The 57,671-nt window shown below is 60.9% G+C and carries 38 protein-coding genes and 1 tRNA gene (1 of these 39 running past the window's edge); 10 read left to right on the forward strand and 29 right to left on the reverse strand.

Features of this window, described 5'->3' with window-relative positions:
- Window positions 1-210: 210 nt before the first annotated feature.
- Entirely contained in the window at window positions 211-2,130 is a 1,920-nt protein-coding gene (gene dibA / locus KGA88_RS18110) for a phosphodiesterase DibA (RefSeq protein WP_223593250.1), read from the reverse strand.
- Window positions 2,131-2,277: 147 nt separating this feature from the next.
- Between dibA and desA the strand changes: the two genes are divergently transcribed.
- Window positions 2,278-3,462: a delta-9 fatty acid desaturase DesA gene (desA, locus tag KGA88_RS18115; RefSeq protein WP_110661006.1), complete on the forward strand. Its 1,185-nt coding sequence runs from the start codon at window positions 2,278-2,280 to the stop codon at window positions 3,460-3,462.
- 249 nt (window positions 3,463-3,711) lie between these two features.
- Window positions 3,712-4,701, forward strand: coding sequence for a sensor domain-containing diguanylate cyclase (locus KGA88_RS18120; protein ID WP_223593252.1), 990 nt, complete (start codon window positions 3,712-3,714; stop codon window positions 4,699-4,701).
- 190 nt (window positions 4,702-4,891) lie between these two features.
- Here KGA88_RS18120 and KGA88_RS18125 read toward each other — a convergent pair whose 3' ends face one another.
- From KGA88_RS18125 to gabD, 3 genes are all read right to left on the reverse strand, one after another.
- The gene (locus KGA88_RS18125; RefSeq protein ID WP_110660878.1) at window positions 4,892-6,106 is read right to left on the reverse strand and encodes an HDOD domain-containing protein; all 1,215 of its coding nucleotides are present in this window, start codon (window positions 6,104-6,106) and stop codon (window positions 4,892-4,894) included.
- Between the two features lie 135 nt (window positions 6,107-6,241).
- On the reverse strand, window positions 6,242-7,519 hold the full coding sequence (gene gabT / locus KGA88_RS18130) for a 4-aminobutyrate--2-oxoglutarate transaminase (RefSeq protein WP_150716098.1): 1,278 nt from the start codon (window positions 7,517-7,519) through the stop codon (window positions 6,242-6,244).
- 185 nt (window positions 7,520-7,704) lie between these two features.
- A complete protein-coding gene (gabD, locus tag KGA88_RS18135; RefSeq protein ID WP_223593254.1) occupies window positions 7,705-9,147 on the reverse strand; it encodes an NADP-dependent succinate-semialdehyde dehydrogenase in 1,443 nt (480 codons plus the stop codon).
- Between the two features lie 351 nt (window positions 9,148-9,498).
- Between gabD and KGA88_RS18140 the strand changes: the two genes are divergently transcribed.
- The 4 genes from KGA88_RS18140 to KGA88_RS18155 all read left to right on the forward strand — a co-directional run bounded on the left by KGA88_RS18140 (window position 9,499) and on the right by KGA88_RS18155 (window position 11,261).
- A tRNA-Arg gene (locus tag KGA88_RS18140) sits at window positions 9,499-9,575 on the forward strand.
- A gap of 244 nt (window positions 9,576-9,819) precedes the next feature.
- On the forward strand, window positions 9,820-10,329 hold the full coding sequence (locus KGA88_RS18145; RefSeq protein WP_110660875.1) for a hypothetical protein: 510 nt from the start codon (window positions 9,820-9,822) through the stop codon (window positions 10,327-10,329).
- Window positions 10,330-10,339: 10 nt separating this feature from the next.
- Window positions 10,340-10,870: a DUF5384 family protein gene (locus KGA88_RS18150; RefSeq protein ID WP_223593264.1), complete on the forward strand. Its 531-nt coding sequence runs from the start codon at window positions 10,340-10,342 to the stop codon at window positions 10,868-10,870.
- Window positions 10,871-10,931: 61 nt separating this feature from the next.
- Complete coding sequence (locus KGA88_RS18155) at window positions 10,932-11,261, forward strand: hypothetical protein (RefSeq protein ID WP_110660873.1); 330 nt, start codon at window positions 10,932-10,934, stop codon at window positions 11,259-11,261.
- A gap of 76 nt (window positions 11,262-11,337) precedes the next feature.
- On the opposite strand, the gene KGA88_RS18160 is transcribed toward KGA88_RS18155, so the two are convergent.
- Together KGA88_RS18160 and KGA88_RS18165 are read right to left on the reverse strand one after the other, a co-directional pair.
- Window positions 11,338-11,628, reverse strand: coding sequence for a hypothetical protein (locus KGA88_RS18160; protein ID WP_223593266.1), 291 nt, complete (start codon window positions 11,626-11,628; stop codon window positions 11,338-11,340).
- 36 nt (window positions 11,629-11,664) lie between these two features.
- Window positions 11,665-12,225: a YbhB/YbcL family Raf kinase inhibitor-like protein gene (locus KGA88_RS18165; RefSeq protein WP_223593269.1), complete on the reverse strand. Its 561-nt coding sequence runs from the start codon at window positions 12,223-12,225 to the stop codon at window positions 11,665-11,667.
- Window positions 12,226-12,365: 140 nt separating this feature from the next.
- On the opposite strand from KGA88_RS18165, the gene KGA88_RS18170 reads away from it, so the two are divergent.
- On the forward strand, window positions 12,366-13,889 hold the full coding sequence (locus tag KGA88_RS18170) for an apoptosis inducing factor family protein (protein WP_223593271.1): 1,524 nt from the start codon (window positions 12,366-12,368) through the stop codon (window positions 13,887-13,889).
- 72 nt (window positions 13,890-13,961) lie between these two features.
- On the opposite strand, the gene KGA88_RS18175 is transcribed toward KGA88_RS18170, so the two are convergent.
- The 11 genes from KGA88_RS18175 to KGA88_RS18225 form a co-directional block, all read right to left on the reverse strand.
- Window positions 13,962-15,467, reverse strand: coding sequence for a YdgA family protein (locus tag KGA88_RS18175; protein WP_110661436.1), 1,506 nt, complete (start codon window positions 15,465-15,467; stop codon window positions 13,962-13,964).
- Between the two features lie 280 nt (window positions 15,468-15,747).
- The gene (locus tag KGA88_RS18180; RefSeq protein ID WP_110661440.1) at window positions 15,748-16,383 is read right to left on the reverse strand and encodes an NADH:ubiquinone oxidoreductase subunit N; all 636 of its coding nucleotides are present in this window, start codon (window positions 16,381-16,383) and stop codon (window positions 15,748-15,750) included.
- A gap of 93 nt (window positions 16,384-16,476) precedes the next feature.
- Entirely contained in the window at window positions 16,477-17,925 is a 1,449-nt protein-coding gene (locus KGA88_RS18185; protein WP_223593273.1) for an efflux transporter outer membrane subunit, read from the reverse strand.
- Window positions 17,922-18,809, reverse strand: a complete 888-nt coding sequence (locus KGA88_RS18190) for an HlyD family secretion protein (RefSeq protein WP_110661444.1) — start codon at window positions 18,807-18,809, stop codon at window positions 17,922-17,924. Before KGA88_RS18190 ends, KGA88_RS18185 begins: the two co-directional genes overlap by 4 nt.
- Window positions 18,806-19,015 (reverse strand): DUF1656 domain-containing protein, encoded by a 210-nt coding sequence (locus tag KGA88_RS18195; RefSeq protein WP_007987399.1) that lies wholly within the window; start codon window positions 19,013-19,015, stop codon window positions 18,806-18,808. Before KGA88_RS18195 ends, KGA88_RS18190 begins: the two co-directional genes overlap by 4 nt.
- Window positions 19,012-21,084 (reverse strand): FUSC family protein, encoded by a 2,073-nt coding sequence (locus KGA88_RS18200; protein WP_223593276.1) that lies wholly within the window; start codon window positions 21,082-21,084, stop codon window positions 19,012-19,014. The genes KGA88_RS18195 and KGA88_RS18200 overlap by 4 nt, the downstream gene beginning before the upstream one ends.
- Complete coding sequence (locus KGA88_RS18205) at window positions 21,081-21,509, reverse strand: MarR family winged helix-turn-helix transcriptional regulator (RefSeq protein ID WP_181432019.1); 429 nt, start codon at window positions 21,507-21,509, stop codon at window positions 21,081-21,083. The genes KGA88_RS18200 and KGA88_RS18205 overlap by 4 nt, the downstream gene beginning before the upstream one ends.
- Window positions 21,510-21,641: 132 nt before the next feature.
- On the reverse strand, window positions 21,642-21,923 hold the full coding sequence (locus tag KGA88_RS18210) for a type II toxin-antitoxin system RelE family toxin (RefSeq protein ID WP_223593278.1): 282 nt from the start codon (window positions 21,921-21,923) through the stop codon (window positions 21,642-21,644).
- Entirely contained in the window at window positions 21,913-22,158 is a 246-nt protein-coding gene (locus KGA88_RS18215; RefSeq protein ID WP_110659015.1) for a type II toxin-antitoxin system prevent-host-death family antitoxin, read from the reverse strand. Before KGA88_RS18215 ends, KGA88_RS18210 begins: the two co-directional genes overlap by 11 nt.
- An 81-nt stretch (window positions 22,159-22,239) precedes the next feature.
- Window positions 22,240-22,485 carry a DUF2789 domain-containing protein gene (locus KGA88_RS18220; protein ID WP_223593280.1) on the reverse strand — a complete coding sequence of 82 codons (246 nt, stop codon included), beginning with the start codon at window positions 22,483-22,485 and terminating at the stop codon, window positions 22,240-22,242.
- A gap of 130 nt (window positions 22,486-22,615) precedes the next feature.
- Window positions 22,616-23,077, reverse strand: a complete 462-nt coding sequence (locus tag KGA88_RS18225) for an aminoacyl-tRNA deacylase (RefSeq protein WP_223593282.1) — start codon at window positions 23,075-23,077, stop codon at window positions 22,616-22,618.
- A gap of 199 nt (window positions 23,078-23,276) precedes the next feature.
- On the opposite strand from KGA88_RS18225, the gene KGA88_RS18230 reads away from it, so the two are divergent.
- Both KGA88_RS18230 and KGA88_RS18235 read left to right on the forward strand, forming a co-directional pair.
- Window positions 23,277-23,810, forward strand: a complete 534-nt coding sequence (locus KGA88_RS18230) for an NfeD family protein (protein ID WP_110659009.1) — start codon at window positions 23,277-23,279, stop codon at window positions 23,808-23,810.
- A 2-nt stretch (window positions 23,811-23,812) separates the two neighbouring features.
- On the forward strand, window positions 23,813-24,571 hold the full coding sequence (locus tag KGA88_RS18235) for a slipin family protein (protein WP_110659007.1): 759 nt from the start codon (window positions 23,813-23,815) through the stop codon (window positions 24,569-24,571).
- Window positions 24,572-24,589: 18 nt separating this feature from the next.
- On the opposite strand, the gene KGA88_RS18240 is transcribed toward KGA88_RS18235, so the two are convergent.
- The 12 genes from KGA88_RS18240 to KGA88_RS18295 form a co-directional block, all read right to left on the reverse strand.
- On the reverse strand, window positions 24,590-26,173 hold the full coding sequence (locus KGA88_RS18240) for a glycosyltransferase family 39 protein (RefSeq protein ID WP_223593284.1): 1,584 nt from the start codon (window positions 26,171-26,173) through the stop codon (window positions 24,590-24,592).
- A 117-nt stretch (window positions 26,174-26,290) separates the two neighbouring features.
- Window positions 26,291-27,838, reverse strand: coding sequence for an efflux transporter outer membrane subunit (locus KGA88_RS18245; protein WP_223593287.1), 1,548 nt, complete (start codon window positions 27,836-27,838; stop codon window positions 26,291-26,293).
- Complete coding sequence (locus KGA88_RS18250) at window positions 27,835-28,899, reverse strand: HlyD family secretion protein (protein WP_223593289.1); 1,065 nt, start codon at window positions 28,897-28,899, stop codon at window positions 27,835-27,837. Before KGA88_RS18250 ends, KGA88_RS18245 begins: the two co-directional genes overlap by 4 nt.
- Before the next feature lie 26 nt (window positions 28,900-28,925).
- The gene (locus KGA88_RS18255) at window positions 28,926-30,446 is read right to left on the reverse strand and encodes an MFS transporter (RefSeq protein WP_223593291.1); all 1,521 of its coding nucleotides are present in this window, start codon (window positions 30,444-30,446) and stop codon (window positions 28,926-28,928) included.
- A 121-nt stretch (window positions 30,447-30,567) separates the two neighbouring features.
- Window positions 30,568-31,497, reverse strand: coding sequence for a LysR family transcriptional regulator (locus tag KGA88_RS18260; protein WP_223593293.1), 930 nt, complete (start codon window positions 31,495-31,497; stop codon window positions 30,568-30,570).
- A gap of 116 nt (window positions 31,498-31,613) precedes the next feature.
- Window positions 31,614-32,480, reverse strand: a complete 867-nt coding sequence (locus KGA88_RS18265) for an ABC transporter permease (RefSeq protein ID WP_223593295.1) — start codon at window positions 32,478-32,480, stop codon at window positions 31,614-31,616.
- A 21-nt stretch (window positions 32,481-32,501) separates the two neighbouring features.
- Window positions 32,502-33,362 carry an ABC transporter ATP-binding protein gene (locus KGA88_RS18270; RefSeq protein ID WP_223593297.1) on the reverse strand — a complete coding sequence of 287 codons (861 nt, stop codon included), beginning with the start codon at window positions 33,360-33,362 and terminating at the stop codon, window positions 32,502-32,504.
- Between the two features lie 5 nt (window positions 33,363-33,367).
- On the reverse strand, window positions 33,368-34,393 hold the full coding sequence (locus tag KGA88_RS18275; RefSeq protein ID WP_110658991.1) for an ABC transporter substrate-binding protein: 1,026 nt from the start codon (window positions 34,391-34,393) through the stop codon (window positions 33,368-33,370).
- An 18-nt stretch (window positions 34,394-34,411) separates the two neighbouring features.
- Entirely contained in the window at window positions 34,412-35,299 is an 888-nt protein-coding gene (locus KGA88_RS18280) for a TauD/TfdA dioxygenase family protein (protein WP_110658989.1), read from the reverse strand.
- Between the two features lie 371 nt (window positions 35,300-35,670).
- A complete protein-coding gene (locus tag KGA88_RS18285) occupies window positions 35,671-37,035 on the reverse strand; it encodes an HlyD family type I secretion periplasmic adaptor subunit (protein WP_223593306.1) in 1,365 nt (454 codons plus the stop codon).
- Window positions 37,025-39,181: a type I secretion system permease/ATPase gene (locus KGA88_RS18290; RefSeq protein ID WP_223593308.1), complete on the reverse strand. Its 2,157-nt coding sequence runs from the start codon at window positions 39,179-39,181 to the stop codon at window positions 37,025-37,027. Before KGA88_RS18290 ends, KGA88_RS18285 begins: the two co-directional genes overlap by 11 nt.
- 42 nt (window positions 39,182-39,223) lie before the next feature.
- Complete coding sequence (locus tag KGA88_RS18295) at window positions 39,224-40,573, reverse strand: TolC family outer membrane protein (protein WP_223593310.1); 1,350 nt, start codon at window positions 40,571-40,573, stop codon at window positions 39,224-39,226.
- A 357-nt stretch (window positions 40,574-40,930) separates the two neighbouring features.
- On the opposite strand from KGA88_RS18295, the gene KGA88_RS18300 reads away from it, so the two are divergent.
- Window positions 40,931-57,671 carry the 5' portion of a retention module-containing protein gene (locus tag KGA88_RS18300; protein ID WP_317851672.1) on the forward strand. It continues 377 nt past the right edge of the window, so 16,741 of the gene's 17,118 nt are visible here — the first part of the coding sequence; it begins with the start codon at window positions 40,931-40,933; the stop codon falls past the right edge of the window.

Consider the following 57,671-nt stretch of genomic DNA (forward strand, 5'->3'; position numbering starts at 1 on the left):
TGTGGGATATTTACCTCTGCAGTTACCTATTAGGCAGGCTGAAAAGCGGCGAGAGCCGCCTTTCAAGCCAACAGAAACGTAAAGGATGTCCCCGGTTTCAATCGTAAAGGATGTGTCCGTTTCTACATCGCGAAGAGGTCGGCACATTCAACACCCCTGTCGCCTGACAGTCCGCCTTCGCGAGCAAGCCCGCTCCCACAGGGTTTGCGCCTATCCGATCACCGGCGCATGCATCCAATCCAGCTGCACCGCCGGCACCGGCCGCCCAAACCAGTAGCCCTGACCCAGATCGCAATCGTGCTCGAGCAGAAATGCCGCCTGCTCAGCCTGCTCGATCCCCTCGGCATGCACCTGCATGCCCATGCTTTGAGCCAAGGCAATGATCACCCGCGAGATCGCCGCATCATCCTCATCCCACGGCAATCCGGCGACGAAGCCCTGGTCGATTTTCAGTTTCTGCACCGGCAGACGCTTGAGCCGCAGCAATGATGAGTAACCCGTACCGAAATCGTCGATGGCCAGGCGCACCCCCAACTCGCGCAGACGATGCATCTGCTCCAGCGCGACTTCCGGGTCCTCCATCACCGCGCTTTCGGTGACTTCCAGCTCCAGACAAGCCGGCTCCAGCCCGGTTTCGCGCAGTACCTGCGCCACCTGCTGATACAGCTCACGACGGGCGAACAGGCGCGAAGAAACATTGACCGCGACGAATGACAGCACCACCCCGTCCTGCTGCCACTGACACATCTGCCGACACGCCTGTGCCATGACCCAGGCGTCGATTTCGGCGATCAAACCGGTTCGTTCAGCGACCGGAATGAACTCCGCCGGCGACACCAATCCCCGCTGCGGGTGTTGCCAGCGCACCAGCGCCTCGACACCAATCAGGCGACCGGCCTTGAGGTCGTGAACCGACTGGTAATAAACCCGCAGCTCTTGCTGGTCCAGGGCGCGGCGCAATTCGAAGGCGATCTCGACCCGTTGCTGGGCGTGGGCCGTCAGCTCTTCGGTGTACAGGGCATAATCATTGCGCCCCGTGCTCTTGGCCTTGAACAGTGCCGAATCGGCATTACGTAGCAGTTGCTCGACGCTCAGGGCATCGCTGGGGAACAGGCTGATACCGATGCTGGTGTTGATGAACAACTGGTGCCCATCAATGAGGAACGGCTCTTTAAGGCCATCGATAATCCGCTGGGCCAACGCAGCGGCCTGAACCAGTTGCGGACAGCTTTCGGCGAGTACGGCGAACTCATCCCCACCCAGCCGCGCCAGGGTGATGCCAGGGCCGAACATGGCAGCCAGACGCCCGGCCACGGCCTTGAGCAACTGATCCCCGATGGTGTGCCCAAGGCTGTCGTTGATCATCTTGAAATGATCGAGATCGATCATCAGCAGCGCGCAGCCACGCTTGTGCACCTGTGCCGAAGCCAGGGCCTGTTCGGCGCGGTCGGTGAACAATAGGCGATTCGGCAGGTCGGTCAGCGGATCGTGGTGCGCCAGGTGCATCAACTCGTGCTCAGAGTTCTTGATGGCACTGATATCGGAAAACACCGCCACGAACTGGCTCGGCTGGCCGTAGTCATCGCGGATCAGGCGGATCGTTTGCCATTGCGGGTAAATCTCGCCGCTTTTGCGCCGGTTCCAGATTTCCCCGCTCCACTCCCCGTTGCTTGCAAGCGCGGCGAACATCGCCTGATAGAACTGCGCTGGATGGCGTCCCGACTTGAACATATTGGGCCGCTGTCCCAGTACGTCCTCAGAGCCGTAACCGGTGATTTCCATAAAGGCCCGGTTCACATGGACGATCACGCCTTCACGATTGGTGACCAGCACGCCTTCGCGGGTGCAGTCGAACACTGCCGCGGCCTGGCGCAGACGCTCGCGGTTGATACTGCGCTCGCGCAATGTGGCGCCGATCCCCAGACAGCGCAGCAACCGCGCGCGGGCAACGAAGATCAACCCGGCGCTGAACAGCACCCAGACATAACCGTTGATCAGTTGCCATCGCAGTCGCTCGGCGGAGTTATCGAAGAAACTGTTCAATAAATAGCCACTGATCTGCAGCCAAACCACAGAAAGCAACAGATAGAGCAGCGCTGCACGCAAGGCATCGCGATAGGTGGGAGACATCCGGCGATCCATGTCCTTACAAAAAGGTTGGAATTATAGTTTAAAGACACATCCAGCCACTCTTATCTGAAAGGGTGACTGGTTTTCTGTGTTGGCTTAGTGATAATGCAACGGCTGTTTTTTTCTTTATCGAGGGCCCTACAGCCTATGTGGTACGAAGGTTTTCTTGGCTTGTCCGCCTGGTCACTGGTGGCAGTCACCCTGCTGATGACCCACGTCACGATCATCGCCGTCACGGTCTATCTGCATCGTTACTCGGCCCATCGCTCCCTGGAGCTGAATGGGGGCCTCAAGCATTTCTTCCGTTTCTGGCTGTGGCTGACCACGGCGCAGAACACCCGCGAGTGGACCGCCATCCACCGCAAGCATCACGCCAAATGCGAAACCGTCGATGACCCGCACAGCCCGGTCGTCAAGGGATTGTCCACGGTGCTGCGCAAAGGCGCCGAGCTGTACCGCGCCGAAGCGGAAAACCCCGAGACCCTGCGCATCTATGGCAAGAACTGCCCCGAAGACTGGATCGAGCGCAACCTCTACAGCCGCTTCCCGCTGCTGGGCATCGCGATCATGGGCGTTATCGACCTGCTGCTGTTCGGCACCATCGGCATCACCATCTGGGCCATCCAGATGATGTGGATCCCGGTGTGGGCCGCCGGCGTGGTCAATGGCCTGGGCCACGCCATCGGCTACCGCAACTTCGAATGCCGCGATGCGGCGACCAACCTGGTGCCGTGGGGCATCCTGATTGGCGGCGAAGAACTGCATAACAACCATCACACCTACCCTAACTCGGCAAAACTGTCGGTGAAGAAGTGGGAATTCGACCTGGGCTGGGCGTGGATCAAAGTCTTCAGCTTCCTGCGCCTGGCCAAGGTTCAACGGGTTGCGCCGATTGCCCACCGTGTCGAAGGCAAGGGCAACCTGGACATGGACACCGCCATGGCGATCCTCAACAACCGCTTCCAGATCATGGCCCAGTACCGCAAGCTGGTGATCGGCCCGCTGGTCAAGCAAGAGCTGGAAAAGGTCGATCACTCGGTGCGTCACCAGTTCCACCGGGCCAAGCGACTGCTTTCGCGGGAGACCAGCCTGCTGGATGACAAACACCATGTGCGCATCCAGAACATGCTCGAGCACAGCCAGGCACTGAAGGTAATTTACGAGAAACGCCTGGCCCTGCAGCAGATCTGGGTCAAGACCAGCTCAAATGGTCACGACATGCTGGCGGCCATCAAGGACTGGGTACACGAAGCCGAAGCCAGCGGGATTCAATCCCTGCGCGACTTCGCCGACCAGTTGAAAACCTACTCCCTGCGTCCAACCGCCGCCTGACCTTCGGGTGACGGGCTTCCTGTGGCGAGAGAGCTTGCTCCCGCTCGGCGGCGCAGCCGTCGCACACCTGACGACGCGTTTTAGCTGAAAAAACGCGTCGCCAGTACCGCCCGGCGGGAGCAAGCTCCCTCGCCACAAAAAGCGGGAACTTCGTCAAAAAAGCCCTATCTCAAAGACACTTCGCCACCCTCGTCGGGCTTGGTGCTGGCCGCTATCGAACACGCGGCGTGTCCTTTGAGATTTGTGTCGATGGCCCAAAAGAACCTGCAAGACTCATCTCCGTCACCTGGGCCCGAGGCCGCGCAGACCCTGATAGCGCTGATGCACGCCCAAGGCGAAGTCGCACGCCTGACTGAACGCGAGCAGTTGTTCAGCACCATGCTGGCAAGCGTCAACGCGGTGCTGTGGACATTCAATTGGGAAACCCGCCAGGTGCTATACGTCAGCCCCGCCTATGAACGGATCTTTGGTCGTTCGGCTGATCGGCTGTTGGCCGACTGCAATCAATGGCGCGACAGCATCCATCCTGACGACCTGGACTATGCCGAACGCAGCCTGGCCGAAGTGCTGGACAAAGGGGCTGTCGAAGACCGCGAATATCGAATCATTGCCGCCGACGGCCAGGTGCGCTGGCTCAGCGACAAATGCTTCATCAACCGCCAGGCCGGGCCCGGGCAACCGGTGATCATCGTCGGCCTCGCCGAAGACATCACTGACAAGAAGCAGATGGAAACCGAGCTGCATCGGCTGGCCACCACCGATGCGCTGACCCAGAGCAGCAATCGTCGTCATTTCTTCGAATGCGCCCACCGCGCCTTCGCACACGCCCGGCAACAGGGCGAGCCGCTGTCGTTTCTGATGCTGGACATCGATGACTTCAAAACGATCAACGACACCTACGGTCATCAGGCAGGCGACAACGTGTTGCAACGCATTGCCGAAAGCGGCCGCGCAGCATTGCGCCGGGGCGACCTGTTCGGGCGCATTGGCGGTGAGGAGTTCGCAGCTGTGTTTCCCGGCTGTACGCCGCAGATGGCCCTGCAAGTGGCTGAACGCTTGCAACGGCAGATTCAGCGTTTGAGATTCAAGCATGAAGGCCAGACATTCGGCATCACCGTCAGCCAGGGCCTGACCAGCCTGAGCGCCGCGGACGAAAACGTGGAACACCTGTTTTCCCGGGCGGATTCGGCGATGTATCAGGCCAAGCGCGAGGGCAAGAATCGGATTGTTGCTGCCTGAGATTTCGCTGGCACCACCGGATACCTGTGGCGAGGGGGCTTGCCCCCGTTGGGCTGCGAAGCAGTCCTGCATTTGGTGTTCCAGCATTGTCAGAACAACCGCATTCGCTGGTTTTGCGGCTGCTGCGCAACCGAACGGGGGCAAGCCCCCTCGCCACAAAGCCCGCTCCCACAGGGAATCGTGCTCGCCCTCATTGCCTGCGCAACCGCATCAACTCCGGCAAGCCAATCTTGAGCAACCGCGCCGTCCGGCTCTTCGCCAACTCCTCGATGCCCTCATGCTCGGTCAGGCGCGCCATTTGCGCCGCCATGTTCATCACCAGCGCTTCGCGGGAATAAACTCCGCCACCGAGCTGGTAGGCCGCCGCAATCAGCTCCCGTAGCTCCAGTGGCAGACGCCAGCGCGTGCGCAGGGCCGAACCGTAGGCCGCGCCATACCCGGCCAGCGCTTCACCCACTTCCTCCAGCTCATCCAGTTCGCCGCCAGCCTGTTTCCATTCCTGCAAACAGCGCAGCAACGCCAGATCGCCGAGACGATGCAACATGCCGGCGCAATAGCAGCGCTCCTGATCCAGATCGAGCAACCGCGCCAGGGTTCGCGCATATTCGGCGGTGTGCAGTGACAGGCCCCAATAACGCTCGGCATAGTCGGCCAATTGCGGATCGCTGAGCCGGGCGCTGCGCTTGAGCGCCAGCCCGAGAATCAGGTTCATGCTCTGCCCGGTGCCCAGGCGATGCAGTGCCTGGGACAGGGTCTGCACAACGGCGCCGTTGTGGTGTGCCGCGCTGTTGGCGGCGGCGATCAGCACGGCGGTAACCTGCGGATCGGTGCGGATTTCGTCTTCCAGCATCGTCAGGTCGAGACCGTTGGGATTGAGGCTGCGTTTGACCGCCACTTGCACGTCGGTCATCAGCGGCGCGCCGTCAGCCAATTCACGCCGACGCTCCAGATACACCGACAGCGTCATGCCCGGCGCCAGCGCCGGCACTTCGCACGAGACTTCTTCGCCAGCGTTCAGCAGCAACCCCTGCAACCGATGGGTCAGACTTTCCATGTTCAGGGGCTTGGTCAGGTACGCGGCCGGCGCCAGCGGCAAGGCCTCGCGCACGCTGGCACTGTCGTTGCGGCTGCTCATCAGAATGAACGGCAGGGGCGGATTGCGTTTGCGCTGGCGGATGCTGCGCAGGACATTCAGGCCATCGACGCCGGGCAACTCCCAGTCGGCGATGACCAGGTCATAGGGATTGGCCGCCAACAGCTCCAGCGCTTGCTGACCATCGGCGCACAAATCCAGCCGCGCATCGCAGCGTACGTTCAACAACACTTCCTTGAGCAGATCCCGGGACCAGGGGTCGGCCTCGGCAATCAGTACTCTCGGAACCGCGGGTAAAATGACGGTTGTCATACAGCTCTCCCTGGCAATGCAAGAACCTTAGCCAATGCTGGCCATTCGATACAGCGCTAATGCGCGGGATGTGTTTCAAGAGGCATGAAAAAACCCGCCGAAGCGGGTTTTTTGTGGATCAGGTCACACTGGGGATCACAGCTCGGAGAAGCACTCTTCGATGATCGCCAGGCCTTTGTCCAGTTGCTCGTCCGGCGAAGTCAGCGGTACCAGGACGCGCAGAACGTTGCCGTAGGTGCCGCAGGACAGCAGGATCAGGCCCTTGTCGCGAGCCTTGGCGACAACGGACGCCACGGCTGCAGCGTTCGGCTTGTGGCTGTCGCCGTTTTCGAACAGCTCGACAGCGATCATCGCGCCCAGGGCACGGACTTCGCCGATCACCGGGTACTTGGCCTGGATGGCCTTCAGGCCGGTTACCAGACGCTCGCCAACAGCCTTGCAACGATCCAGCAGGTTTTCTTCTTCGAACACTTCCATCACGGCCAGGGCCGCGGCGCAAGCGATCGGGCTACCGGCGTAGGTGCCGCCCAGGCCGCCTGGAGCGATAGCATCCATGTATTCGGCCTTGCCGCACACACCGGCCAGCGGGAAGCCACCAGCGATGGATTTGGCGAAGGTGGTCAGGTCGGCAGCAACGCCCATCTGTTCCATGGCGAAGAAAGTACCGGTACGGCCAGCGCCAGTCTGTACTTCGTCAGCGATCAGCAGGATGCCGTGCTGGTCGCACAGGGCACGCAGACGCTTCATGAACGCTGGAGGAGCGACGTAGAAACCGCCTTCGCCCTGAACCGGCTCGATGATGATTGCAGCGATGTCACGCGGCTCGGCATCGTTCTTGAAGATGCGCTCGATGCTGGCGATCGAATCGTCGATGCTCACACCGTGCAGCTCGTTCGGGTACAGAGCGCGGAACACGCCGCCTGGCATTAGGCCCATGCCAGCCGAGTAAGGCACGACTTTACCGGTCAGGCCCAGGGTCATCATGGTGCGACCGTGGTAAGCGCCGGTGAATGCGATCACGCCAGCACGGCCAGTGGCGGCACGGGCGATTTTCACGGCGTTTTCTACAGCTTCGGAACCGGTGGTGACCAGCAGGGTTTTCTTGGCGAAATCACCTGGCACCTTGGCGTTGATTTTTTCGCACACTTCTACGTACGGTTCGTAGGCCAGAACCTGGAAGCAAGTGTGGGTCAGCTTGTTCAGCTGCTCGGTCACGGCGGCGATGATTTTCGGGTGCACGTGGCCGGTGTTCAGCACAGCGATACCGCCGGCGAAGTCGATGAACTCGCGACCTTCAACGTCGGTTACGGTCGCGTTCTTCGCGGACTCGGCGAAGATCGGGTGAATCTGGCCAACACCACGTGGAACTGCATTGGTACGGCGGGCCATCAAATCAGCGTTAGTCTTGCTCATTACATTCCTCATTCGCCGCTCATCGGTCGGCGTGGTTCAAGGATAAAGCGACGGGGATCAACGGCGGCAGCATGCGATGATCGACTGCCACAGCGTTCCCGGTCACCGAGAATATTCCGGTTTGAAGCGGCGCAAAGGGACAGCGCTCTCGTGCCCTTTGCGCTTGAAGCCATGCTCTCCCCGGCTTAGATGCCCAGGCAGAGGTATTTGATTTCCAGGTAATCTTCGATGCCGTACTTGGAGCCTTCACGGCCCAGGCCCGAGGCCTTGATGCCGCCGAACGGCGCGACTTCGTTGGAGATCAACCCGGTGTTGACGCCGACCATGCCGTATTCCAGGGCTTCAGCCACACGGAACACACGACCCAGGTCGCGAGCATAGAAGTACGAGGCCAGGCCGAACTCGGTGTCGTTGGACATCGCGATCACATCGGCTTCGTCTTTGAAGCGGAACAGTGGAGCCAGTGGGCCGAAGGTTTCTTCCTTGGCCACGGCAGCGTTGTTCGGCACGTTGGTCAGGATGGTCGGCTCGAAGAAGTTGCCTTCCATCGGCTTGCCGCCGGATAACACGGTGGCGCCCTTGGAAATGGCGTCAGCGATGTGCTCCTGGACCTTGGCCACGGCTTTTTCGTCGATCAGCGGGCCAGTGGTGGTGCCGTCTTCCAGACCGTTGCCGATCTTGAGCTTGGCCACAGCCACTTTCAACTTCTCGGCGAACGCGTCGTAGACCGAATCCTGAATGTACAGACGGTTGGCGCAGACGCAGGTCTGGCCGTTGTTGCGGTATTTGGAAATGATCGCGCCTTCGACGGCCTTATCCAGGTCCGCGTCGTCGAACACGATGAACGGCGCGTTGCCGCCCAGTTCCAGGGACACTTTCTTGATGTCCTTGGCGCATTCCGACATCAGTTGACGACCGATTTCGGTCGAACCGGTGAAGGACAGCTTGCGCACGATCGGGTTGCTGGTCAGTTCGCTGCCGATGTCGCCGGCGCTACCGGAAACCACGCTGAACACGCCAGCCGGGATGCCGGCACGCTGAGCCAGTTCGGCCAGGGCGAAAGCGGAGAACGGAGTTTGCGAAGCAGGCTTGAGCACCATGGTGCAACCGGCGGCCAGGGCCGGGCCGGCTTTACGGGTGATCATTGCAGCCGGGAAGTTCCACGGGGTGATTGCAGCGGTCACGCCGATTGGCTGCTTGATCACGATCAGGCGCTTGTCTGGCTGGTGGCCCGGAATCACGTCACCGTAGATGCGCTTGGCTTCTTCGGCGAACCATTCGATAAAGGAAGCGGCGTAAACGATTTCGCCCTTGGCTTCGGCCAGTGGCTTGCCTTGTTCCATGGTCATCAGGCGAGCCAGGTCGTCCTGGTTCTCGATGATCAGCTCGTACCAGCGACGCAGCTTGTTCGCACGCTCTTTGGCGGTCAGTGCACGCCAGGCCGGCAGCGCTTTGTCAGCGGCTTCGATTGCACGGCGGGTTTCGGCAGCGCCCATTTTCGGCACGGTGCCCAGAATTTCGCCCGTTGCCGGGTTGTTGACCTTGATCGTCTGACCATTGTCCGCATCAACCCACGCGCCATCGATGAAGGCTTGCTGGCGGAACAACTGGGTGTCTTTAAGCTGCATGTCGGCTTTCCTTAACAGCACCGCATAAAGATGCGGAGCGAATTATGATTGTAGAAAGGCGCCTCGATAGGCTGCCGTCAGGGAAATCATTCACCGGGCTGAAGCACATAAAAAGCGCACTGATTCAAATCGTGCGGTTCAGCACCCAGACAAGAGCGTTTGAAATCTCAAACGAATCCTAGGATCAAAGGGGGTAAAGGACAATAGCCTGTTCGAAAAAAAGAACGAAAACGACGCTTTTGCCCGTATTTTCTGATCAACGTAGCAAACGCCCGTTACGCTTGTAATAAACGTAGGCGATTCAGCAGCATGGACGCCCGCAGTGCATATGAGTATCATGGCGCCCGCATTGCACCAGTAGCTCAGCTGGATAGAGTACTGCCCTCCGAAGGCAGGGGTCGTGGGTTCGAATCCCGCCTGGTGCACCATACGTTGTAACGAGAAAGCCTCAGGCCGTAGGGTCTGGGGCTTTTTTGTGGGTGTTGTTTTCAGGAAATCAAACCGACTCCGTTGGCGTCGGGCGAGCGGGCTGGCATAGAGCAGCGAATCCACATCTTCTCCAAAGTTTTCTTGGCCTTATCTTCTTGAGTTTGATTAAAATGATGGCACATTGCCTCAAATCACAATGGATTGTCCCGCTCGGGATTTCTTACGCTCATAGAGATATTGGAAATGATGATGTTAAAACGCTGCCTGGTGCTTTCGATTGCTGCTGTTCTCGCTGGTTGCCAAACGTCCGGTGAGGAGTATCAAGCAGATGTATTCGATGCCAGTCAGGTAAACACTCAGCAGGAAGCTAAAACCGTAAAAATCCTTACGATTTCGCCGAGCAAGATTAAAGTCAGCAACGAAAAGAACAAAAAAGCAGCCATGATGGCGGGTGGTGTACTGGGCCTGATCGGTGGTGCCGCACTGGGCAACACGAAAAACACTGACACGGCCATTGTTGGCGGTGTAGCCGGTGGCGCTGCAGGCGCCATGGCGGGCTCGTTGGTCAATGACACCACCCTGGTACCGGGCGTGCTGATTGGTTACTCCGAAAGCGGCAAGATCTACACGTCTACCCAGGTGGGTCGCCCTTGTGAGTTCAAGGTTGGCGAAATTTCCCTGATGGTGATGACGATCTCCAACGAAACACGCATTCAGCCGAATGCGACCTGTCCAGAACCCAAGAAAAGCTAAGGGGTCGGACATGAAACATATCGTTCTGGGCTCTGCTCTCGCACTGCTCACCGTGCCGGCATTGGCAGGCCAATTCGACAATCTGTATCAAATCGAACAGCAAACCAAACAGGCGCAAGCAAACGCGGAGGCCGAACGCCTGCGCCAGGCGGCAGCCGACCGGGCACGCGAGGAAGCTCGTAGCGCTGCGGATCGCAAGCAACGGGCAGTGGCACAGCAGGCTGCGCAGCAAAAGGCCCTTGAGCAGCGCAAGTCACAAGAACTTGAACACAAGCGTGTTCAAACCCGTGAAGAAGGCTACGAAGACGAGTTGCGCGCAATGGAACTGGAAGAGCGCCGCCTGGCACTCCAGGCCAAGCGCGCACGCACCGCACGCGCCAACGACTATATCGATGCGGAGTTGCGTGATAGCGCGGCACGCACCGACGTGATCCAGTCTGAAGCCGACTCGGCACGCAATGTGACCTCCGGTGCCAAGTCTCTGCTGGAGGATTCCGGCAAGGCTGAAGTCAACCGCTCCAGCCGCTTGTTCGGCGAGTAATCTTCCTATCGATCTGCCCCGGACCCTGGCCCGGGGCATCCGTTATCTGAGATGAATCCATATGCTGCGTATATGTACGCTGATTGCCGCGGGACTACTCCTGAGCGCCTGCTCCAAAGAAGACCCCAAAGCCCAGGTTCCAGCCGTCGACCTGCACGGCCGCCTGGTGGTGGATCAGGAGATGACTACCAGTCGTCAAGCCCAAGGCATCAATGGTGAATATTACAAGCGCGTCCTCACCGTTAATGGCCAGGACATGGTCTTTGCCGATTTCATCAAGCAATTTTGCTCCGACGCCAACACCCGCGACGAAACTTGCTTGAAGGCCCTGCGCATCAAGAAAATCGATGATGTCAGCGGCGCGACCAAATTTCTTCCCAACGGGCTCTGACGCTTGTAAGTAAGCCAGACACAGCACATCAGGGCTTTTGCCTGGACCCACAAAAAAACCGCCGAAGCGGTTTTTTTCATTCTGTGGTCCAGTCGAACTCGTCGTACTCATCATCGTCCTCGTCGTCCTCGAAAAACTCCTCTTCAAGGTCGTCGTCTTCAACAACGTCTTCTTCCGGCTGATTCAGCAGAAAATCCTTGCGACTCTCGGTAATTGCTCGCCGTAGTTCTTCACCCTTTTGCGGGCAGTTGAGCATTTGGGCGATGCGGTCGATTTTTTTTGCCACGGCATCCTCCAACGCATCGGCTATAGCACTGATAGTGCGCGCTTTCGGGGGTGGATGCCAAATCCCCGGAATGCTGCGCACTTCAGTTTCATACAAATCCGCCGGGGCGATCAGCTTTTAGCGGTGATAGCGCCGTACCACACTGCTGTTCCGCAGGACGTGGCCTTTGATTTTTTCCAGCAGCTGCGTACGGGTCAGGCCAGCGGGCAAGGCGTCCGGGGCCAGGTCCAGGGCGTAGATTTGGATGATGTAGTGGTGCGCGCTGTCGCCAACGGGCGGGCAAGGGCCGATGTAGCCGGTGGTTGCCTTGCTGTTGGTGCCGCCGACACCCTCGAGGCCGGGTTTGCTCCCGGCACCGGCCGGAATCTGATGGGTGGCGGCCTTGATGCCGTAATGCACCCACTGATCGATGCCCTGGCCCTTCTGGCCGTCCGGGTCGTGCATGACGATGGCGTAGCTTTGGGTGGCTGCCGGGCCGGCGTTCCAGTTCAATGCCGGGGAAATGTTATGCCCGCCACAACCGGCGGCATCACTGGCGGCAGCCAACGTGAACAGACGGTCATCGGAGACGCCGGGAATGTTCAGGGTGAAGCGTTCCTGGGCCTGCGCCGGGAACTGCACGCAAAGGGCGACAGCCAAGGCCGCGAGCCAAGTGTTGATTGAGGTCAATCGGGTCATACCGGAGCACCTTGTGCGTGTTGGGCCGTCGTCGGCGTGCAAACTATAGCCGGACCGTTCGCGCCTTGGCAGGGGGGAATTGGCTGAACCTCGCGATTAGCACCAGACTCATAAGTGAAACGTCAGTCTGGAGAGCAATCATGACTCTGCATCGCGTTGCGCGTGTCGCCAATGTGCCCGAAGACCGGGGTCTGGAAGTGGAAGTCCAGGGCAGCAAAATCCTGCTGTTGCGGGCCGGTGAACAACTGCGCGCTTATCAGGCCGAATGCCCGCATGCCGGCGCCCCGCTGGCCGACGGTGCGGTATGCAACGGGCGCCTGACCTGTCCGTGGCACAAGGCGCAGTTTCGGATCGAGGATGGCGGGCTGTGTGAGCCGCCAGCCCTGGACAGCCTCAAGCGCTATCCCCTCGAAGTCCGTGACGGCGACATCTGGGTGGGCGATCAGCCGTTGCCGGACGCCCACACCCCACCGGCCGATGACCCGCGGACCTTTGTCATTGTTGGCTCAGGCGCGGCAGGCACGGCGGCGGCAGCGGCTTTGCGCGAGAAAGGCTTCGGCGGCCGGCTACTGTTGATCGACCGCGAAGCCGAAGCCGGATACGACCGCACCGCGCTGAGCAAATACGTGATCGCCGGGGAGATGCCGCTGCACAAAGTCCCACCACTGCGCGACGAAGAGTTTTACCGCGAGCAGCGGATCGAGCGCCTGCAAGGCGAAGTGGCCAGCCTGGATGCACCAAACAGGACGCTGCGGCTGACTGACGGCCAGTCACTGACATACGACGCCGCGCTGCTGGCCACCGGCGGCGTTCCCAACCAACTGACACTGCCCGGCGCCGACCTGCCGCTGGTGTTCGTTTTACGCTCCAAAGTCCATGCACAGCGGATTCTCGACAGCGCCGGCCAGCGAGTCGTGATCATCGGTGACAGTTTCATTGCCATGGAGTCCGCCTCGTCCCTGCGCCAGCTTGGCCTGAACGTAACCGTGCTGGCCCGCCACGAGGTGCCGTTTGCCAAACAGTTCGGTGACACGATCGGCAAAGCCATTCGCGCGCGACATGAGGCCAATGGCGTCGTGTTTCATACCCGCGGCAATGCGCTACAGATCGAAGGGGCAGACAAAGTCGAAGCCGTACGCCTGGACAACGGCCAACGCTTGCCGGCTGATCTGGTGCTGGTCGGCGTTGGCGTAACGCCAGCCACCGCGGCCTTTACCGGGTTGGCGAAAGAGCAGGATCACTCGCTGCGTGTCGACGGCGGTATGCGCGTGGCCGACGGCCTCTGGGCGGCTGGCGATATCGCCACGTTCCCGCTGAACAACCAGCACGTACGCATCGAACACTGGCGGCTGGCCCAACAACAGGCACGGATCGCTGCGGCCAATATGCTGGGTGGCGACGAGCATTACCTCGACGTGCCGTTTTTCTGGACCTGGCATTTCGGTAAGACCTACGACTACCTCGGGCATGCCGAGGCCTGGGACGAAGTCGAATTCAATGGCGACCCTTACGATCCGCCTTTCATCGGCCTGTTCGGAAAAAACGGCGTGGTGTCGGCGGCGGTAGCCTGCGAGATGGACCGGGCGATGGCGATGCTCGCCGAGCGGATGAAACAGCCGTTGCCGTGGGAAGAGGCATGGCGCCTGATCCGTGAAGTTACCTAGCGATGCCGGACAGCAAAACGCCCGGCGACTGCGCGATACAGTGGCCGGGCGTTACCGGGTAAAGGGCCGCCGTTATTCGGTGGCTTCAGCACCCGCGAACTTGCTCATGACAAAACCGGCAAACTCTTCGACGGTCATTTTCTGGCCGTTGAAGTCCACCTGATTGTTGGCGTAATGCAAGTTGGTGACGATGTTGTTGCCGTCCAGTTTTGCCAGTTGGCTGCCGACCGCCATGCTGCTGAACATGTCTGCGGTAGCGGTGGCCTGGTCGGCAATCAGCTTGGCGTCGGTCTGACCGTCGATTTGCGATTGCACGGTAAGCACATCGACCAGCATGGCCTTGGACACCTTCAGCTTGAAGTCCAGCAGCGCGATCAACTGCCTGACCAACTGCTCGGTCGGCAGGTCGATGGCCTGTGGCTTGGTCAGGTCGAGCACCAGATTGGCGCGGCTCTCACCGTTGGCGGTGTTGAACGACAGGTTTTCCACGGCCACCTGCGGACCGGCCGCCAGCAGTTTTTCCAGGCTGGACTTGAGCAGTGCTTCTTCGGCTTCGGTCAGTTTCAGCTCCGGTGCCGGCAGGCCCGCTGCCGTCGCTTCGGCCGCCGCACGCTCATACGGCTGCAGTTTGCTCTGGTAGACCTGCATCAACGACAGGGTGGCCGGAATGTCGAGGTTCTTCAGGCTCATGGCCAGCGCACCGGAGCCGATGGTCTTGCCGTTCAGGGACACTTCGCCCACTTTGTAATCGGCGCGCCCGGATGCGTTGCTGCCCTTTTCTTCGGTCAGGTTTTTCATCTCGAACTTCTTGAAGTCCAGCACCGACTGCTTGACGCCAAAGGTCGATTTACCGCTGGCCAGCTCAAGGACGTTCTCGCCGGTGTAGAAACCGTAGGTGCTTTTTGTCAGGTTGCTGGCCAGGGTCAGGCCATTCAATTCAACCTGCACCGGCGCCTGGTCTTCGGACACGGTGGTCACTTTCAGGCTGTCCATGTAGCCGTTGGCCTTGACCTTCTGCGCCTGGGCGCTGGCATCGACGTCGATGCTCAGCCCGGAGAATTTCATGCTCGACTTATCATCCAGTGCCATTTCCAGCGGCTGCAACTCGAGGGTGCCATTGGTGGCGTTGTCATAGCCGATGTTGACCACGCCAGTCAGCGGCGATTTGTCCTTGGCGGCGGCAAACCACTTCTCGGTGAGCGGGGTCTTTTCCAGTTCATAGTGACTGGTCGCCATGACCGGCAACCACTTCAGCGACATCAGCCGCGAGAACGGCAGCGGGCCGTGTTCGATGTGATCGACAAACAGCAGCTCGACCGGCGTTTCGCCGAACATTTCGCCTTCGCCCTTGAGGCGGTAGTGCGCGGTGCTGCTGAATACATGACGCTCCAGCGACACCAGTTCCAGCGACGCGGTGCCGCTGGAACCGACCATGGCCGCTTGCAGTTCCTTGTTGGCATCGGCAATCGAGGAGTTCAACACACCCTCGAGCTTGGTGCCGGTGAACCAGGCCCCGCCTGCGCTGATGGCACCGATTGCGACAACAATTCCCAGTAGCACGCCTGCTGATTTATTCATGTATGACCCGTTCAATGTCCGTTGTTGAAAGTGTGGTCGTCTTCCCTGAACCCATGACGGGTTGCGGCTCGACTGCGCTGAAAGTGGAATGGAGATTAGCATCAGGCGCGACGAACGGCCCAATGATTAAAGGTGAAAGAGTGTCTTGGGAGGGGTACACGGTTGAAGATATTCGCAGTCAATGCAATCGCCTTCGCGAGCAAGCCCGCTCCCACATTGGAATGCTTACTCCTGTGGGAGCGGGCTTGCTCGCGAAGGCGTCAGTCCAGTCAAAACACAATCAGGAATACTGGACCTCGATCTCATCCAGCTGATGATCAAAGCTTTTGAGCCGCGCAGTCCAGGTGTACACCAGCACTTCGAAGTCGCGGTTGATCACCGCACCGCCCGTCACTTCCGCGCGCGGGTCGCAGACGTCCAGTTGATAGCGCTCGCGGGCCATGGCCGTGGCGACATCCGCCAGTTCCCGGGCATTGCTGAGCCAGTGCCGCCCGTCGTCAGCCACTTGCCGGTCCAGGGCCAGGCATTGTTTTTTCAGGCTTTCGAGGCTTTTTTCCAGCGGCGTGCCGGTCAATTCGCCCATGACTTCCTGAAACGTACGCCCCGGTTGCCAGTAACTGCCCCAGAAATAGCGGTCGAACACCGTTTCGACCCGACGCAGCGCCACCTTGGTGTCCCAGATCAGGACCAGGGTCTTGCCTTGTTCGAGTTGTCTTTTCTTGATGCGCTGGTTCTGAACCGAGGCCCAGGCCACCACCGCAATGGACATCACCGCAATCAGCGCGACGGCACTGTCGAGGAACGCCAGAGCCTTGTCGATCTGGTGGGCCAGCATGATGCCGTAGAAATAGGTGGCCGACAGCAGCACTAATGCCACGAGGGCGCACCAGAAGCCGAGAGCATAAGGGTTTTTCATTATTGGTTTCCCCCTGACCTGCGCGAGCCTTGTGCGAAGAAAGGGCGCTTTGCACGGAGCGCCCCTCCAACACTTCAAAGCATAGCAACGGCCTCAGGGTTTGCCGGAGTTCGACGCTTGCGTTCGTCCGCTTTCCCAACCGCCGCCCAATGCGAGGAACAAATCGATCTGGCTGGCGGCAACCTGGGTGTTCGCGGCCGCCAGTTGCGCCGTGACATCGATGTAGGTGCGGGTGGCTTGCAGGTCGGCCAGGAACGAGGCGCGACCGGCCTGGAAGAAGCGGTGGGTCTGGTCGGCGGCCAGTTTTGCCGATTGCTCGGCATCGGCCAGCGCATCGCGGCGCTGCAGCAATGCCGTGTACTGGGCGAGGCCGGTCTGGGTTTCACGAATGGCGTTGAGCACCACCCCATCGAAATGCGCCAGCGTCGCCTGGGTCACCGCTTCGGCTTCGCGGATGCGCGCCCGGGCGCCGTTGGTCGGCACGTTCCAGGTCAGCGACGGACCAAAACCCCAGCGATTAGTGGACGGGTCGCCGAGATCGTCGAGGATACCGACGGTACCGATGGTCGCGCCGATGCTGATGTTCGGGTACAGCTCGCCCGTGGCGACGCCAATACCGGCCGTCGCGGCCGCCAGCCGACGCTCGGCCTGCCGCACGTCAGGACGACGCTTGAGCAACGCGGCGCCATCGCCCACCGGAATCAATTGGGCGATTTTTGGCAACTCGTCGCAGGTGGCGGTGCCGGCCGGCAGTTGATCCAGCGGCTTGGCCAGCAACATCGACAAACGGTACAGCCCGGCCTGACGTGCCGCTTCATAACGCGGCATGTCGGCGCGCAGGGATTTGAATTGGGTTTGCGAACGGGTGACCTGGGTTTCGTCGCCACGCCCGGCATCGCGCAGGCGCTGGATCAGCGTGGTGCTCTGGGCTTGCAGGTCGAGGGAGTGCTGGGCAATTTCCCGCTCTTCATTGGCCGCACACACCTGGGTGTAGGCGCGAACCACGTCGGCCACTACGGTAATGCGTGCAGTATCGGCGGCGGCCTGCGTCGCATCGGCATTGGCCTTGGCCGCTTCGATACCGCGCTGCAAGGTGCCGAACAGGTCGAACTGGTACGACGCGCTGATGCCGATGTCGCCAATGTTGGCCACCGGTACTTTTTCCGGCAGCAGGAAGGCCTGGCCGGACTCCTGCAAGCGCTGGGCGCCCATCTTCACGCCGCCGCTCCAGCCGCCCGCTGCTTGCGCCTCGTCGACCTGAGCGCGAGACCGCAACAGGCTGGCCGCCGCCACACGCAAATCGGTGTTGGAGGCCATGGCCTGCTGCACCAACTGGTCGAGTCGCGGGTCCTTGTACAGGCGCCACCAATCAGCCGGCACCGGCGCGGACACCACCGTTTTACCGTCTACGGCCAGATCACCCTGCAAGTCCGGACGATGCACAGCCGCCTCTTCGGGCAAATGATAATCCGGCCCGACCATCTGACACGCCGACAGCAGCAAGCCTAATCCGGCGACCGCCAAACCCGAGGCCTTGCTCATTGCGCTGGCTCCCGGTTTTTGTCGTCGATGATCGATACGGTGGCGGTGCGCCCGGCGATCATGCGGAAATCCGCCGGTACGTCGTCAAAGGCAATCCGCACCGGAATCCGCTGGGCCAGCCGCACCCAGCTGAACGCCGGGTTGACGTTGGGCAGCAGGTTGTTGCCGCTTGTGCGGTCGCGGTCTTCGATACCGGCGACGATGCTTTCCACATGCCCGCGCAGGCGCGCATTGTCGCCGATCACCCGGATGTCGACGCTCTGGCCGATATGGATACCGTTCAGTTTGGTTTCTTCGAAGTAGCCGTCGATATGGAACGAGTTACTGTCGACCACCGACAACACCGGACGCCCGGCGCTGACAAACTCCTGGGCCCGTGGCGCGCGATCGTTGACGTAGCCGTCCACCGGGCTGCGGATCACCGAGCGGTCGAGGTTGAGTTGTGCGCTATCCACCGCCACCTGGGCTTCCATCAACGCCACTTGGGCGCGGGCCACTTTTGACTGGCTTTCTTCCAGTTGCTCACCCGGCACCAGGTTGCCGAGGCCCTTGTTACGCTTGGCCTCGCGCTGGGCCTGGGCCAGGGTTTCTTCACGGTCGGCGACGGCCGCTTTCGCCTGGCGCAGCGCCAGCTTGAAACGGTCCGGATCGATACTGAACAGCACCTGGCCGCGCTTGACCAACTGGTTGTCGCGCACCTCCACTTGCTGGATCAGCCCGGAGACGTCCGGGGCGATTTGCACGATGTCGGCACGGATGTGCCCGTCGCGGGTCCAGGGCGCGAACATGTAATACATCACCATGCGCCAGACCACGACAACGGCGAAGCTCACGATCAGCAGGGTCAACACCACGCGACCCAGGGTTAGAAACGGTTTTTTCATGTCATCAGGTATCGACTGAGTGAGTCCACGGCGCCAAGCAGCAGGGCGTAGAGGGCCACGTTGAACAATGCCCGGTGCCAGACCAGACGGTAAAAGTGCAGGCGCGTCAGCACCCCGTGCACCAACAGGTACAACACATACGTAATGCCCATCAGCACCAGCAGCGTGGGCAGGAACACCCCGCTCAGGTCGAGGTCACCGATCATAAAGGCGCTCCATCAATGCCATGGGGAAGCGGTTCTTCGGGTTCGGCGGAACCGACGAACTCAACGCCGGGCAACAGTGCCAGGCGCAGGCCGCTCAGGGCGTGCAGCAAATGCCGACGGGTTTCATCATCGCCGGCACCACTGAGGGCGCGACGGGTGCGGTCGAGGGTCATCAGCAGCGGGCTCGGCGCCTGCAAGCGTTCACCGGCCTTGAGGCAGGCCTTGAAGTACTCGCCCACCTCGGCCACTACCTGGCGCAACAGCACCTGCGGCACACCGAGGACCCGCGGCGTATAAGCGAGCAGGTCCAATAGATTCAGCGCCACTCGCACTTCGCGCAGCGCCACGCCGGAGTCCTGGCCGGTCATGGCCAGGCGCGGCAGATGCTGCATCAGCCGATCGAGCATCCGTATGCCCAGAAGCCGATGCTCGGACAACGTGGCCGGCTCGGCGAGGCTGACAATGTCACGCCAGCTGAAACGGGTCAGGCGCTTGGCTGCCAGTTCAGCACCGAACGGCCGGGCAATCAGGGTCCAGATGAACGCGAACAGCAGCCCCATGGGACCGGCCAGGTTGGAGTTGGCGAAACTGAGGAAGTCCGCGTCGTAGGCACCCTGAATGCTGATGAACGACGAAGTGTTGACCAGGGTCAGCAGCATGCCCAGGTAAAACTGCGGCTTGACCGTCAGGGTGCCAACGACGATGAACGGCACGGCAAACGCCAGCACCAGCATCGGAAAGTCATGCAGGTTGGGCAACACGAGAAACAGATACAGGCTGGCGAACACCACCGACATCGCCGTCCAGAAAAAGAACCGGTAAATCTGCGGCGCCGGGTCGTCCATCGAGGCGAAGAAGCTGCACGCCACCGCCGCCAGGATCACTGCGCTGCCGCCATCGGTCCAGCCGAGCAGAATCCACAGCACCGAGGCCACGATAATCGCGGTGACGGTGGACGCCGCGGAATAGAACATCAGGCCGCGATCCAGGAACGGCGAGAGCCGTCCCAGCCGCCAGTGCCGATACACCGCGCGCCAGCTGTCCTGGCTTTCGCACTGGATGGCGTATTGCAGGCTGCGGCAGTCCTGCCACAAATCGATCCACTCGCCGAGACGGTAGATAGCGTTGGAGAACAGCAATTGCTTGCGGTCATCCAGCGCTTCGGGGGCAGGTTGCAGGGCCTCAAGTTGATCCTTCAGCGCATGCCAGCGCTCGAGATCGGCATCCTTGTGCTCGAGCCATTCGCAGGTGGCAGCCAACAACGGCGCGAACTTATCCACAAGCTCGGGGGTGCGCCGTTCCAGGGCGTAAAGCGCATCGTCGAGGGCATCGATGACCGGCAGCAGGTGAATCATCCGCCCGCGCAACTCCTTGGTGTTGCGCACCGTCTGCGGACGTGAGCCTTCGTGCGGCAACTGACCGATCATCAACTCCAGGGAGTTGAAGGTGGCGACCATCGATGCCCGCAACGCACTGACTTCTTCAGGCTGCACGCTGCGGCTGAGGAAGCGCAGGCTGTAGGTCGAGGCATCGGCAAACCATTTACTCACCGAATCATTGAACACCGGCGCCAGACGTCGGGGCCAGAACATCGCGCCAACCACTGCGGCCACGACGATGCCGAGGAAGATTTCTTCGGTCCGTGCTTCGGCCACGTCCCACACCCCCAGCGGGTTATTCACCACCGGCAGGGCAATCAGCGGCAAGGTGTAGCCGGCGAGCATCAAGGCGTAGTTGTTGGCGGTGCGCAAATGCAGGGACAGAAACAGCAGCGTGCCGGTCCACAGCGCAATCACTACTACCAGCACGTAGGGGCTCTGCACGAACATCGGCACAAACAGAACCGCCGCCGCAGCGCCGACAAAGGTGCCGATTGCCCGGTACAGAGCCTTGGAAGTGGTCGGCCCGAGGAATGGGTTGGAAACGATGTACACCGTGGCCATCGCCCAGTACGGACGCGGCATTTGCATGAGCAGGGCGATGTACAGCGCGATCATCGATGCGGCGAAGGTGCGGACTCCGTAGAACCAGTCCCGCGCCGGAGGCATGCCAGAGAAAAATCCGTTCAAGAGTTGGCCACCGATGGCGGCGTGGCCGCTTCAAATGCTCTCAGTACCCGCAGCGTAGCTTCCAGATCACTCTGGTCAATGCCTTCAAGTACTTCGTGGCGCAAGCGCACCAGCTCAACTTCGACCGCCTGCACCAGCTCACGACCGGTTGCGGTCAGGCTCAGGCATTTGGCGCGGCGGTCCTGCGCATCTTCGGTGCGGCAAACGTAGCCGCCATGGCACAACTGATCGAGTAGGCGTACCAGCGACGGGCTCTCCATCCCTGCTGCCTGGGCCACCGTCACCTGGCGCACACCCTCGCCCAGCCGCCCGATCATCAACAGCGGAACGGCGCAGGCTTCGGAGATTCCATAGTTGGCCAGCGTGGTCTGGCAGATTTTGCGCCAATGCCTGGCGGCCACCACCATGGCGCTGCTGATGTTCATCTGGAGAACGTCGAGGTTATTCGGCACGAGGGAAAATACACACTGTTAGTTTGCTAACTATCAATATCGCACTTGAGGGGATTTTCCGTCAAGTTTTGAAACAATTACGTAATCGGGACCTGTCGAGAGCGATCAACGTTTCTTCGCGCGCTCATACACTTCGCTGCGCTCGCGCTTGCCTACTGCAACGACAGAAACGACGACACGCTCATCTATCACCTCGTAGACGAGTCGGTATCCAGATGACTTCAGTTTGATTTTGTAGCAGTCGGGCATGCCATGGAGTGAGTCAGACGGGATTCGAGGCAGCTCGAGCCGTTCGGCCAACTTCTTTTTGAATTGCACCCGTACCGTATGCCCCAACTTGTCCCACTCTTTGCGTGCGGACGGCAGAAACTCGAGCTTATATGTCATCCAGGGTTACCGGGATCGGCGTTTCATGACGACGAGAACGCACGATTTCCGCCAACTCCAGATCATCAAGGCGCTCCATCATGGCTTCGAACACATCGGCAGGAACCATGTAGCCCATGACGCGATTGTGATTGAGCACTGCGACGGGCCCTCCATGGGCGCCATTCAAAACGGCAGAGGGATTTTTCTTTAGTTCAGACACGCTGACAGCCATATCAGCCAAAACACTTTGCATAATTAAGACCTCAAATAAGGTCTTAATTCTGGTCAATTGTTTTGATCAGAGCAACCGCTGTGGATCACCGCCTATCAGTTTTTACACCCCCCGCCCCTTCCTCAACATCACATCCAGCTGATCCACCACTTCCGCCCAATCCGCGTCCTCGAGAATCTCGTCCCGCAGGAAGTCCACCTGACACTTGCTCCAGAAAAACGCATCGGCCAGTTGCAGCTCCGGCTTTAGCGGTGAATGGGTGGCGATGAATTTATCGATGCTTTCGGCGTCGTCCGGCAGGCCGAGTTGTTTGAACAGGGATGGAAGGTTGTGGGTTGGGTTTTCCATGTCTAACTCCTGTAAACCGATTAAGAGACCGCTGCGCGGTCATCGCGGGCAAGCCCGCTCCTACAGGTCAATCGCAGTCCCTGTGGGAGCGGGCTTGCTCGCGAAGACGGCAGCATGGACAGTGCAAAACTCAATGACTCAACTCCCGCACCTCCGCATGCGGCACCATTTTCAGGAACTCGGGCATGTCCATGCGCACCAGGTTGACGTGGTTGCCGGCCTCCAGATAGATGTCTTTTTGCCGGGTCAGCAGCGGATCGATGACCACCTCCAACCCATAGGACTCGCCCAGCGCCGGTACGGCACCGCGTTCGCAATCATCGAACAGGTGCGCCAGATTGCTTTCGCGGGAAACCTGCCACTCACCGCTGCTGCGCACTTTACTCAGGTCAAGGTGACGGCTGGCGGGCAGCACGGCCATCAGGTAATGGCCATGGTGATCGTCGAGGATCACCGATTTGGCCACCCTTTCGGCAGGAATACCTGCGACCCGCGCCGTTTCAAGGCTGCTGGCCGAGTGTGGGTGGCTGACGACGTCGTAGTTGCATTGGGCCTTTTCCAGGCTTCGCTGCACGGTTCTTGCCATACGCATGATGCACCTCGGTGTCCGCCATGACCGCTGGCGGACGATGGTTAACGCTTTGCTTGCGTAGTGAAAGTCTAGGCCTGCCGACGGGTTCCGGCGGGAAATCCGCCCATCGGACGTCGTCGACAATTGAGCAAAATTCATACAGCTCGCGTGTCAACTAAACTGTCTACAGAGCCACCTCAAGACTCTCCCGGAGGGTCAAGTGAACACGCGTTGCTGTGCAGTTGCGTTGCTGTTGGCGTTGAGCGGATCGGCCTGCGCCGCCGACACGGTCGTGGTGCTGATGCCCAACCCCGTCGGAATCTGGCTGATCACCTTCGGCATCGCGTTCCTGATCGCCGAGGCGGCGCTGCCCAATTACGGCGTGATCGGCCTGGGCGGCATCGTGATGTTCGTGATCGGTGCGGTGATCCTGTCCAATACCGAAGTGCCCGTGCCGCTGATGATCGGCCTGGGACTGGTCAGCGCGCTGTTGCTGATCTACCTGGTGATTCACGCCCTGAAAACCCGACCGCGCCACACTGTCAGTGGTGATGCCGGGCTGCTCGGCAGCGTGACAGCGGTGACGTCATTGCAGGCCGGCAACGCCTATGGCGGCTGGGTGCATCTGCAAGGAGAACAATGGCAAGTGCTCAGCGCGACACCGCTGCAACCCGGGCAACAGGTGCGGGTGGTGGGGCGCAAGGGTTTGCTGCTGCAAGTGGCCGCGGCTGACGCGGTGCCGGGCGGAGAATAGTCATGGGTTTGCAATTGGGTCTTGTCGCGCTCCTGCTGTTGCTGATCGCACTGGCGGGGGCGACGTTTCGCATCCTGCGCGAGTACGAGCGCGGGGTGGTGTTCCAACTCGGGCGCTTCTGGCAGGTCAAGGGACCCGGCCTGATCCTGCTGATTCCGGTGGTCCAGCAAATGGTCAGGGTCGATTTGCGCACCGTGGTACTGGACGTGCCGCCGCAAGACGTGATCACCCGCGACAACGTGTCGGTCAAGGTCAACGCGGTGCTGTATTTCCGCGTGCTCGATCCGCAGAAGGCCATCATTCAGGTCGAGGACTTCCTGGCCGCCACCAGTCAATTGGCGCAAACCACGTTGCGGGCGGTGCTGGGTAAACACGAACTGGACGAATTGCTGGCCGAACGCGAACGGTTGAACCTGGACATCCAGCAAGTGCTCGACGCCCAGACCGACGCCTGGGGCATCAAGGTCGCCAACGTCGAGATCAAGCACGTGGACCTCAACGAATCGATGATCCGCGCCATCGCCAAGCAGGCCGAAGCCGAACGGGAACGGCGAGCCAAGGTGATCCACGCCGAGGGTGAATTGCAGGCCTCGGAAAAACTCATGCAGGCCGCCGAAATGCTTGGCCGCCAACCGGGGGCCATGCAGCTGCGCTACATGCAGACCCTGAGTTCGATTGCCGGCGACAAGAGCTCGACCATCGTCTTTCCGCTACCGATCGAGTTGCTCAAGGGCATGGCGGACTTGTCGTCGAAACCCTGAAGGCTACGATGACGCCACTCATGGCCCGGTATTGCCGGACAGGTACAACCTCGCGGCAACACCACCGGCCTTCATCTGACGTGCGATATGCCATTGCGCTGGCAACGGTGCGAACTCGTCAGGTACGTCGGCGGTGCCAATCAGCCAGATTCGCCCCGTGCCCTTGGGCAAATCGCTCAAGTGATCCAGATAAGTGTCTGGCGTCGTCAAGGTACCGAAACCATAGTCGTTCGGCCGGCTCGAAGTGCCATCGGCCCGTGGCGGGGTGTACAGCAGCGGCTGGGTATTGGTGCGGTTGTAGTAGACGTAACTCAAGTACCAGAGCATGTCGCTGGTGACGATCCGGTCACCGGGCTGAAAATGCAGATTGACGTCTTCCACAAGGACGTTGACCTGATCATGGACATCCACCGTCGCGTTGTTTTTCAGGCCCACCAGTTCCACACCGACAAACAGCACCAGCACCGTCAGGGCCAGCACCCGGGAACCGGAGTACAAGCGGTCGATTGCCAATGCCGCCAACAGCGGCAGGCCAAGGGCATACGCGGTGAGGTAGCGCTCGATGAATATCGGCGAAAAAAACGACACCGCAAACACCAGCAGCATCGGGACAAAGGTGTAGACCGCGAGCAACGCACTGCCACGGAACACGCTTCGATCCCGTGCCAGCGCCACCCATGCCAACACCGGCAAGGTCACCGGCAAGGCAATAAACACCAGGGGAGGCAGTGTTTCGCCGTCGTCCTGGGTCAGCAACGACCAGACCATCGACGGCAAGGAGTCCAGGCTGACGGGCAATTCCCAGCCGACATCGCCATTGGCCTTGAGTTGGTCCAGGTGCCGTAACAGGTCGACGAACCCCGGTAACCACGGCAGATACAGCGCCACGATAGCCATGTTGGCCAGCCACCAGTCACCCCGCTGGATGTGCCGCAGACGATGACCCGGCTGCACACGGATGATCCCCAGGTACAACCAATGGCAGAGCACGCACAGGGCAGTGAAGTAATGCGTGTAAAACGCCGCGCTCATCAGCACGACATAGATCACCAGATAGCGCCGGCGCTGTGGCTTGCGGATCCAGTACACCAGCGCGATGGTTGCCCCCAGCAACCACAGTCCCAGTAACGAATACATGCGTACTTCCTGGCTGTAGCGCACCGCCGTGGGCAGCAGGGCCAACAGGACGCCGGCCAATATTGCGGCTCGGCGTGTGGCGAGCCGATCGACCAGCCATACGCCGAGCCCGACCGAGGCAATCCCCGGCAGGGCACTGAGGCAGCGGATCGACAATATGCCGTCGCCAAACATCGCGATCCAGCCGTGCAGCAATATGAAATACAGCGGCGGATGCACGTCGTAGGCAGCGTGCAACCAGATGTCAGGTACTGAATAACTGGCCAGCAGCAGGCTGGAACCCTCGTCGCCCCAAATCGCGGCAGCGGTCAGATCGTAAAAGCGCACCAGCGCGGCCAATACCAGAATCGGCACCAGCCAATGCTCTCTCGCCCAACGGATCAACGGTTGCGCGCCCCTGGCGAAACCAGGATTGGCGTGCGGTCCCTGAGTGTCGCCCATCGGCGTTTCTCTGCGCGCCTCCATTGCCTCCCCTTGTGACGTTGAGTGAAGAGCCAGATTGATTACGCATCACTTTAGCCCTTCAAGCCGAGCAACGTCGATGCTGACCCGATAATGGAGCGATAGCCGGCGTCCGCACCGTCAGCGCTGCGCCGTCTGCGCCACGGGATACACTGACTGCCATCCGCCACCCAGCGCCTTGTACAACCCGACGGCCGCCAGAGACACGCCGGTCGAACTCTCGACCCACTGTTCCTGCGTGGCCAGCAACGCTCCTTGCACGGTGAGTACGTTGACGAAATCCACCACGCCCTCGACGTACTGCTGTTGCGCGGTGTCCAGCGCAATGCGGTTCTGGCGCACCGCTTCGGCCAGGCTGTCGCGGCGCAACTGGCTGGCGTTGTAGGCGCTCAACTGGTCATCGATTTCATGCCAGGCGCGCAGCACGGTTTGCTGATAGGCGATAGCGGCTTCCTGTTGTTGCGCCTCACGCAGGTTCAACACTCCGCGCAAGCGACCACCGTCGAACAACGGCAAGCTGAACTGCGGGCCGATGCCGAACGAACGCGAGCCCCAGGAGCCGAAATCGCTCAGTTGCATGGCCTGGGAACCGATGCTCCCCGACAAGGTGATGCGCGGATAGAAATCGCCCTTGGCCACGCCAATGCTGGCCGTGGCGGCATGCAGCCGTGCTTCGGCCTGGCGAATGTCCGGCCGCCGTTCAGCCAGTTGCGAAGGCAAGCCAATGGCAACCTGTCGCGGCGTTTGTGGCACCGGTGCGTCTGTGGATAACTCCGCCGCCAATGCCTGGGGCGGTTCGCCCATCAACAGACTCAGGGCGTTGATCAGTTGCCACTGGCGCTGCTCCAGCGCGGGCAGGCGCGACTCGATGGCCGCCACCTGCGCGGCGGCTTCGGCGACATCCAGGTCCGTCGCGACGCCGTCGGCCAGGCGCAGCTGCGAAAGCTTCAGGCTGTGGCGGGCGACATCGAGGTTCTGCTCGGTGACGAGCCGGGTGTTCTGCACCCCGCGCAACTGAATGTAGTCCTGCGCGGTTTCGGCCAGCACCGACAGCAGCACGCCGCGCCGGTCGTTCTCGGCGACTTCAAGGTTGGCGTCGGCGGCTTCGGTTTCCCGGCGCACGCGGCCCCAAAAATCCAGTTCCCAGGACGCGGAAAAGCCGGCGTTCCACAGATTGAAGGCCGATTGGCCATTGTGACCCGACGGGTCGCTCAGACCTTCAGCACTGTTGCGATTGCGCCCGTAACCGCCACTGGCGGCCGTGCTGGGGTAGCGGTCGGCAGTGATGACCTGGCGCACCGCACGACTTTGCTGCAAGCGGCTGCCGGCCAGCTTCAGGTCGAGGTTGTCGGTCAGGGCGCGCTGGCTCAAGGCCGAGAGTTTTGGGTCGTGGAACACTTCCCACCAACGCTCATCCATTGTTTCGGCGATGGCCTGGCTGGCGGCTGGCTTTGATGGTTTTGCCCATTCGGCGATTTGTGTGGTTTCGGGCTTTTGGAAATCGGGGCCTACGGTGCAGGCTGACAGGCTCAGCACAAGCAAGGCAGAAAAAGTAAGGCGAGGCTGATGGCCTCTTCGCGAGCAAGCCCGCTCCCACAGGGGAATGCAGTCAACTGTGGGAGCGGGCTTGCTCGCGAAGGCGTCAGCACGATCAACGAAAATCTTCATCGCTGAACAACCTCTTTCGCCTTGGCGGTGGCCGTATCAATACTCGCCTCCACCGACATCCCCACCCGCAAGCGCTCGGCCAGCGATTGCCCCGGATCCAGCACGATCTTCACCGGTATCCGCTGCACCACCTTGGTGAAGTTGCCGGTGGCGTTGTCCGGCTTGATCGCGGCGAACGTCACCCCGGTGGCCGGTGCAATGCTTTCGACACGACCGTTGAGTGCCGCACCGCCCAGACTGTCAACGCGCACTTGCACAGCCTGCCCCGGCTGCACATCCGTCAGTTGGGTTTCCTGGAAATTGGCCATCACGTAAGCCTGTGCCAGCGGCACCACCGCGAGGATTTTGCTGCCCGGCGTGACGTAGGCGCCGACCCGCACCGCGCGTTCGCCAACCATGCCGTCCTGAGGCGCGACGATCCGCGTATAGGACAGCTCGTAGCTGGCCATTTCCAGCTTCGCCTGCGCCCGCTTCAGCCCCCCTTCGGCAGCATCGCGCTGGGCCGTGAGGATCTCCACTTGCTTACGCTCCGCCGCCAGCACTGCCGTGGCATTGGACATTCGTGCCGACGCCTGGTCGATGCGCGTTTGCGCCTGCTGCGCATTTTGCACCGTGCCGGCGCCCACTCCGGCGAGGTGGTTGTAGCGGTTCAATTCATGCTCGGCAAAGGCCATTTCCGCCTTGGCCGAGACCACCGAGGATTGCGCCTGGGCAATCACCGAGGCCTGGCGCTCCAGGGTCGCCCGGGCGTTTTGCAGTTGCGCCCTGGCCACCAGTGTTTCGGCGTCGGCGGCCTGGGCGGCGGCGCGCAGATCCCGGTCATCGATCAGTGCCAGCAACTGCCCGGCCTTGACCTGCTGGTTGTCCTCGACCAGCACTTGCTGGATAAACCCGGCGACCCGCGGCACGACCAGGGTGTAATCCGCCGAGACATAAGCATCGTTGGTGTTCTGCTGGGTACGCTTGCCGAACAGGCCAGGCATCGCCAGGTACAGCAACACGCCGACGGCCAATGCGACGGCCACGGCAACCACGACTTTCTGCTTTGCTTGAGTGTTCATGAAAACCTTCTGTATCAGTGGAGCATTCAGGTCGGTGCGCGCGGCGGATAGATCCGCGTCGGCAGCCAGAAAATCAACAGGATCAAGGTCACGGCGATGCCCGCCATGCACAGGTAAAGATCAGAGGAAGTGAGCACCAGCGCTTGCTCATGCAGGCGATGAGCAAGGCTTGCGCTGTCGCGCTCGACCAGAGGCGAGTTGCCGAGGCGATCGACCAGCATGGTCGAGTGAAAATGCAGGCGTGCCGTGGTCAGCGCTTCGATCACCCCGGTGGCGATGACCGCCGACAGGCCTTTGACGGTGTTGAACCAGGCCGATGCGAACGGCCCTTGCATCGGGTTGATGCTGCCGGTGGACAGCATCAGTAGCGGCAGCACCGCCATGGGCTGGCCGAAAATCTGCAGCCATTGCAGCACGTAGAAATCGTCACGAATCCACGCGGACGTCAGTTGCGAGCCACCGACGCACGACAGCGCCAGCATGCTCAGGCCGATGCCCAACACCCAGCGGCAATCGACCCAGCGAAAGTTGCACAGCGCCGCCACCAACGGCAGCGCAATCAATTGCGGCAGCGCCGCCAGCAGCATGATCGGCGCGGTCTGCACCGGGCGATAACCCTGGACCTGCGCCAGGTAGCTGGACGGAATGATGATCACCGCCTGCAACACCACCAGCACGCCCGCCAGGGTCAGCAGGGCGAAAGACAGGTTACGGATGCCGAGCATCTGCATCTTGAAAAAGGGTATCGGCTGCGAGCACTCGCCGGCCAAAAACAGCACCAGTAACAACAACCCGCCACCGAGCAGCCCGCAGATCAGGCTGGATTCGAACCAATCCAGGCGGTTGCCTTGCAGGATGCCGATCACCAGCATGCAGATGGCGGGAAAACCCAGCAGCACACCGCGCCAGTTGAAAGACTTGAAGCGTTCCAGGCGCAGCGGGTCCCGGGGCAAGCCATACGCCACCGCAGCCATGGCAATCAGGCACGGCGCGATGATTTGCCAGAAGGTCCACTGCCAGCCGACATATTCGGTCCATAACCCGGCCAATGGCGTGCCCAGACCCGGGCCGAATGTCGCCGTCAGGGCATAACCGGCCAGGCCATACAACTTCACGTTGGCCGGCAGAAACCGCAGGGCCACGGTCATCAGCATGGGTGGCAATGCCCCGCCCGCCAGGCCTTGCAAGGTACGCAGCAACAACAGGCTTTCGTAATCCGGGGCGAAGGGGCACAACACGCCCAACAGGGTGAACAGGCCGATGGCGCACAGGGTGAAACGCCGCAACGAGAACGTCACCGCACACCATGGCGCGAAGGCCATGGCCGCCACGGACGTCGCGGTGTAACAGGCGACCAGCCAGGTGCCTTCGTCGTAGCCGATGGCCAACGCACCGCGGATGTCGGCCAGGGCGACTTTGGTCACCATCTCGTTCAGGCCCGATACCAGCACCGCCAGCAGCACGCCTATCAGGCCGATGATGATCCGTGGGCCGAAGACGGGCGGAGCGGCTGCCGCAACAGGTGCGGTGGCCGTAAGGGAAGTCATGTACTGCAAGCTCCGGTGTGGAAATACCGAAGCATTCTAGGAAGCGTTATGCCTGACGAAAATCAACTTATTGGCAGGTTATAAGTGCGCCAGACGCAACAATACAAAACCCTGTGGGAGGTCAGCGGTGAATTTCAGGTTGTGCGGCCAGCCACGTTTCTTCGCAGCAGGCTTTCAGCGTTTCACGCAGCCAGCGGTGCGCTGGGTCCTTGTCGAAGCGCGGGTGCCAGGCCTGGGTCAGCATCAGGGTCGGCAAAGGAATCGGCAGGTCGAACGAGCGCAGCTTCAACCCCAGCCGCCGCACACTCAGCAAGGCTTCCTTCGGCACCGGCAGAATCAGGTCGGAATCGGGCAGGGCAAACATCGCCGCATGAAAGCTTGGCGCGATCACCGCCACTCGCCGCTCCAGCCCCAGGGCATTCAGCGCGGTATCGATCGGACCACGGGCAATGCCACGCCGGGACATGCTGATATGGGAATAACCGGCATAGCGCTCTGCCGTGATCTCCTCGTCCAGCAGCGGATGATCCTCGCGCACCAGGCCGACGAAGTGGGTGGAAAACAGGTTCTGAACCTTCACTTCCGGGGTCAATGGCCGGGTGTTGCTGACGCTCAGATCGATCCTCCCTTCGCGCAATGCCTCATCATCGCCATCGCCTTCCGGGACGAAACGCAACTCGCAGTGCGGCGCCTGCCGGTCAAGGGTGGCGAACAGCTTGCCGCCGTAAACGCCGACAAAGAAGTCGTTGGCCCGAATACTGAACCGCCGCCGCAGTGAACTCAATTCCACCGTATCGGCCGAACGAAACAGCAGCCCGGCCTGCTCGACCACACTGCGCACCTGTTCGCGCAACGCCAGCGCCTTGGGGGTCGGCACCAGGCCACGGCCGGCGCGCACCAGGATCGGATCGCCAATGGCTTCGCGGATGCGCGCCAACGTCCGGCTCATGGCCGCCGGGCTCAGGTTCATCCGCCGCGCGGCGCCCACCACGCTGCCCTCATCGAGCAAGGCGTCGAGGGCGACCAACAGGTTCATGTCCGGGAGTTGCATGGCAAGCACTCATATCTGATCAGGATTGATTCAAGTGCAATGCTAGCAAACATCCCTTCTGGATCAGTGATGATGGGTCGGCTGCCTTCGCGAGCTGCTCGCGATTGGCGATTTTTCTACCGTACCATCCCCCACCGTTTCACCGTCACCCGTTCCAACGAATCAAACACCAGGTTCTCCACCAGCAACCCAATCAGAATCACCACCGCCAGGCCAGCAAAGACCTTGTCCGTGTACAGCTCATTGCGATTCTGGAAAATGTACCACCCCAGCCCGCCCTTCCCACTGGTCGCACCAAATACCAGCTCCGCAGCAATCAACGTGCGCCAGGCAAACGCCCAGCCGATCTTCAGGCCGGCAAGGATCGATGGCAATGCTGCCGGGATCAGGATGAACAGCACAAAACGCATGCCCTTGAGGCCGTAATTGCGCCCGGCCATGCGCAGGGTTTCCGAAACGCCGAGGAATCCGGCGTAGGTGTTCAACGCCAAGGCCCAGAGCACCGAATGCACCAGCACGAAAATCAGGCTGTTCTGACCCAGGCCGAACCACAGCAGCGCCAGCGGCAGCAGCGCAATCGCCGGCAACGGGTTGAACATCGAGGTCAGGGTGCTGAGCAGATCGCGCCCAAACTGGGTCGACACTGCCAACGTGGTCAGCGCAAACGCGAGGACGATGCCGATCAGGTAACCCTTGAGCAACACCACCAGGGAAATCCACACCTTGCCGAGCAATTCGCCGCTGAGCAGGCCGTCGTACAGGGCATGAGTGGTCTGAAGAAAACTTGGCAGCAGCAGGTCGTTATTCTGATACCGGGCAACGGCCTCCCACAGCACAGCAAGCAAAATCAGGATCAGGCTTTTACGCAACCAACTTTGCTGCCACAAGCGTTGACCGATGGGTAACTCACGCTCCAGCGGCACGCTGGTCAGTGGCTGCAAAACCGTTTCGAACTCTTCACGCGGGGATGATAAATGGCTCATCGGGCCCTCCTCTCAACTGGCTCAATAAGCAATACGGATGTCGGCGAAGTCCAGCTCATGCTCGGCTTGCGCTGATTGGCCTTCATCGAACAACAACCGATGGATGCGCCGTGCCGACTCCTGAAACGCCGCACCGCCAAGGCTGTGCAAATCGTATTGATGGCTGTGGACTTCCGCCCGCACTCGCCCTGGATGCGGTGACAGCAACAGAATGCGGTTGCCCACCACCAGTGCCTCTTCGATGGAGTGCGTGACGAACAGCAGCGTGAAGCGCACTTCCTCCCAGAGCAGCAACAGTTCCTCCTGCATCTTGCGTCGGGTCAGCGCATCGAGGGCGGCGAAGGGTTCGTCCATCAGGAGGATTTTCGGCTGCATCGCCAACGCCCGGGCAATGGCAACCCGTGCCTTCATGCCGCCGGACAGGGTATGCGGATAAGCATCGGCAAACGCTGCCAAACCCACCTTCTCCAGATAATGCAGCGCCCGCTCCTCGGCCTCTTTGCGCTTGAGGGTTTTCGAGGCCAGCAGCGGAAACATCACGTTCTGTTTAACGGTTTTCCACGGCGGCAGTTGATCGAACTCCTGGAACACCACGATCCGGTCCGGCCCCGGCGCATCGACGCGCCGACCTTGCAGACGGATCTCACCTTCCACGGGCTGGATGAATCCGGCGGCGGCCTTGAGCAATGTCGACTTGCCGCAACCGGACGGCCCGAGCAGGACAAAACGGTCCGCCGGGTCGATCTCGAAACTCACTTGATGGGTCGCCCGCACCACACGCTGCGGCGTGCGGTATTCGAGGCTGACGTTATCGACCGACAGCAGCGCCTGGGCTGCCGCGATCGGTTTGCTGACCGTGTGGCCTTGCAAAGGGGCATTCATTTCGGTCAGCTCCCTTGCAGTGGCTTGGCGTCCTGGAAGAAGTAGTCCTTCCACGACTCCGGTTTGTTCTTGATCGCGCCAACGCGGTAGAGGAACTCGGCCAACGGGTAAGTATTTTTCGGCGTGACGCTGAATTCGAACTGCGGGTTGTCGATGATTTTCAGCAATGCGGCGCGGTCGATTTTGGCCTTGGTGACGCGGATGTAAGTGTCCGCCGCCGCACCTTTGTCGTTCTGGGCAAAGGTTGCCGCTTCGGTCAGCGCATCAATGAATGCTTTGTAGGTTTTCGGGTTCTCATTGCGGAATTTCTCGGTAGCGAACAGCACCGTCGGCGAGTTCGGCCCGAGCAGGTCATAGGTGTTCAACACCACATGCACATTGGGATTGGCCAGCTCCTGATCCTGGAATGGTGGGTTGGAGAAGTGCCCGCTCAGCTCGGTGCCGCCGGCCACCAACGCCGCTGTCGCGTCGGGGTGCGGAACCGCGATGGTGTACTTGTCGAGGCGATTGAAGTCCTTGTCACCCCACTGTTTGGCGGCTGCGTATTGCAGGAAACGCGACTGCACCGAAACACCCACGGCCGGCACCGCGATGCGGTCCTTCTCGGTGAAGTCGGCGATGGTCTTGACCTTGGGGTTATTGCTCACCAGGTAGTACGGGAAGTTGCCGAGGGAAGCCACGGCCTTGACGTTCTGCTTGCCATGGGTACGGTCCCAGATGGTCAGCAACGGACCGACGCCGGCACCGGCAATGTCGATGGAGCCGGACAGCAACGCATCGTTGACCGCCGCCCCGCCAGAGAGCTGGGTCCAGTCGACCTTGATGTCGATACCTTCCTGCTTGCCGTACTTCTCGATCAGGTTCTGATCGCGTACCACGTTCAGTAGCAGGTAGACGATGCCGAATTGTTCGGCGATGCGGATTTCACCTTCGGCGTGGGCCACGGTCGGCGCCACCAGGCTGCCGGCGATCAGGCTGAAACCCAGGCCAATGGCGGCGGCCAGGGGTGCAAAGGGCAGACGTTTGGACATGGTCAAATCTCCGACAAATCAGAAAGGCGCGTCGCCCTGGATGGTGGTGCGATACAACTTGCGGCGCAGATGGCTGGGGCATCCGGCGGCGAGGTGGATCAGCGAACGGTTGTCCCAGAACACCAGGTCATGGGGCTGCCATTGATGGCGATAGATGTTTTGCGGCAGTACGCTGTGGGCGTAGAGCTCGGTCAGCAGTTGTTGGCTCTCGTCTTCCGGCAGGCCAACGATGCGGGTGGTGAACCCTTCACTGACGAACAGGGCCTTGCGGCCGTTTTCCGGGTGGGTACGCACGACCGGGTGCACCACTTCCGCAACCTGGGCCAGTTGCTCCTGGGTCAGGGTCGGGCGCCAGTTGCCTTCGAATTTGGTCTCGCTGTAACGCGCCGTGTAGGAGTGCGCGGCCGAGCGGCCTTCCACCGCTGTGCGCAGCGCCTCGGGCAGGTTGTCCCAGGCTTTGTGCATGTCGGCGAACAGCGTGTCGCCGCCCTCCGATGGCAGCTCCTGGGCGTGCAGCATCGAACCCAGGCTCGGCAGCTCCTTGTAGGAGAGGTCGGAGTGCCAGAACTTGCCGGCATCGCCCAAGCCAATGTTCTGGCCGTTTTCGACGACGTTGGAAACGATGAGGATTTCCGGATGCCCTGCCAGCAGGAACTGCTTGAGCACATGAATCTGCAACACGCCAAAACGACGGCTGAAGTCGATGTGCTGTTCGGGGGTGATGCGCTGGTCACGGAACACCACCACATGATGGTCCAGATGCGCGCGGTGAATGCGTGCGAAGTCCTGATCATTGATTGGGCGGGACAGGTCGAGACCGATGATTTCGGCACCCACCGCACCGCTGAATGGGCGGACTTCAAAGAATTGTGGCGCAATGCTTGGCGAAGCTGAAGCTGCAGACATAAATCACTCCCACGCACGGCACGCTCAAAGGCGCGCGCGTCGATCAGAAACTCACGGAGATCCCGTGTTGGTTCGTGTCGTGCGGCGCGCCGATTGGTCGGCAGGTACGCAGGGGATTAACTTTATAGATATAAGAATTGAAATTTAAATACCGTTAATGAATAACGATATGGCGATTGAGAAGGGACTGAGCGAACGGCAGAGTGACGTTTTTTGTCACTTACTGACAGGGTTGAGGTGTTTTGACTGACGCCATCGCGGGCAAGCCCGGCTCCCACAAGGTTCTTTGTTGAAGCACGATCATGTGTTCGACACAAAAACCTGTAGGAGTCGGGCTTGCCCGCGATGGGGCCAGTGAATCAACTAAAGATCTAGCGCTCGTGCAGCGCCTCGGCCCGCGCCTTGATGATCGGCTTGATCAGATAGCTGAGAATGGTCTTCTTGCCGGTAATGATGTCCACCGAGGCCACCATCCCAGGAATGATCAGCAACGGCTTTTCATCGGTACCCAGGTGGCTGCGGTCGGTGCGCAGCTTGATGAGGTAGTAGGTAGTTTTCTTGTCTTCGTCGGTAATGGTATCGGCGCCGATCTGCTCCAGCTTGGCCTTCATCCCGCCGTAGATGGTGTAGTCATAGGCGGTAAATTTCACCGTCGCTTCCTGCCCCGGGTGCAGGAACGCGATGTCCTGCGGGCGGATCTTCGCCTCGACCAGCAAGGTGTCGTCCAGCGGTACGATTTCCACCAGGTCGCTGCCTGGCTGGATAACCCCGCCGATGGTATTGACCAGCAACTTGTTGACGATACCGCGCACCGGCGAAGTGACCAGCGTGCGGCTGACCCGGTCTTCCAGGGCCTTGCCGGTGGCCTGGGCCTTGTTCAGATCGGTGCGTGCTTCATTGAGCTGGGTCAGGGCATCGCTACGGAACTTGCCGCGGGTTTCGTCGATCTTGCGCTGTACTTCCTTGATCGCCGATTCGGCTCGCGGAATAGCCAGGGTGGTGGCGTCGAGCTGGCCACGGGTCTCCGCTTCGGCACGCCTGAGGCGCAGGACTTCCACCGGGGATACCGCGCCCTGGGCCACCAACGGCTCGGACATGTTGATTTCCTGACGCTGGAAGCCCAATTGCTGGCGATACTGCGCCTGCTTGGAGGTGAATTCGCGCAGCTCTTGCTGGCGCTGGATCAGTTGCTCCTGCAAGCCGCCAATCTCGTCATGCAACTGCTGGCGGCGGCTGATATAGAGCGACTCTTCGCTCTTGGCCTGACCCGGCACGGCCTTGAGCACATCCTCGGGGAAGTTCAGCGGGCGATCATCGACTTCGGCGCTCAAGCGCTCGACCCGCAGCACCATCGACATCCGGTCGGCCTCGGTTTCGCCGACGTTCGAAGCAAATCGCGTGTCGTCCAGGCGAAGCAGCGGTGCGCCAGCTTCGACGATCTGGCCTTCCTTGACGAACAGTTCTGAGACGATACCGCCTTCAAGGTTCTGGATTTTCTGGATCTTCGACGAGGGAATCGCCTTGCCGTCGCCCTTGGTCACTTCGTCGATGACCGCGAAGTTGGCCCAGAGCATCAGGAATACAAAGAACGCGATGATCGCCCAGATCGTCAGCCGTACCACCCGTGGCGCATCCTCGATCAGCGCCTTGTTGACCTCCGGCAGCGGCTGGCCCTGCAGCGAAGCAGAGCCTTTGAAGTAGCGAAGGATCGAACCCTTACCCGACTTAAGCAACACTGATCTGCCCCTTCTTCAACGCTTCCATCACCGCGGCTTTCGGGCCATCGGCGAGTATCTGCCCGCGGTCGATCACGATCAGTCGATCGACCAGCGACAACAGCGATGCCCGGTGCGTCACCAGCACCATGGTCTTGTTCTCGATCACCGCCGCCAGGCGCTGCTTGAGGCGCTCTTCGCCAGTGTTATCCATGGCACTGGTCGGCTCGTCGAGCAGCAGGATCGGCGGGTTGAGCAACAGTGCACGGGCCAGGGCAACGTTCTGCCGTTGACCGCCGGAAAGGTTCTGCCCGCGCTCACCCACTTGCAGCTCATAACCCTGCGGATGCAGGCGCGCATATTCGTGGACACCGGCCAGCTCGGCCGCTTGCAGCACCAGTTCGTCCTCGACATACCGCGCGCCGGAAACCAGGTTGTCGCGCAAGGTGCCGGCGAGCAACTGAATGTCCTGAGGCACGTAGCCGATGTTGTAACGCAGCTCGCTGACGTCGATCTGACGGATATCCACACCATCGACCAACAGCGAGCCGTCATCCGGCTGATACAGCCCCACCAGCAATTTCGCCAGCGAGCTCTTGCCCGAGCCGCTTCGACCAATGATCCCGACTTTCTCGCCGGGAAGAATCGACAGGTTGATGTTCTTCAGCGCCGGGTTCTGCTGTTGCGGGTAGGTGAAGTTGAGCTGGCGGCACTCAATACCGCCCTGCAGCACCTTGCGGCTGAGCGGACGCTCCTCGAAATTGCGCTCCTGGGGCAGCTCCATCATCTGGTCGACCGAGGTCATGGTCACCCGCGCCTGCTGATAGCGGGTCAACAACCCGGACAATGACGCCAGCGGGCTGAGCGCACGGCCACTAAGCATGTAGCAAGCCACCAGGCCACCCATGCTCAGGTGACCGTCGATGATCTGGTACACGCCGAAGACGATCATGATCACCCCGGCCAGCTGCTGGATCAGCAAGGTGATGTTCATCGCCAGGCCGGACAGCATCTTCACCCGCAACTCAAGGCGGCTGAGGGTGCCGATGGTCTGTTCCCACTGATACTGGCGTTCGCTTTCGGCGTTGTTGACCTTCACCGCATCCAGGCCAGCCAGGGTTTCGATCAGGCTCGACTGCCGCTCGGCCCCCAGCGCCATGGTCCGCTCCATGGTCGCCACCAGGGGTTTCTGCAGGGCGTAGCCGATGGCCAGGGCAATCGGGAATGCCAGCACCGGGATCCACACCAGATGCCCGCCGAGGATCGCGATGACGAGGAAAATCAGGAGGGTGAACGGCAGGTCGATCAGGCTGGTGAGCGTCAGCGAGGCGAGGAAATCGCGCAGGCTCTGGAACTCATGGATGTTCTGGGCAAAGCTGCCGACCCGCGCCGGCCGGTACTTCATGGCCATGCCGACGATGCGCTCGAACAGCGTGGCCGAGATGATCAGGTCGGTTTTCTTGCCGGCCAGATCCAGGCACAGGCTGCGCAGGCTTTTCAGGATCAGGTCGAAGAGATAGGCGCCAGAGATGCCGAGCGCCAGCACCCACAACGTCGCCTCAGCCTGGTTCGGCACGACGCGGTCGTAGACGTTCATCACGAACAATGGCGCGGCCATGGCAATGATGTTGATCAGGAAACTGGCGGCGATGGCGTCGGCGTACAGCCAGCGCGAACGCTTGAGGGTGTCGCGGAACCACGAGCGCGCACGCGGGATCAGCGTGCCGTGATTGACGTCGAATTTGTGCTGGGGCTGGGCGAAAAAGACCTTGCCGGTGTAGTCGTCAGCCAGCAGCTCGCGGCTGACCAGGGATTCGCCGCCATCGCTTTCGCTGAGCAGCACCCGCACCTGATCTTCGCCTTGCCAGCCAAGCAGGACGGCACTGCGACCGTCCTTGAGCAGCAACAATGCCGGCATGGCAATCGCCGGAATATCTTCCAGCTTGCGTTGCAGCACCCGACCTTGCAGCCCCGCGCGAGCGGCCGCACGTGGCAGCAACTCGACACTCAAGCGTTGCTCGGGCAGCGGCAGGCCGGTGGTGAGCATTGCCGCGCTGGCAGGCTTCTGGTGCAGCATGCAAAGAGCGAGCAGGCCATCCAGTAGCGGATCGTCATGCAACGCGCGCGGATCATGAATGAGTTGAACCCGACTGACTTCTGATTCCACGCTCGGCACTCTTGGCTAACAATTGAACAATGAAGGTCCTACTCAATTCATACCGGGCAATTGGACCTTGGGCTTCACGTCGTTCTGCACAACGGATGCCAATGGTGCGACCACTCCCTGGCTCTTGAGCAACTCGCCCATGGTCGCCTTGATTCGGTACTGAGTAAATAACTGAATGTTCTTGATCTCCGCCAGGCGGCGAGAAGAGCTGAACAGTTCGTTCTCGCTGTCGAGCAAATCCAGCAGGGTGCGCTCGCCAAGGCTGAACTGACGCTGATAAGCGGTACGCACGGCGGTGCTATGATCGACGTATTGCTGGGCGATCGGCACCTGCGCGTTGGCATTGTTCAGGGCGTTCCAGGCCAGGCCCAGTTCTTCATTCAATTGGCGCAAGGCGTTGTTGCGGATATCCAGCGCCTGGTTCGACAGGTAGGACTTGGATTCCAGATCAGCCTTGTTGCTGCCGCCGGAATACAGGTTGAAGCGCATGCGCAGCATGGCTTGCCATTCGTTGTTGTGAGCGTTCTGGCCATCAATGTCGTTGTCCGCGGTACGACCCAACTCAGCATCGAAGCGTGGGTAGAACGTCGACTTGGCCGTGTCGTACTGCTTCTCTGCAGCGGCGATATCGGATTCGGCCGAGCGCAGGATCGGGCTGTTTTCCAGCATCTGCGCGCGGGCTTCATTCAGATTGGCCGGCATCAGCGCCAAGAAACTCGCCGGGCGCTCCAGTTGTTCGGGCATCTGGCCGACCGCCGAGAGGTAGTTGGTTTCGGCATCAGCCAGATTGGTCTGCTCGGTGATCAGGTTGTTGCGCGCCTGGGCCATCCGCGCCTCCGCCTGATCGAGGTCGGCGCCGCTGCCGACGCCGCGCTGGGTGCGCAGCTGGATCTGGTCGTAAATGCGTTGGTGGCTCTTGAGGTTGTCCTCGGCCAGACGCACGAACTCACGACGGGTCAGCACGTCGAGATAAACCTGGGCCACGGTCAACCCGGTACGCTCGGAAGTACTCAGCAGCGAATAGGCGCGGGAGTTGACGGTGGCTTGTTGACGCCCTACTTCGCTGGACGTCGCAAAACCGTCAAAGACCATTTGGGTCAGTCGCAAGCTCGACTCGCTGCGATTCAGGGTTTCGTAGTGGTTGTTGCTGCCGTCCCGCGTTGTCACGCTATCGGTACCTTCACGACCATAACCGCCCAGCAGCTCGACCCGTGGCAAGTACCCACCCTTCGCAGCCTTCAACTGATAATCGGCAGCCAGTCGGCTGTTGACGCCAGCCTGGACCTCCGGATGGACATCCAGCGCTTGTTGCATGGCTTCTGGTAAGGATTGCGCCTGGACGAAAGACGCGGCGAGGGCGAAAGGTATAGCCATGAACAAAGGCGAACGCATTGTAGGAATTTCCCAGGACTTCTTGTCTTGAATCACGGCTGAAAAACGCGCCGTGTCGGAAGATGGCAAGCCGAATGACCGTATGTCGGAAAGTTCAAAAGCGGAACTGGATCACATACCGAGGACAGGGTCACAGCTCAAATATCAATGTGACATTACTGGGACGATTGTTTAGGATGGCCTCAAGAAGGTCAATAGTTTGGCATAAAGTTAATAGCGAAAAAATATAGCCAAATTATTGACGAATTGATGCGTCAAACTTGTGCATCTATTTTGCAATGTACGTCCAGACTGGTCGGCGCAAACGCCATCAGGCCTATGGAAGTCAACTGAACGTGACACCCCGGAGAGTCTTCAATGAGCAGTGTTGTGGCCATCGTCAAAAGCATTGTCGGTCAAGTTTTCGTGGTGTCCCCAGAGGGCGTCCGCCGCGTTCTCGTTGAAGGCGACAAGCTGTTCGCCGGTGACCAGGTCGACACCGGCCTTTCCGGTGCCGTGTCCCTGGAACTGGCCGATGGCCGCACCCTCGATCTGGGCCGTGACACTCAGTGGAGCGCCGGTGCTCCGGACTCCAGTGCTGACCTGGCAGCAGCCACCGCACAAGCCGCGCCTTCGGTAGAAGAACTGCAACAAGCCATCGCCGCCGGTGCTGACCCGACAAAAGACCTTGAAGCCACCGCTGCAGGCCCGACGGCGGCAGGCTCTGCTGGCGGTGCCGCCGGGGGCGGTCACAGCTTCGTGATGCTCGACGCCACCGCTGGCCGCGTCGACCCGACTATTGGCTTCCCAACCAACGGCCCTGATTCCACTGCTACCCCCACTACGCTCGATACCGGCAACCAGACCACCACGACCGTTACGAATGGCGCGACCGTCAATGCTCCGAGCGTACTGACCGCTGATACGGGCACCCTGGCCGAAGACAGCGTCGCAACGGGCAACGTACTGACCAACGATAGCGATGCCCAGACGCCGCTCAGCGTCACCGGCTTCACCATCGCCGGCGTGACCGGCAGCTTCACCGCAGGCCAGACAGCGACCATCGTCGGCGTCGGTACGTTGACCATCGGTGCCGATGGCAACTACACCTTTACTCCAGACGCCAACTACAACGGTGCTGTACCGCAAGTTACGTACACCACCAACACCGGCTCCAGCAGCACACTGGATCTCACCGTGACGGCGGTCGATGATCCAAGCGTTTTGACTGCCGACACCCAAGTCACTGCTGAAGACACCGCTGCGATCGGCAACGTGCTGAGCAACGACAGCGATATCGACAACGTGCTGAGCGTGGTTACTTTCACCATTGACGGCGTCAATGGCACGTTCACCGCGGGCCAGACTGCGACCATCGCCAATGTCGGTACCCTGGTCATTGGTGCCAATGGCGCCTACACCTTTACCCCAGACGCCAATTACAACGGCAGCGTGCCAACGGTCAGCTACACCGTCACCGACGGTTCGGGCACCGACGTCACTTCGACCCTGAACATCAACGTCACCCCGGTCGACGACAGCTTCACCGACATCAGCGAAAACGTGAGCACCGCAGAAGACACGGCCGTCACCGGCAGCGTCCTCACTGGCACGAGCAGCGTTGATGGCCCGGTCAGTGTGGTCAACTTCACAATCGGTGAAACCACCTACGCCGCTGGCAGCACGGCCACCATTGCCAACGTCGGTACCCTGGTGATCGGCGCAAACGGTTCTTACATCTTTACCCCGGCCGAGAATTACAACGGTACGGTGCCAACCGTGAGCTACACCGTCACTGACGGCTCGGGCAGCAACGTCACTTCGACGCTGAACATCAACGTCACCCCGGTCGATGACAGCTTCACCGACATCAGCGAACGCGTGACCACCAACGAAGACACCGCCGTGACCGGCAGCGTCCTCACTGGCACGAGCAGCGTCGATGGCCCGGTCAGCGTGGTTAACTTCACCATTGGTGAAACCACCTACGCCGCTGGCAGCACAGCCACTATCGCCAATGTCGGCACCCTCGTGATCGGCGCCAACGGGACTTACACCTTTACTCCGGACGCCAACTACAACGGCAGCGTGCCGACGGTCAGCTACACCGTCACCGACGGTTCGGGCACCGACGTCACCTCGACGCTGAATATCAGCGTCACGCCGGTCGACGACAGCTTCATCGATGCCAGTGAAAGCGTGACCACCAACGAAGACACCGCCGTAACCGGCAGCGTCCTCACTGGCACGAGCAGCGTTGACGGTCCGGTCAGTGTGGTCAATTTCAGCATTGGCGAAACCACCTACGCCGCTGGCCAGACCGCGACCATTGCCAATGTCGGCACCCTGGTGATCGGCGCCAACGGCGCTTACACCTTCACGCCTGCCGAGAATTACAACGGCACGGTGCCAACCGTGAACTACACCGTCACTGACGGCTCGGGCAGCAATGTCACCTCGACCCTGAATATCAACGTCACCCCGGTCGATGACAGCTTCACCGACATCAGCGAAAGCGTGACCACCAGCGAAGACACCGCCGTGACCGGCAGCGTCCTCACTGGCACGAGCAGCGTTGACGGCCCGGTCAGCGTGGTTAATTTCACCATTGGTGAAACCACCTACGCCGCAGGCCAGACCGCAACCATTACCAACGTCGGCACCCTGGTGATTGGCGTAAACGGTTCTTACATCTTCACGCCTGCCGAGAATTACAACGGTACGGTGCCAACCGTGAGCTACACCGTCACTGACGGCTCCGGCAGCAACGTCACTTCGACCCTGAACATCAACGTCACCCCGGTCGACGACAGCTTCACCGACATCAGCGAAAACGTGAGCACCGCAGAAGACACGGCCGTCACCGGCAGTGTGTTGACGGGCACCTCGAGCGTCGATGGCCCGGTCAGCGTGGTCAATTTCACCATCGGTGAAACCACCTACGCCGCTGGCAGCACGGCCACCATTGCCAACGTCGGTACCCTGGTGATCGGCGCTAACGGCTCTTACACCTTCACGCCTGCCGAGAATTACAACGGCACGGTGCCGACGGTGAGCTACACCGTCACCGACGGTTCCGGCACTAACGTCACCTCAACCTTGAACATCAGCGTGACGCCGGTCGACGACAGCTTCACCGACATCAGCGAAAGCGTGACCACCAGCGAAGACACCGCCGTGACCGGCAGCGTCCTCACTGGCACCTCGAGCGTCGACGGACCAGTCAGCGTGGTGAACTTCACCATCGACGGCGTCAATGGCACTTTCACAGCGGGCCAGACTGCAACCATCGCCAACGTCGGTACCCTGGTCATTGGTGCCAATGGCGCCTACACCTTTACCCCAGACGCCAATTACAACGGCAGCGTGCCAACGGTCAGCTACACGGTCACCGACGGTTCGGGCACCGACGTCACCTCGACCCTGAACATCAGCGTCACCCCGGTCGACGACAGCTTCATCGATGCCAGTGAAAGCGTGACCACCAACGAAGACACCGCCGTAACCGGCAGCGTCCTCACTGGCACGAGCAGCGTTGACGGCCCGGTCAGTGTGGTCAATTTCAGCATTGGCGAAACCACCTACGCCGCTGGCCAGACCGCGACCATTGCCAATGTCGGCACCCTGGTGATCGGCGCCAACGGCGCTTACACCTTCACGCCTGCCGAGAATTACAACGGCACGGTGCCAACCGTGAACTACACCGTCACTGACGGCTCGGGCAGCAATGTCACCTCGACCCTGAATATCAACGTCACCCCGGTCGATGACAGCTTCACCGACATCAGCGAAAGCGTGACCACCAGCGAAGACACCGCCGTGACCGGCAGCGTCCTCACTGGCACGAGCAGCGCTGACGGCCCGGTCAGCGTGGTTAATTTCACCATTGGTGAAACCACCTACGCCGCAGGCCAGACCGCAACCATCGCCAACGTCGGCACTCTGGTGATCGGCGCTAACGGTGCTTACACCTTTACCCCGGCCGAGAATTACAACGGCACAGTGCCGACGGTGAGCTACACCGTCACTGACGGTTCGGGCACCGACGTCACCTCAACCCTGAACATCAACGTCACCCCGGTCGACGACAGCTTCACCGACATCAGTGAAAGCGTGACCACCAACGAAGACACCGCCGTGACTGGCAGCGTCCTCACGGGCACGAGCAGCGTTGACGGCCCGGTCAGCGTAGTTAATTTCACCATTGGTGATACCACCTACACCGCTGGCAGCACCGCGACCATCGCCAACGTCGGCACCCTAGTGATTGGCGCAAACGGCGCTTACACCTTCACACCGGCCGAGAATTACAACGGCACAGTGCCGACGGTGAGCTACACCGTCACTGACGGTTCGGGCACCGACGTCACCTCAACCCTGAACATCAACGTCACTCCGGTCGACGACAGCTTCACCGACATCAGTGAAAGCGTGACCACCAACGAAGACACCGCCGTGACTGGCAGCGTCCTCACGGGCACGAGCAGCGTTGACGGCCCGGTCAGCGTAGTTAATTTCACCATTGGTGATACCACCTACACCGCTGGCAGCACCGCGACCATCGCCAACGTCGGCACCCTAGTGATTGGCGCAAACGGCGCTTACACCTTCACACCGGCCGAGAATTACAACGGCACGGTGCCAACGGTGAGCTACACCGTGACCGACGGCTCGGGCAGCAATGTCACCTCAACCCTGACCATCAACGTCACGCCGGTCGATGACAGCTTCACCGACATCAGCGAAAGCGTGACGACCGCTGAAGACACCGCCGTGACCGGCAGCGTCCTCACTGGCACCTCGAGCGTCGACGGCCCGGTCAGCGTGGTTAACTTCACCATCGGTGAAACCACCTACGCCGCTGGCAGCACAGCCACCATCGCTAACGTCGGCACCCTGGTGATTGGTGCAAACGGTTCTTACATCTTTACCCCGGCCGAGAATTACAACGGTACGGTGCCAACCGTGAGCTACACCGTCACTGACGGCTCGGGCAGCAACGTCACTTCGACGCTGAACATCAACGTCACCCCGGTCGATGACAGCTTCACCGACATCAGCGAAAACGTGAGCACCGCAGAAGACACGGCCGTCACCGGCAGTGTGTTGACGGGCACCTCGAGCGTCGATGGCCCGGTCAGCGTGGTCAATTTCACCATCGGTGAAACCACCTACGCCGCCGGCCAGACCGCAACCATTACCAACGTCGGTACCCTGGTCATTGGCGCCAACGGCGCTTACACCTTCACGCCTGCCGAGAATTACAACGGCACGGTGCCAACCGTGAGCTACACCGTCACTGACGGCTCGGGCAGCAATGTCACCTCGACCTTGAACATCAGCGTCACGCCGGCCGACGACAACTTCACCGACATCAGCGAACGCGTGACCACCGCAGAAGACACCGCCGTGACCGGCAGCGTCCTCACCGGCACCTCGAGCGTCGACGGGCCGGTCAGCGTGGTGAACTTCACCATCGGTGAAACCACCTACGTCGCCGGCAGCACGGCCACCATCGCCAACGTCGGCACCTTGGTCATCGGCGCCAACGGCGCTTACACCTTCAGCCCAGACGCCAACTACAACGGCAGCGTGCCGACGGTGAGCTACACGGTCACCGACGGTTCGGGCACCAACGTCACCTCGACCCTGAACATCAGCGTCACCCCGGTCGACGACAGCTTCATCGACGCTAGCGAACGCGTGAGCACCGCCGAAGACACCGCCGTGACTGGCAGCGTCCTCACTGGCACCTCGAGCGTCGATGGCCCGGTCAGCGTGGTTAACTTCAGCATCGACGGCGTTACCGGCACTTTCACAGCGGGCCAGACCGCAACCATTACCAACGTCGGCACTCTGGTGATCGGCGCGAACGGGGCTTACACCTTCACCCCAGACGCCAACTACAACGGCCCAGTGCCGACGGTCAGCTACACCGTCACCGACGGTTCCGGCACCAACGTCACCTCGACCCTGAACATCAGCGTCACCCCGGTCGACGACAGCTTCATCGACGCTAGCGAACGCGTGAGCACCGCCGAAGACACCGCCGTGACCGGCAGCGTCCTCACTGGCACCTCGAGCGTCGACGGCCCGGTCAGCGTGGTTAACTTCAGCATCGACGGCGTTACCGGCACTTTCACAGCGGGCCAGACCGCAACCATTACCAACGTCGGCACTCTGGTGATCGGCGCAAATGGTGCTTACACCTTCACCCCAGACGCCAACTACAACGGCCCAGTGCCGACGGTCAGCTACACCGTCACCGACGGTTCCGGCACCGACGTCACCTCGACCCTGAACATCAGCGTCACCCCGGTCGACGACAGCTTCACCGACATCAGCGAACGCGTGACTACCAACGAAGACACGGCCGTCAGCGGCAGTGTGTTGACGGGCACCTCGAGCGTCGATGGCCCGGTCAGCGTGGTCAATTTCACCATCGGTGAAACCACCTACGCCGCTGGCCAGACCGCAACCATCGCCAACGTCGGCACCTTGGTCATCGGCGCCAACGGCGCTTACACCTTCACGCCTGCCGAGAATTACAACGGCACGGTGCCAACCGTGAGCTACACCGTCACTGACGGCTCCGGCAGTAACGTCACCTCGACCCTGAACATCAGCGTCACCCCGGTCGATGACAACTTCACCGACGCTAGCGAACGCGTGACCACCGCCGAAGACACCGCCGTCAGCGGCAGCGTCCTCACTGGCACGAGCAGCGTCGACGGCCCGGTCAGCGTGGTCAATTTCACCATCGGTGAAACCACCTACGCCGCTGGCAGCACGGCCACCATCGCCAACGTCGGTACCCTGGTGATCGGCGCAAATGGTGCTTACACCTTCACCCCAGACGCCAACTACAACGGCCCAGTGCCGACGGTGAGCTACACCGTCACCGACGGTTCCGGCACCGACGTCACCTCGACCCTGAACATCAGCGTCACCCCGGTCGACGACAGCTTCACCGACATCAGCGAACGCGTGACCACCGCTGAAGACACCGCCGTCAGCGGCAGTGTGTTGACGGGCACCTCGAGCGTCGATGGCCCGGTCAGCGTGGTCAATTTCACCATCGGTGAAACCACCTACGCCGCTGGCAGAACGGCCACCATCGCCAACGTCGGTACCCTGGTGATCGGCGCGAATGGTGCTTATACCTTCACGCCTGCCGAAAATTACAACGGCACAGTACCGACGGTGAACTACACCGTCACCGACGGTTCCGGCACCGACGTCACCTCGACCCTGAACATCAGCGTCACCCCGGTCGATGACAGCTTCACCGACATCAGCGAACGCGTGAGCACCGCTGAAGACACCGCCGTCAGCGGCAGCGTCCTCACTGGCACGAGCAGCGTCGACGGCCCGGTCAGCGTGGTTAACTTCAGCATCGACGGCGTTACTGGCACTTTCACAGCGGGCCAGACCGCAACCATTACCAACGTCGGTACCCTGGTGATCGGCACCAACGGGACTTACACCTTTACCCCGGACGCCAATTACAACGGCACGGTGCCGACCGTGAGCTACACCGTCACCGACGGTTCGGGCACGGACGTCACCTCGACCCTGACCATCAACGTCACGCCGGTCGATGACAGCTTCACCGACATCAGCGAACGCGTGACCACCGCCGAAGACACCGCCGTCAGCGGCAGCGTCCTCACCGGCACCTCGAGCGTCGACGGCTCAGTCAGCGTGGTTAACTTCACCATCGGTGATACAACCTACGCCGCTGGCCAGACCGCAACCATTACCAACGTCGGTACCCTGGTGATCGGCACCAATGGGACTTACACCTTCACCCCGGCCGAAAATTACAACGGCACGGTACCAACCGTCAGCTACACCGTCACCGACGGCTCCGGCACGGATGTCACCTCGACCCTGAACATCAGCGTCACCCCGGTCGATGACAGCTTCACCGACATCAGCGAACGCGTGACCACCGCAGAAGACACCGCCGTCAGCGGCAGCGTCCTCACCGGCACGAGCAGCGTTGACGGCCAGGTCAGCGTGGTGAACTTCAGCATCGACGGCATTACTGGCACTTTCAACGCCGGCCAGACCGCGACCATTGCCAACGTTGGCACCCTTGTCATCGGCGCCAACGGCGCTTATACCTTCACGCCTGCCGAAAATTACAACGGCACGGTACCGACCGTGAGCTACACCGTCACCGACGGTTCGGGCACCGACGTCACCTCGACCCTGACCATCAACGTCACCCCGGTCGATGACAGCTTCACCGACATCAGCGAACGCGTAACCACCGCCGAAGACACCGCCGTGACTGGCAGCGTCCTCACGGGCACGAGCAGCGTCGATGGACCAGTCAGCGTGGTGAACTTCACCATTGGTAATACCACCTACACCGCTGGTCAGTCCGCAACCATTACCAACGTCGGCACCCTGGTCATCGGCACCAACGGCGCTTACACCTTCACCCCAGACGCCAACTACAACGGCACAGTGCCAACGGTCAGCTACACCGTCACCGACGGCTCGGGCAGCAATGTCACCTCGACCCTGAACATCAGCGTCACCCCGGTCGACGACAGCTTCACCGACGCCAGCGAGCGCGTGACCACCAACGAAGACACCGCCGTGACTGGCAGCGTCCTCACGGGCACGAGCAGCGTTGACGGCCCGGTCAGCGTAGTTAATTTCACCATTGGTGATACCACCTACACCGCTGGTCAGTCCGCAACCATTACCAACGTCGGCACCCTGGTCATCGGCACCAACGGCGCTTACACCTTCACCCCAGACGCCAACTACAACGGCACAGTGCCAACGGTCAGCTACACCGTCACCGACGGCTCGGGCAGCAATGTCACCTCGACCCTGAACATCAGCGTCACCCCGGTCGACGACAGCTTCACCGACGCCAGCGAGCGCGTGACCACCGCCGAAGACACCGCCGTGACCGGCAGCGTCCTCACCGGCACCTCGAGCGTCGACGGCCCCGTCAGCGTGGTGAACTTCACCATCGGTGAAACCACCTACGCCGCCGGCCAGACCGCAACCATTGCCAACGTCGGCACTCTGGTGATCGGCACCAACGGCGCTTACACCTTCACCCCGGCCGAGAATTACAACGGCACAGCGCCGACCGTGAGCTACACCGTCACCGACGGTTCGGGCACCGACGTCACCTCGACCCTGAATATCAGCGTGACGCCGGTCGACGATAACTTCACCGACATCAGCGAACGCGTAACCACCGCCGAAGACACCGCCGCCAGCGGCAGCGTCCTCACTGGCACGAGCAGCGTCGACGGCCCGGTCAGCGTGCTCAACTTCACCATCGGTGAAACCACCTACGCCGCCGGTACCACCGCCACCATCGCCAACGTCGGCACCCTGGTCATCGGCACCAACGGGACTTACACCTTTACCCCGGCCACCAACTACAACGGCACGGTGCCAACCGCCAGCTACACCGTCACCGACGGTTCGGGCAGCAATGTCACCTCGACCCTGAACATCAGCGTCACCCCGGTCGATGACCCGAGTGTCCTGGTCGCGGATACCAAGACCGTCGATGAAGACCACGCTGCAACCGGCAACGTGCTTGGCAATGACATCGATGTCGATAACGCTCTGAGTGTCGCGACATTCACCATACAAGGCGTCCCCGGCTCCTTTACCGCGGGTCAAGTCGCGACTATCACCGGCGTCGGTACGGTGACTATCGCCACCAACGGCGATTACAGTTTCACCCCTGCCGCAAACTGGAACGGCGCGGTTCCACAGGTCAGCTACACCACCAACACCAACTCCACCAGCACGCTGGACATCACGGTCAACCCGGTCAACGACGCTCCGACCGTTAACTCCACCTCGGCCAGGGGTGATGAAGATCATGTGATCGCCGTGCAGCTCGGCGGCAGTGACATTGACGGCAGCGTCAACCACTTCACCCTGACCAGCCTGCCGGCCAATGGCAAGTTTTACGCAGACGCCGCCGGGACCATCGAGCTCACCAGCAGCAGCGTGATCTCCGCGACGGCCAATGGCGCGACGGTTTACTTCAAGCCCACCGGCGACTGGAGTGGCACCACCAGCTTCACCTACAGCTCGACCGACAACGGGGGCATGCCTTCTGCCAATTCGGCGACCGGCACCATCGTCGTTGCGCCAGTGACCGATACCCCGAGCCTGTCGCTGACCGGTGGCGGCATGGTTGCCTCGACCGACTTCCAGGAAGTCGCTGTGAGCGGTTCGACCATCGACCTCGATGTCAGCAAGCTCGGCAACGGCGTCTGGCACACTGATAACCGCGGGGGCGCGGTCGAAATCGGCAAGGCCAGCGTCTACGGTGCCGGTGGCGATAACCAGGTCATCGAACTTGAGCGCAATACCGGTGATGCGAGCAACCTCTACACCACTATCGATGCGAAGGCCGGCACCACGTACAACGTGTCGCTCGACTATGCACCGCGTGCCGGCGTAGATAATTCGCTGATCAACGTGTACTGGGGCGGCCAGCTCATTGGCACCCTGAACACCTCGACCCCGGGCATGCAGCACTACAGCTTCGACGTTCCGGTCACTGCCGATGGCAACCAGAAACTCGAGTTCCGCGCCGGGGACAGCAACAGCCTGGGCGGCGTGCTGGACAACATCAATGTCACTCAGGTGCTCAACTCGGGCCTTGAAGACAACGCGATCCTGTTGTCCACCATCCAGGCCCACACCAATGACGTCGACGGTTCGGAAACGCTAACCCTCACACTGAGCGGCTTGCCGGCGGGTACCAAGCTCACCGATGGCACCCACATCTTCAATGCTGCCGACGGCTCGACGTCGGTGGACATTACGGGTTGGAACCTGGCCACGCTCAAGCTGACACCGCCGACGAACTTCAATGGCGACATCCCCCTGACCGTGACGGCCACTGCCAAAGACGGCGATGCCCCAAGCGCCAGCACCTCGCTGCCACTGGTGGTGCACGTTGCTCCCGTCGATGACGCCAGCGTGCTGCAGGCGGACAGGATCACCGTCGAAGAAGATCACAACGCGGTCGGCAACGTGCTGACCAACGACCACGATGTCGATAATGTCCTGAGCGTCGCAAGCTTCAGCGTGAACGGAGTGTCTGGCACTTTCAGCGCTGGTCATACCGCGACCATCGCGGGTGTCGGTACGCTGATCATTGGCAGCAACGGCGACTACACCTTCAAGCCGGCTGCCGACTGGAATGGCGATGTTCCACAGGTGACATACACCACCAATACCGGCTCGAGCAGTTCGCTGAACATCAGCGTTACGCCGGTCAACGACAACTTCACCGACGCTAACGAAACGCCCTCCACACTGGAAGACACCGCCCTCAGTGGCAGCGTCCTTACCGGCACGAGCAGCGTCGACGGCCCGGTCAGCGTGGTCAACTTCACCATTGGTGATACCACCTACGCCGCTGGCAGCACGGCAACCATCGCCAACGTCGGCACCCTGGTGATCGCGGCGAACGGTGCCTATACCTTTACTCCGGCCGCCAACTACAACGGCACGGTGCCGACTGTCACCTACACCGTCACCGACGGTTCGGGACCCAACGACACCTCGACCCTGAACATCAGCGTTACGCCAGTCAACGACAACTTCAGCGACGTCAGCGAAACGGTCTCGACCCTGGAAGACACCGCCCTCAGCGGCAGCGTCCTTACTGGTACGAGCAGCGTCGACGGCCCGGTCAGCGTGGTCAACTTCACCATCGGTGCGACCACTTACACCGCCGGCACCACGGCGACCATCGCCAACGTTGGTACCTTGGTGATCGCGGCGAACGGGGCCTACACCTTCACCCCGGCTGCCAACTACAACGGCACGGTGCCGACCGTCACCTACACCGTCACCGACGGTTCGGGCCCTAACGACACTTCGACCCTGAACATCAGCGTCACGCCGGTCGACGACAGCTTCAGCGATGCCAGCGAAACGGTATCGACCCTGGAAGACACTGCCTTGAGCGGCAGTGTCCTCAGCGGCACCTCGAGCGTCGATGGCCCGGTCAGCGTGGTCAACTTCACTATCGACGGTGTGACTGGCACGTTTACCGCCGGCCAGACCGCGACCATCGCCAATGTTGGCACCCTGGTCATCGGCGCTAACGGCGCTTACACCTTCACACCGGCTGCCAACTACAACGGCACGGTGCCAACGGTCACCTACACCCTCACCGACGGTTCGGGAACTAACGACACCTCGACGCTGAACATCAGCGTTACGCCGGTCAACGACAACTTCAGCGACGCTAACGAAACGGTCTCGACCCTGGAAGACACCGCCCTCACCGGCAGCGTCCTCACTGGCACGAGCAGCGTTGACGGCCCGGTCAGCGTGGTCAACTTCACCGTCGGTGCGACCACTTACACCGCCGGCACCACGGCGACCATCGCCAATGTCGGTACCCTGCTGATCGCAGCCAACGGCACCTACACCTTCACCCCGGCCGCCAACTACAACGGCACGGTGCCGACTGTTACCTACACCGTCACCGACGGTTCCGGCACAGACGACACTTCGACCCTGAACATCAGCGTCACGCCGGTCAACGACAATTTCGCTGACGCCAGCGAAACGCTATCGACCCTGGAAGACACCGCCCTCAGCGGCAGCGTCCTCACTGGCACGAGCAGCGTTGACGGTCCGGTCAGCGTGGTCAACTTCACCATCGAAGGTGTGACTGGCACCTTCACCGCCGGCCAGACCGCGACCATCGCCAATGTTGGTACCCTGGTGATCGCAGCGAACGGGGCTTACACCTTTACCCCGACCGCCAACTACAACGGCACGGTGCCGACCGTCACCTATACCGTCACCGACGGTTCGGGACCCAACGACACCTCGACCCTGAACATCAGCGTTACGCCGGTCAACGACAACTTCACCGACGCCAACGAAACGGTCTCGACTCTGGAAGACACCGCCTTGACCGGCAGCGTCCTCAGCGGCACCTCGAGCGTCGACGGACCGGTCAGCGTGGTTAACTTCACCATCGGTGAAACCACCTACTCCGCCGGCAGCATGGCAACCATTGCTAACGTCGGCACCCTGGTGATCGCAGCCAACGGGGCCTATACCTTCACCCCGTCCGCCAACTACAACGGCACGGTACCGACCGTCACCTACACCGTCACCGACGGTTCCGGCACAGACGACACGTCGACCCTGAACATCAGCGTTACGCCGGTCAACGACAACTTCACCGACATCAGCGAAAGCGTGACCACCGCTGAAGACACCGCCTTGACCGGCAGTGTCCTCAGCGGCACCTCGAGCGTTGACGGCCCGGTCAGCGTGGTCAACTTCACCATCGGTGCGACCACTTACACCGCTGGCACTACGGCGACCATCGCCAATGTCGGTACCTTGGTGATTGCGGCGAACGGCGCTTACACCTTTACCCCGGTTGCCAACTACAACGGCACGGTACCGACTGTCACCTACACCGTCACCGACGGTTCGGGACCTAACGACACCTCGACCCTGAACATCAGCGTCACTCCGGTCGACGATAGCTTCACCGACGCCAACGAAACGGTCTCGACCCTGGAAGACACCGCCCTCACCGGCAGTGTGTTGGCCGGCACCTCGAGCGTCGATGGCCCGGTCAGCGTGGAGAGCTTCACCATCGGTGATACCACCTTCGCCGCCGGCAGCACGGCAACCATCGCTAACGTCGGCACCCTGGTGATCGGTGCCAACGGCGCCTATACCTTCACACCGGCCGCCAACTACAACGGCACGGTGCCGACTGTCACCTACACCGTCACCGACGGTTCGGGACCTAACGACACCTCGACCCTGAACATCAGCGTTACGCCGGTCAACGACAACTTCAGCGACGCCAACGAAACGGCGTCGACCCTGGAAGACACCGTCCTCAGTGGCAGCGTCCTCACTGGCACGAGCAGCGTTGACGGCCCGGTCAGCGTGGTCAACTTCACCATCGACGGTGTGACTGGCACGTTTACCGCCGGCCAGACCGCGACCATCGCCAACGTCGGTACCCTGCTGATCGCAGCTAATGGGGCTTACACCTTCACCCCGACTGCCAACTACAACGGCACGGTACCGACTGTTACCTACACCGTCACCGACGGTTCCGGCACAGACGACACTTCGACCCTGAACATCAGCGTTACGCCAGTCAACGACAACTTCACCGACATCAGCGAAAGCGTGACCACCGCTGAAGACACCGTCTTGAGCGGCAGTGTCCTTACCGGCACGAGCAGCGTTGACGGCCCGGTCAGCGTGGTGAGTTTCACCATCGAAGGTGTTACAGGCACTTACAACGCCGGCCAGACCGCGACCATTGTCAACGTCGGCACCCTTGTCATTGCTGCCAACGGCGCCTATACCTTCACACCGGCCGCCAACTACAACGGCACGGTGCCAACCGTCACCTACACCGTCACCGACGGTTCGGGACCGAACGACACCTCGACCCTGAACATCAGCGTTACCCCGGTCAACGACAACTTCACCGACGCCAACGAAACGGTCTCCACCCTGGAAGATACGGCCCTCAGCGGCAGCGTGCTCACCGGTACGAGCAGCGTCGACGGCCCGGTCAGCGTGGTCAGCTTCACCATCGGTGCGACCACTTACACCGCCGGCACCACGGCGACCATCGCCAATGTCGGCACCCTGGTGATCGGCGCGAACGGTGCTTACACCTTCACCCCGGCCGCCAACTACAACGGCACGGTGCCGACCGTCACCTACACCGTCACCGACGGCTCCGGTACAGACGACACCTCGACCCTGAACATCAGCGTTACGCCGGTCAACGACAACTTCACCGACGCCAGCGAAACCGTCTCGACCCTGGAAGACACCGCCCTCACCGGCAGCGTCCTCACTGGCACGAGCAGCGTCGACGGCCCGGTCAGCGTGGTCAGTTTCACCGTCAGCGGGACCACTTACACCGCCGGCACCACGGCGACCATCGCCAATGTCGGTACCCTGCTGATCGCAGCCAACGGCGCCTACACCTTCACCCCGGCCGCCAACTACAACGGCACGGTGCCGACCGTCACCTACACCGTCACCGACGGTCTGGGACCCAACGTCACCTCGACCCTGAACATCAGCGTCACCCCGGTCGACGATCCGAGTGTGCTGGCTGCCGACCTCAAAACCTCCCTCGAGGACAAGGTCGCCACCGGCAACGTACTGACCAACGACCGCGATGTGGATAACGCCCTCACCGTGACCAAATTCACAATCGGGGGCACCGAGTACACCGCAGGGGGCACTGCCACCATCGCAAACGTGGGCAAGCTGACGCTGGGCGCCAACGGCGAATACAGCTTTACCCCGGCCGACAATTGGAGTGGCAAGGTTCCGACGGTGACCTACACCACCAATACCGGTTCAAGCACCACGCTGGACATCAGTGTGACCGCGGTTGCGGATACACCGATCGTGACCTCCTCCGCGACTCAGGTGGCCGAGAACAGCAGCATTGCGTTGGGCTTGAAGGTAACGTCGGCGGACACCGATGGCTCTGAAACCCAGACCATTACCTCGATCGGCGGCATCCCGGCAGGTGCGACCCTGACCGATGGCACGCACACCTTTACCGGCACAACCGGTAACGGCGTCGTCGACCTCAGCGGGTGGGATGTGAGCAAGTTGAGCTACACCCCGGCACCGTACGCCACCGGCACCAACACGCTGACAGTTACGGCAGTCTCGACCGAGAGCCAGGGTGATTCGGCCAGCAACACGACGCAGATTCCGATCACGATCAATCCGGCGGTGTACAACCCGCTCACTGCCACCTCAGGCAACGACACAGTCACCGGCACCAGTGGCAATGACATCGTGGTGTCGGATATCGGTGGGCTGACGGTCACACCAGGCCAGAACTACAACATCGCCTTCATGGTCGACAGTTCGGGCAGTATGGGCGACAGCGCCATGGCGGCGGCGAAGAAGTCCCTGGAAGCGGTGTTCACTTCGCTGATCGCCAGTGCGACTTCGAAAGACGCGAACCCGGGCGTTGTGAAAGTGTTCCTCGTCGACTTCGACACGACGGTCAAACAATCGATTTCGATCGACCTGTCCAGCAAGGATGCCCTGGCGAACTTGAAGTCGGTTCTCGACGGCATGAAATCGGGTGGCTACACCAACTACGAGGACGTGTTCAAGACCACCGCCAACTGGTTCTACAGCACTGATGCGAAGAGCAACCCGAACGCGATCAATCTCACCTACTTCATTACCGACGGTGAGCCGACCGCTTATACCAGCAGTGAGCAGACCAACCCGGTCGTCGTCGACTACAAGTCGAACAACGTCACGGACCTGACTCTGGACAGCCTTTTGAAGGTGGGTGACTACAAGCCTGGCTATGCGTTCTCCAAAGTGATCGACGGTGTCTCCCGCTTGTTGGTCGATGCGAGTGGCGCCGTTTACAAATGGAGTGTGGACAACAAGAACAACTGGACCTCTTCCAAGATCAGTGGCGTAACACTTCATGCGCAAGGTGACGGCACTTATGAGCTGTCGGCCAACGATGGCGATGGTTACGTTGACTGGACCAGTGCCTCGAATGCCGCAGCGGCATTTGCCCTTCTGGCGGCTGCCAACTCGACTGTTCAGGCCATCGGCCTGAACAACGATGTCAAGGAAAGCGATCTGGCCCCCTACAACACCACCGACGGCAAGCCGCTGGCCAATATCAATCCTGCGGATCTGGCCAACGCGATCCTCGGCCACAGCGAGGCCACGCTACCGGGCAAAGACACCGTCAACAGCGGTGATGGCAATGACATCATCTTCGGCGACCTGGTGAGCTTCAACAGCGTCACCGGCGAGGGTTACGCCTCGCTGCAGGCTTTTGTCGGGCTGCAAACCGGGGTCGAAACCAACCAGGTCACACCAAGCAACGTGCACCAGTACATCACCGAGCACTACACCGTGTTCGATGTGTCTGGCGCTCAAGACGGTGCCGATACACTGCTGGGCAATGCCGGCAATGACATCATCTTTGGCCAGGGCGGCGACGACAAACTCTACGGCGGCGCCGGCAATGACATCCTGCTCGGCGGGACCGGAAACGACTTGCTGGACGGTGGTGACGGCAATG

Source organism: Pseudomonas sp. A-R-19 (assembly GCF_019956575.1).
Lineage (GTDB): Bacteria > Pseudomonadota > Gammaproteobacteria > Pseudomonadales > Pseudomonadaceae > Aquipseudomonas.

Bases quoted from the DNA above. Each gene is read 5' to 3' on its own strand.
- dibA (WP_223593250.1), bottom strand. From the start codon at position 2,130: ATGTCTCCCACCTATCGCGATGCCTTGCGTGCAGCGCTGCTCTATCTG.
- desA (WP_110661006.1), top strand. From the start codon at position 2,278: ATGTGGTACGAAGGTTTTCTTGGCTTGTCCGCCTGGTCACTGGTGGCA.
- KGA88_RS18120 (WP_223593252.1), top strand. From the start codon at position 3,712: ATGGCCCAAAAGAACCTGCAAGACTCATCTCCGTCACCTGGGCCCGAG.
- KGA88_RS18125 (WP_110660878.1), bottom strand. From the start codon at position 6,106: ATGACAACCGTCATTTTACCCGCGGTTCCGAGAGTACTGATTGCCGAG.
- gabT (WP_150716098.1), bottom strand. From the start codon at position 7,519: ATGAGCAAGACTAACGCTGATTTGATGGCCCGCCGTACCAATGCAGTT.
- gabD (WP_223593254.1), bottom strand. From the start codon at position 9,147: ATGCAGCTTAAAGACACCCAGTTGTTCCGCCAGCAAGCCTTCATCGAT.
- KGA88_RS18145 (WP_110660875.1), top strand. From the start codon at position 9,820: ATGATGATGTTAAAACGCTGCCTGGTGCTTTCGATTGCTGCTGTTCTC.
- KGA88_RS18150 (WP_223593264.1), top strand. From the start codon at position 10,340: ATGAAACATATCGTTCTGGGCTCTGCTCTCGCACTGCTCACCGTGCCG.
- KGA88_RS18155 (WP_110660873.1), top strand. From the start codon at position 10,932: ATGCTGCGTATATGTACGCTGATTGCCGCGGGACTACTCCTGAGCGCC.
- KGA88_RS18165 (WP_223593269.1), bottom strand. From the start codon at position 12,225: ATGACCCGATTGACCTCAATCAACACTTGGCTCGCGGCCTTGGCTGTC.
- KGA88_RS18170 (WP_223593271.1), top strand. From the start codon at position 12,366: ATGACTCTGCATCGCGTTGCGCGTGTCGCCAATGTGCCCGAAGACCGG.
- KGA88_RS18175 (WP_110661436.1), bottom strand. From the start codon at position 15,467: ATGAATAAATCAGCAGGCGTGCTACTGGGAATTGTTGTCGCAATCGGT.
- KGA88_RS18180 (WP_110661440.1), bottom strand. From the start codon at position 16,383: ATGAAAAACCCTTATGCTCTCGGCTTCTGGTGCGCCCTCGTGGCATTA.
- KGA88_RS18185 (WP_223593273.1), bottom strand. From the start codon at position 17,925: ATGAGCAAGGCCTCGGGTTTGGCGGTCGCCGGATTAGGCTTGCTGCTG.
- KGA88_RS18190 (WP_110661444.1), bottom strand. From the start codon at position 18,809: ATGAAAAAACCGTTTCTAACCCTGGGTCGCGTGGTGTTGACCCTGCTG.
- KGA88_RS18195 (WP_007987399.1), bottom strand. From the start codon at position 19,015: ATGATCGGTGACCTCGACCTGAGCGGGGTGTTCCTGCCCACGCTGCTG.
- KGA88_RS18205 (WP_181432019.1), bottom strand. From the start codon at position 21,509: ATGAACATCAGCAGCGCCATGGTGGTGGCCGCCAGGCATTGGCGCAAA.
- KGA88_RS18210 (WP_223593278.1), bottom strand. From the start codon at position 21,923: ATGACATATAAGCTCGAGTTTCTGCCGTCCGCACGCAAAGAGTGGGAC.
- KGA88_RS18215 (WP_110659015.1), bottom strand. From the start codon at position 22,158: ATGCAAAGTGTTTTGGCTGATATGGCTGTCAGCGTGTCTGAACTAAAG.
- KGA88_RS18220 (WP_223593280.1), bottom strand. From the start codon at position 22,485: ATGGAAAACCCAACCCACAACCTTCCATCCCTGTTCAAACAACTCGGC.
- KGA88_RS18225 (WP_223593282.1), bottom strand. From the start codon at position 23,077: ATGCGTATGGCAAGAACCGTGCAGCGAAGCCTGGAAAAGGCCCAATGC.
- KGA88_RS18235 (WP_110659007.1), top strand. From the start codon at position 23,813: ATGGGTTTGCAATTGGGTCTTGTCGCGCTCCTGCTGTTGCTGATCGCA.
- KGA88_RS18240 (WP_223593284.1), bottom strand. From the start codon at position 26,173: ATGGAGGCGCGCAGAGAAACGCCGATGGGCGACACTCAGGGACCGCAC.
- KGA88_RS18245 (WP_223593287.1), bottom strand. From the start codon at position 27,838: ATGAAGATTTTCGTTGATCGTGCTGACGCCTTCGCGAGCAAGCCCGCT.
- KGA88_RS18250 (WP_223593289.1), bottom strand. From the start codon at position 28,899: ATGAACACTCAAGCAAAGCAGAAAGTCGTGGTTGCCGTGGCCGTCGCA.
- KGA88_RS18255 (WP_223593291.1), bottom strand. From the start codon at position 30,446: ATGACTTCCCTTACGGCCACCGCACCTGTTGCGGCAGCCGCTCCGCCC.
- KGA88_RS18260 (WP_223593293.1), bottom strand. From the start codon at position 31,497: ATGCAACTCCCGGACATGAACCTGTTGGTCGCCCTCGACGCCTTGCTC.
- KGA88_RS18265 (WP_223593295.1), bottom strand. From the start codon at position 32,480: ATGAGCCATTTATCATCCCCGCGTGAAGAGTTCGAAACGGTTTTGCAG.
- KGA88_RS18270 (WP_223593297.1), bottom strand. From the start codon at position 33,362: ATGAATGCCCCTTTGCAAGGCCACACGGTCAGCAAACCGATCGCGGCA.
- KGA88_RS18275 (WP_110658991.1), bottom strand. From the start codon at position 34,393: ATGTCCAAACGTCTGCCCTTTGCACCCCTGGCCGCCGCCATTGGCCTG.
- KGA88_RS18280 (WP_110658989.1), bottom strand. From the start codon at position 35,299: ATGTCTGCAGCTTCAGCTTCGCCAAGCATTGCGCCACAATTCTTTGAA.
- KGA88_RS18295 (WP_223593310.1), bottom strand. From the start codon at position 40,573: ATGCGTTCGCCTTTGTTCATGGCTATACCTTTCGCCCTCGCCGCGTCT.